This window comes from Caldicellulosiruptor sp. DIB 104C, from assembly GCF_028198085.1.
Lineage (GTDB): Bacteria > Bacillota > Thermoanaerobacteria > Caldicellulosiruptorales > Caldicellulosiruptoraceae > Caldicellulosiruptor > Caldicellulosiruptor saccharolyticus.
The window spans coordinates 2,166,846-2,224,516 of sequence record NZ_CP116337.1 but is presented as its reverse complement, the minus strand read 5'-3'; the positions used below and the strand labels follow the sequence as shown (position 1 = coordinate 2,224,516).

Below are 57,671 nucleotides of genomic sequence, written 5' to 3'. Positions count from 1 at the left end.
GGTCAAATACTAAGATGAAAAGAAGAAAACTTACGATGGATGAGATACGAAAAGAAGTTGAGATAATTGAATCTCTTGGGCACAAAAGAATTGCTCTTGAGCTTGGCGAAGACCCCAAAGAAGCTCCAATTGAATATGTTATAGATGCCATAAACACTATATACTCTGTTTACAAGGAAAAAGGCAATATCAGAAGAGTAAATGTCAACATTGCTGCAACCACAATTGAAGAATATAGAATGCTAAAAGAAGCAAAAATAGGCACATATGTGCTTTTCCAAGAGACATATCATCGCCCAACCTATGAATACATGCACCCCGAAGGACCAAAATCAGATTACGACTGGCATACAATGGCAATGGACAGAGCTATGCAAGGCGGAATTGACGATGTTGGTTTAGGGGTTTTGTTTGGGCTTTATGATTACAAGTTTGAAGTTGTAGGATTGATTTTACATGCAAAGCATTTAGAAGAAAGGTTTGGTGTTGGACCGCATACAATTTCTGTGCCAAGGATTAGACCTGCTGAAGGTGTTGAGGTGACAAAAGAGAAATATCCATACTTAGTATCTGATGACGAGTTCAAAAAAATTGTTGCAATAATTCGACTTGCTGTGCCCTACACTGGCATGATTTTATCTACCCGTGAAAGACCAGGGTTTAGGGAAGAGGTAATTGACCTTGGAATTTCTCAAATTAGCGCTGGGTCTTGTACAGGTGTTGGTGGATATACACTTGAGTACCAAGGAAAATCCACGGGTGATTTAGATGAAGATCTTGCACAGTTTGAAGTAGAAGATAAAAGAAGTCCTGATGAGGTAATAAGAACTCTTTGTGAGGCAGGTTATATTCCAAGCTACTGTACAGCTTGCTACAGAAGAGGAAGAACTGGGGATTTGTTTATGCAATATGCAAAGACAGGTGATATTCAAGACTTTTGCACACCAAATGCGCTTTTGACTTTTATGGAATACTTAGAGGACTATGGTTCTGAGAAAACTAAGGAAATTGGGAGGAAATTAATATATGATAGCTTAAATCAAATAAAAGATGAAAAGATGAGAAAAGAAACAGAAAAAAGGCTTGAGATGATACGACAAGGTGACAGGGATTTGTATTTTTGAGCATTATACAAAAACAAAAGACCAGTAAAAACCATAATGGGGCTATTTTATTTTATAGCCCCGTTTTTGCTGTTTTGTTCATCTTCTATTTGTTTTATTATATGCTCAATTGCAAGTTTTGAAAATGGCTTTCGCACAAACTCATATGCTCCACATTTCTTGGCTTCTTTTTCAATATCTGGCTGAGATATTGCAGAGATTATAATAACCTTAACATCAGGAATGATATTTTTTAAGATGCGAGTTGCGGTGAGCCCGTCCATATCAGGCATTGTGATATCAAGTGTGACAATATCAGGTTTTAGGTCCTCAACATTTTCGATAAGCTGTGAAGCTGATGAAAATTCTGCAATAACCTGATGCCCTAGTGATATGAATATGTCTTTTAGAATTTGCCTTATAAATTGGGCATCATCTACAATACAGATCTTCATAACAAATCTCCTCTTTGACATTGTCAAATATTTTCAAGGACACTATAATATATTATAATGCTTTTGCAGAAAAAAACAACACTGTTCATATAGAATTTTAGAGAAAAAATCAAGACTGTAAATTAAAGAAGTTTTAGTACAAAGAGGTAATGCTATGCTTAGAAAGGAAAATTTAAAGATAGGCAACTTTTCAATATATCAAGATACAGATTTTTTCCTATATGGAACTGATGCGGTAGTACTCAGTGATTTTATTGAAGTAAAGAAAAATGACATTGTGGTTGAGTTTGGGACGGGTAACTTGATAATTCCTATTCTACTTTGGGCAAAGAAGAAAAAGTTCAAAAAACTGTACGCTTTAGAGATTCAAAAAGAGGTATGTGAGCTTGCAATTCTCAACAGAAATATCAACAACCTTCAAGACAAGATTGAGGTGATAAATGCAGACCTAAAAGACGCTCTTAAAATCTTTGGTTCAGAGTTTGCCAATGTTGTGTTTACAAATCCACCTTATAGAAAAGTGAACAGCGGTACAATCAATCCAAATATTAAAAAAGCCATAGCTCGCCATGAGATTATGTGTACAATTGAAGATGTTGTAAAAAGTGCTATGCAGATTTTGAAATTTGGTGGAAGGTTCTATATGGTCTACAGGAGTGACAGGTTAACTGATGCTCTTTACTATTTGAGAGTTTATAAGTTGGAGCCAAGCCTTATAAGGTTTGTTCATCAAAATAAGGATAAAGAGTCTTCGCTTGTTTTGATTGAGGCAAAAAAGGGCAAACAGTGCACACTTAAGGTGGACAAACCACTTTTTGTGGATGAGATGGAGTATTATGGTGAACTTCAAAAAGAAGATGCGGAGTGAGCAGTAGTGAGTGGAAAGCTATTTATTGTTGGAACACCAATTGGAAACCTTGATGATATATCAAAAAGAGCATTAGATACTCTAAATATGGTAGACTTTATAACTTGCGAGGATACAAGAGTTACAATAAAGCTTTTGAACCACTTTGGAATTAAAAAAAGGCTTGTTTCTTACCATGAGTTTAGCCCAGAAGAGAAAGAAGATAGAATAATACAAGAGCTTAAAAATGGCAAAAAGATTGCTCTGGTTTCAGATGCAGGAATGCCACTTATCTCAGACCCTGGATATGAACTTGTAAGAAGATGTATAAAAGAGGGAATTGAAGTAACAGTGATTCCTGGTCCTTGTGCTTTTTTATGTGCTTTAGTAATATCTGGACAAAACACTCAAAATTTTATATTTGAAGGCTTTTTACCAAAGAATAAGCGGGCAAAAAGGGAAAAGCTCGAAAGCCTAAAATTTGAAAAAAGAACAATGATATTTTACGAGGCACCTCACAAGCTTTTGGATACGCTTTCACAGATGGCAGCTGTTTTTGGTGAAGACAGAGAAATTAGCATAGTAAAAGAAATTACAAAAGTGCATGAAAGTGTGATGATCACAACCTTACGTGAGGCTATAGATTTTTTTAAGAAAACTCCTCCCAAAGGCGAATATGTCCTTGTTGTAAAAGGATTTGAAGAAAATGCAAAAGAAAAGGATAAAAACTTTGACGTTGAATTTATTAAAAGACATTTAAAAGAAAAGATAGCTCAAGGATTTACTAAAAAAGAAGCTGTTAAAACTGTAGCTGAGGAGTTGAAGGTTGCCAAAAACATAGTTTACAAAATTGCACTTGAAATTGAAGATTTTAGTAAAAAAGAATAAAGGGTAGGGCTCTTTAAAAAAGAGCCCTACCCTTTCACTTAAAAATATTTTCCCGCTGTCAGATTAGCTCTTTTTGAGTTCTTCCATACAATCTTTACAGATGTTCTTGCCCTTGTAGTAGATAACATCCTTTGCATTGCCGCAGAAAATGCAAGCTGGTTCATACTTTCTTAAAATAATCTTGTCACCGTCAACAAAGATTTCTAAAGCGTCCTTTTCAGCGATGTCAAGAGTTCTTCTGAGCTCGATAGGAAGAACTATTCTGCCAAGCTCGTCAACCTTTCTTACAACACCTGTTGATTTCATTTTTCATATACCTCCTTCCTACAAATTTCGACATTTTTCTTACACTGCTATTATACCATCGTTGCAATTTTATGTCAAGAATTTTTTAAGTCTTTTTACAATATATTGTGAACTATCAAACTATAACTTATACAGGTTTTATGTGTGGATATCATGCTTAGTCGTAAGTTTTCGCATATTTAGAATTTTAAAGAGTGTATCTATCTAATTAATAGAATAAAATAATTGTAACAAAAAGAAAGAAAAAACTGTAAATATAAAATGACAATTTATCTCTTATGTTTCGACATTTTTCGACAACTATTGACATATTGTATTTCAATCACACAAAGATTTGCCGACTTATCTAAAACCTTATAACTTTAAAGGTAAGATATTTATCAAAATTTGCACAATAAATGTGCAAGTAAAATGACATAGCATATTACATAAGTGTGCGTTTTTTGTCTATTATATATCTTTTCTACTTGGGATATTGTTTTCTGCTATTAAAATAGTCTTGACAAAAAACAGTACCTATAAAACCGAGAAAAATTTGATTAGGGATAGCAATTCAAAAGGGGTCTATAGATAACTTAAGAAGATGTGCATATATCGACAACAAATTGATTAAAATAATGCAAAAAATATTGACAAATTATATTTGCTATTATAAAATTTAAATGAGCGGGTTGGCAAAAGATAATGAATTTAACAGTAGGGGAAATAAGAATGAAGAGGGTAACAATTAGCGATATTGCAAGAAGTCTCAACCTTTCAAGAAACACCGTATCTAAGGTTCTAAACAATAGCGCTACTGTTGCTGAAGAGACAGCCATAAAAGTTATAAAAAAAGCTATTGAATTAGGATATCCCAAACTCAAGCCGGAGCTAATTGAAAAGGTCAGGTCTTCAAGAGAAAATAAAAAAGTTGCAATTTTAGTAAAAGCTGCTCTTTCTGAGTTTTGGATTGATATCATCAATGGTATCTCCAATGAGCTTGGAAAGTATGGATATAGTCTATTTTACAATTACATAAGTGATGAGGATGAAAAAAATTTAGTAGTTCCACTTAACATAACAAATCATGAGGTTGATGGTTTGATTGTATTGAGTGTTTTTGAAAAAGAGTATATGGAAAAGATAAAAGAGTATAAACTGCCAACTGTCTATTATGATGCGCCACTTTATGCTGATTTAGAAGAGCTGCAAGGAGATGTTATTTTTACTGAGTGTGAAAACAGTGTCTACAAACTCACAAAACTTTTGATTGAAAAAGGCTATAGCCCAATAGGTTTTATTGGTGATATAACTTATTGTAAATCAATATACGAAAGATGGCTTGGGTTTGAAAAGGCTCTAAAAGACAGTGGATTAGAAGTGGAAAAGGAATATTGTATAATAGAACACATGCCATTTAGGTATTATATTCAGGAAGAAGTTGATAAGAGCTTAGAGAAAATGCCAAAATACCCCCGTGCTTTTGTTTGTGCAAATGATGATATTGCTATTTTTACCATAAGGTTTTTAAAAGAAAAGGGGCACAAAATACCCCAAGATATAGCTATTGTTGGTTTTGATAATTTAAAAAGGTCTGTTCTTGTCGACCCACCACTCACAACTGTCAATATAGATAAAGAAATTCTTGGAAGAAGGCTTGCACAAGCCATTGTAAGAAGAATTGAAAACAATATACCCATTTTCGAAACAGTAAGGTTATCAACTCAGATTATAATAAGAAGCTCATGCTAAGGTCAACGTCAATAATGGCCAAAACGGAAGTAGAAAGAGGTGTAAAAATTGCGTTTAATGGGTAAGAGATTTTTAATAAAACTTAGTAAGTTATCTTTGCTGATTGTTATAAGTATCATCCAAGTTATACTTTTGTCATGTGTTGCATATGCACAGCAAGACTCTAAGCCGTTGTCAATCCAGCAGTATATTACAAAGTACAAAAACTATCCACATCCAAAGCATACAATTATAGTAAATGCCACTGACTATGTAAACTTTAGCGACACTACCTTGAAAAAGCTTGACAATTTAGCTGGTCAGAAGAATGTTTTAGTATGGGAAAAAGAAGGCGGTTTTGTTGAGTGGAAAGTAAACATACCTGAGAGTGGTCTTTACAACATGGCAATGCTCTATTATCAGCTTCCTGGTAAAGGACTTGGTATTGAGCTTTCGATCTTGATTGATGGCAAACTTCCTTTCAATGAGGCTCAGAAGATTACATTTCCACGAATTTGGAAGGATGTAACAGGAATTAGAAAAGACAAAAGGGATAATGACCTTCGTCCAAAAACTCAAGAGTATCCAATGTGGCAAGAAGCTGATTTTATTGACACAGAAGGGTTTTATAACAAACTATTTTCTTTCTACTTTGAAAAAGGTGAGCATACAATCAGGCTTGTGAGTATTCGCGAACCGTTTGCAATAAAGTATATAAAAATATATAACAAAGAAGAAATTCCAACATATGCTGAGATTTCAAAGAACTATACAAATCTTCCTACTGCAAAGAACGTGTTGATCAGATTTCAGGCAGAAAGACCATATCTTAAATCTGACCCAATTTTGTATCCAATGTATGATAGGACTGATCCTGCAACAGAGCCTTTCCACGTATCAAAAATTAGACTAAATACTTTGGGGCAGTGGAACTGGAAGTACCCTGGCATGTGGGTAAGCTGGAAGTTTGAAGTACCAAAGGATGGGCTTTATAAGATTGTAATAAAAAGCAGACAAAACTTTCAAAGAGGAATGTCAACGCACAGGAAGCTTTACATAGATGGAAAGGTGCCGTTCAAAGAAGCAGAGGATATAGAGTTTCCATACAGTATAAGATGGTATATGAAAACATTGGGTGATAAAGGCAAACCTTATCTTGTATATCTTACAAAAGGTGAGCATGAATTAAAGCTTGAAGCAACACTTGGTGAACTTTCGCCGATTCTGACTGAAGTGGAGGAAATAACTGTTCAGTTAAACAACCTTTATAGAAAGATAATCATGATAACAGGCAGAGACCCTGACCTGTATAGAGACTATAACTTGGATGAGCAGATTCCAGATTTAATTGATACATTAAATAATCTTAGCAAAGGGCTTGTAAAACAGGCACAAGACTTTGAAAAGTACACTGGGCAAAAAGGTGGCGAGGCTGAACTTTTGAAAAGAGTTGCAGAACAGCTAAGAAGCATGGCAAGGGAGCCAGACACAATCCCCGCACGAATTAACAATTTAAGAGATAGCTTGAGTGGGCTTTCATCATGGCTTGTGTACAGAAAAGAACAACCTTTGGAGATTGACTATATTTTAGTTGCATCACCTGATAGCAAAATTCCATCACCTACAGCAAGCCTTGGAACAAAGATTGTTAATTCAATAAAAGCTTTTCTCTACTCATTTGTCGAAGACTATACAAATATAGGTGAGGTATACCAAGGACAAAAGGTTATAAAAGTATGGGTAAGTGGGGGTCGTGACCAGGCACAGATAATTCGTGATATGATAAACGACTCATTCACGCCAAGCACAAATATAAAAGTGAATGTAAGCTTAGTTCAAGCAGGTTTAATTGAAGCAATATTAGCGGGTAAAGGACCAGATGTGGTACTGACAGTTGCACGTGGTCAGCCAGTGAACTTGGCAGCACGTGGAGCAATTGTTGACTTGAGTAAGTTCAAAGATTTCAATAAGGTCAAAAAAAGGTTTAATCCCACAGCATTAGTACCTTATACGTATAATGGTGGCGTTTATGCGCTGCCTGTTACACAGGATTTTTACATGATGTTCTACAGAAAAGACATATTTGAAGAGCTTAACATAAAACCACCACAAACTTGGGATGAGATGTATGCAGTGATTGCAAAGCTTCAGAGATATAACTTAGAAGTAGGGCTTCCATATCAGAGGATTGACGCACTTGAGGCGATTGATGCGGGCTTGGGTGCAAGGAACCTATTTCCGACGCTTTTGCTCCAGCATGGAGGAAGTTTTTACAACAAGGACAAAACCCGTTCGCTTCTTGATTCACCACAAGCAGTTGCCGCTTTTAAGCAATGGACAGATTTTTATACAAAGTATGGTTTAGATTTGATTTATGACTTTTACAACAGATTCAGAACAGGCGAGATGCCACTTGGTATAGCGCCATATACAACATACAATCTTCTTGCAACAGCAGCACCTGAAATAAGAAACCAGTGGGCAATGGTGCCGATCCCAGGTATCAAGAAACCAAACGGTGAGATAGATCGCTCAACAGGAGCATCTGGTACAGGATGTATAATACTAAAAAAAGCAAAGAACAAGCAAGCGGCCTGGGAGTTTTTGAAGTGGTGGACATCTGATGAGGTTCAAACTCAATTTGGTAAAGAACTTGAGATGCTAATGGGTACTGCTGCGAGGTACAACACTGCAAATGTAAATGCATTCCAAAGACTTCCTTGGAATAAAGAAGAGATGAAAAATCTCATGGAACAGTGGAAATATGTCAAGGAGATTGAAGAGATTCCTGGAAGCTATTATGTCACAAGAAGCATAGACAGTGCGTTTTCAGCAGTTATTTATGACGGGATGAATCCGAGAGAGAGTTTGTGGAGATATACAAAAGATATCAATGACGAGCTTGAGAGAAAGAGGAAAGAACTCAGCATATACAAATAAACTTTTAAAGGTGTTTTTGGGAAGTGAGGTATAAAAGATGGGCATTATAGAAGATTTTAAAAGAAACAAAGCAAGCTATCTTATGATAGCACCGTATATGCTCCTGTTTACAATCTTTACGCTCATTCCTGTTGTGGCATCAATATTCTTGAGTTTTACCAATTACAACATGCTCCAGCCACCAAAATGGGTTGGATGGACAAATTACGTAAGGCTCTTTTTAGCAGACAAGATATTTTTAAAGGTTTTGAGAAATACATTCATATTTGCTTTCTTAACAGGACCGATAAGCTATCTTATGTCATTCATACTTGCATGGTTTATAAGCGAGTTTAATCCAAAAGTACGGGCGATCTTGACACTGATATTTTACTCGCCCTCATTGGCCGGCAACGTGTTTTTCATTTGGGCTTTTATATTCAGCGGTGATGCGTATGGGCTAATTAATGGATGGCTTATGCGCTGGGGAATCTTAAAAGAACCTATAAACTGGCTTCAAGACCCAAACTATGTGCTTTGGGTGATAATAGTTGTTCAGCTGTGGCTGAGCCTTGGTGCAGGGTTTTTGGCATTTGTTGCCGGTTTTCAAAACCTTGATAAAGAGCTTTTTGAAGCAGGAGCCATTGATGGTATTAAAAATAGATTCCAAGAGCTTTGGTATATAACAATTCCACAAATGGCACCACAGCTTATGTTTGGTGCGGTTATGCAAATAGGAGCGTCATTTGGTGTGAGCACAGTTGTGATGGCACTCGGTGGGCTCCCAACTCGCCAGTACAGTGCTGACACTGTGGTGACTTATTTAATTGACTATGGAACAGTCAGATTTGAGATGGGTTATGCTTCGGCTATAGCTGTTGTCTTATTTATAGCTATGCTTGTCACAAACAAAGTCATTGCAGTAATCTTAAGAAGATACTCAACTGACTAAAAAGTCTCTATTTTCAATTTTCTTAAAGAAAGTGCAGGTGAAAGATATAAAATGGCAAAGGGGTTTTCATATTCTCATAAAAAGGTTAACAGAAGCGTCTATGGCAACATAGTGATTTTCATAATTCTCTTTATAGTCGGAATATTTATGGCACTACCGCTTTTGTACACAGTAGTTTCAGCTTTCAAGCCACTTGATGAGATATTCATATTTCCACCAAGGCTCTATGTCAGACGTCCTACACTTGACAATTTTGTCTTGATGTTTCAGCTTGCGACAAACATGTGGGTGCCATTTTCAAGGTACCTGTTCAATAGCTTATTTATCTGTGTGGTTGGAACTGTTGGGCATATTTTGATTGCATCTTTAGCAGCATATCCTTTGGCGAAGCATCAGTTTGCTGCTAAAAAAGTAATAAATGAGATAATAGTGCTTGCACTTTTGTTCACACCACAGGTTACCTATATTCCACTGTACATTGTAATGTCAAGGCTACACCTTATTGATACTTACTGGGCACTGATACTTCCTGCTTGGCAGATGACGTTGGGGATTTATCTTATGAAGCAGTTTATGACACAGATTCCCGACTCTCTTTTAGAGGCGGGCAAAATTGACGGTGCAAATGAACTTAAAATCTGGTGGCGAATAGTTATGCCAAATGTAAAACCTGCGTGGTTAACACTTACAATATTCTCATTTCAATATCTTTGGAACCAAACAGGCGGATCTTTTATATTCAGTGAGAATCTAAAAGTGTTGCCAACACTTCTTTCACAGATTGCAGCAGGTGGGATTGCACGTGCTGGGGTTGGAGCTGCTGTGGCACTGTTTTTAATGATTCCACCAATAATTCTATTTGTTATATCTCAAAGCAGCGTTATGGAAACAATGGTTACATCTGGCATTAAGTAATCGCAAGTGGTCTTAGAAGAAATATTCAAAACTTTGAAAGTAAAGGTGGTAGTAAGTGAATATAAGGATGACAAGAAAAAGGGTAGTTGTGTTAATGTCTATATTACTGTTGATTTTAAACATACCAGTATTTGGCTTTGCAAATATGATTGAGGTTCCTTATTACCAATACAACTATGATATATACAACTGGGATATACCAAGTGCAGAGGGTTATTATCCGGCAGAGGTTTTAAGTGGCAAGGATTTAGGTGTGGGAAATTTTTCATCTCCCCGAGATATGTTTGTGGATGACAACAATAACATTTACATATTGGATGCTGGAAATAACAGGATTGTGGTATTTGATAAAGATTTTAACTTCATAAAACAGATAGACAAGTTTACACAAAACGAACAAGAGGTCAAAATGGTTGACCCGAGCGGGATTAGTGTTGACAAAAATGATTTGATTTATGTAGCTGACAAAGGTGCTAAATGTGTATTTGTCATAAACCAAGATGGTCAAATTATTAGGAAGATAACAAAGCCAAAGTCCGATTTGGTTGCAGCAAACAAAGATTTTGTACCGCTTAGAGTTGCTGTTGACAATGCAGGCGTTGCATATGTACTGTCGCTGGGCAGCTATGAAGGTGCATTTATGTTTGATGATAAAAACAACTTTCTTGGATTTTTTGGAAGTAATAAGGTTGTTGTAACCTTACAACTTCTTATTGATAGAATCTGGAAAAAGATTTTATCAAAAGAGCAAAGCTCTTCAATGGTAAGGTATTTGCCGACAGAGTGTACAAGTATAGATGTTGGCGATGATGGGTTTATCTATACATGTTCTAACTATGCATCTGTGAGTGTGGGTGAGCTCAAGAAACTCAATTTCTTGGGAAAGAATATTCTGTGGTACAAGAAAAAGGATCAGACACGCGACTTCGGTGACCTGCCAAAATATTATGGTAAAAGACTTGAAGACTCTTACTTTGTCGATATAAATGTCACAAAAGATGGATTTATTAACGCTCTTGACTATGAAAGAGGACGTGTTTTCCAGTATGACCAAAACGCAAATCTGCTCTTTATAATGGGCGGGAAAGCGGACCAGATGGGGACATTTAGAGACCCTGTTGCAGTCGAAAGTATTGGTAATACAATACTTGTTTTAGACCAGCAAAAAGCAACAATTACAGTTTTCAATGAGACAAAGTTTGGTGAACTTGTTCACAAAGCAACACTATTATATAATGATGGAAAGTATGATGAAGCAAGGCAACTTTGGGAACAAGTCAACAAGATGGATTGTAACTATGCACTTGCGCACGTTGGTCTTGGCAAGGCGCTTTTGAGAATGAACAGGTATAGTGACGCTTTGAAGCATTTCAGGCTTGCAAACGACAAAGAGGGGTATTCTGAGGCAAAAGAAGTGCTGAGAAACGAGTTTCTAAAGAGGAACTTTGGAATTATTGCAACAGGTCTGATTGGTCTGATTATATTGATTGTGGTTTTAAGAAGGAGGTTTAGAAAGCAAAAAAGAGTTGATGAGGAGTATACACGAAAGGTCAGCAAAGAAAAGTTTCCAATTTACACAATGCTCCATCCCTTTAAAGGTTTTGAAGAGCTCAAAGATGAGAAAAAAGGCTCTGTGTTGATTGCCACGATAATTATTCTTTTGTACTTTATTGTTGCTATAATTCACAGACAATACACAGGTTTTATATTCAATCCATACAGGCAAGATAGGATAAACGTAATCTCTATCTTCTCAAGTACGGTTGTTATGTTTTTCTTCTGGGTTTTGTCAAACTGGTCAGTTTCGACCTTAACAGAAGGCGAAGGAACATTCCAAGAGATTTGGATTTTCTCAGCTTATGCCCTGCTTCCATATATAATTTGCAATTTGATTTATGTAATTCTCAGTAACATCTTTATTATGGAAGAAGGGATGTTCTTAACATTTATAAACATAATAGGAGTGCTATGGCTTATAATCTGTATGTTAAATGCAATCAAGGCTGTGCATCAATTCAGCTTTGGGAAGACGGTTGCAACAGTTGTTGCAAGTTTGATAGGTATTGCAGTTATCATATTCATAATGATTTTGGTATTTACTCTTTTTGCACAGCTATTTGGATTTATTCAAAGCATCTACAATGAGCTAATACTTAGGTTGTAGTTTAGAAGGCTTTTTTAAGGAGGCTATAATCTTGATGGTTAGAGGATATTTTTCAAAAAAGTTACTGCTTATACTGGTGGCTGTACTCGTCGGAATAAGTAGTGTTACTGGGAATTTTCAATACACTTTAGCAGATACAAATTCATATCAGCTTGTTGCTAAAAATGGAGTGCTTGAACTTTATGTCAATCAAAAATATGGGTATTTCAAGGTTGTGGATAAACGCTCAAATACGGTTTGGTATAGCAACCCAGAAAATTGGAAACAAGATGCAATTGCAGCTGGAAGTACACGTATGCAGATGGCGTCTCAGCTTACTGTAAAGTTTACAGATGTCACCTCAACAATTCAGATAGCAAATAGCTATGTAAATTCAGTTTTGAAAAAAGGTCTTAAGATAAAAAAGATTCCAAATGGTTTTTTGGCAACATATACATTCAAAAAAGAGGGGTTTGTAATACCAGTTGCATATACAATTAAGAATGATTATTTGAACGTTGATATATTGGTGAAACAAATTAGAGAACTTAAAAAGGGAAAATACAGGCTTGTGTCTGTTATGCTTCTTCCTTTCTTTGGTGCAGGAAGTATGAAAGATAGTGGCTACATAGTTGTACCAGATGGATGCGGGGCGATTATAAACTTTAATAACAACAAGGGGCAAGAAACCTATTCACAGCGGGTATATGGAAACGATTATGGAATTGTCCCAGACTTTCAAGGGTATGTCACACAGGCAGCAAGGCTTCCTATCTTTGGGATGAAGAAGAACAACAGTGCCTTTTTAGCAGTAATCACGAAAGGTGATGGAAAGGCAGTTTTGAATGCTAATACAAGTGGAGCAAAGAGCAGTTATAACAACGTCTTTGCAGAGTTTATCATGCGCGAGTACGACATGGTGACACTTAAAGAAAAACAGTGGGATGAAAGGACGTTTAACATCTTCGAAGAAAAACTTCCAGATAGCGATAAGTTTTCTATCAGGTACTATTTTTTGGAGCCCAATAATTCAAGCTATGTTGCAATGGCAAAGAAGTACAGGGAGTATTTAATAAAGGAAAAGGGATTTAGGAAAGCAGATGACCTTCATTCCTCCCCAGTTTATATAGAGTTTTATGGCAGTATGAAAAAGCCCAAGTATATCCTGGGGTTTCCTGTAAATGCTACAGTTCCGCTTACGACGTTTGAGGATGCACAAGCTATTGTAAAAGAAGTGAAAAAGCTTGGGATAAGCAGTGTTGTTGTCAAATTCACAGGCTGGATGCAAAATGGTGTGTATTATAACCTTCCGCTTGCGGCAAAGCCAGAAGGGGTTTTGGGGGGGTTGCGAGGACTTGGAAATATGCTTGAGTATTTTAATCAAGCAGGAGTAAAAACATATCTTGATGTTGATTTTGTGAGGTTTAGAAAAGGTACGCTTTTGTACCTTAGAAACAAAGTTGCAACAAAGTCAATGAAAAAGGTGCCTGCAGAGCTGTGGCGCTACTCACCGCCCATATTTTACAAGGATGATTCATATCCAGTACTTTACCTGATTTCACCAAGGTACACCAACGAAATTGTTGATAAGTTCTTGAGAAATAGCAATCTTAAATATTTCAAAAATATATCTATATCAAGCCTCAGCACAATGCTATATTCAGACTTTGGTACAAGGCCTGTAAACAGATATCAAACCGAACAGGTATTTTTAACTACTTTGGACAAATTGAAAAAGAGGTTTTCAAATATATTGCTGACAAACCCAAATGCGTACCTTCTGACAAAAGCATCTGAAATAGTTGATTTGCCAATTTATTCAAGCAAGTTTTTAATAGAAGACGCTGAAATTCCTCTTTACCAGCTTGTTATAAGAGGTTATATTCCATATTCAATGCCTGCTGTGAACTTTTATACAAACGAGTGGATGTGGAAGCTAAAAGCGTTAGAGACAGGTTCATACCTCAAATTCACATGGACGGCAAGAAATGAGGATGAGCTGAAAGAGACGATTTTGGAGAATTTATACTCTTCGAATTATAAAATGTGGCTGAGCGATCTAAAAAGTGCCTACAAACAGCTTTATCCTGTATTGGATTTGATAAAAGGCAAAGAGATTGTCGATCATCAGATATTAAAAAAGGGAGTAGTAAGAATTGTATATGAAGGTGGGATTGAGATTTTGCTCAACTATACATCAAAACCTCAAAAGGTAGATAGTATTCAAGTTCCTGCTCAGTCTTATAAAGTTATTGTCAAGAGGTGAAAAAATATGAATGTTTCACAAACTCTAAAAAGGTTTTTGCCAAAACGTAAAATGACACTCAGACAAAAAGAGGCTATGTATGGAAGGCTCTTTATATTGCCGTGGCTAATTGGTCTTATATACTTTTTCATAATTCCATTTATCAATGCTATTTACTACACACTGACAAAGATAAAGCTTGGTGACAATGGGTTAGAGTTTACATTTGTATGGTTTGAAAACTATTTGTACGCATTCACGAAAGACCCAAACTATATAAGGACTTTGACATCTTCAATTGTAAATATGCTATATCAGGTACCGGTTGTAGTGTTTTTCAGCATGTTTGTTGCATATGTTTTAAGAGATGAATTCAAAGGTAGGACTTTTGCAAGAACAGTATTTTTCTTCCCTGTTATCATTGCATCAGGTGTTGTAATAACAATTCTAAAAGAAAATGTTATGGGTGATGTGAGCACTGCAGCTTCAGGTTCTACTACACTTTTTAGGGTAGAGAACTTGAGAGCGATTTTGGTAAATTCAGGTGTTCCAATGTGGCTTGGCCAATTTATTGTAAACACTATAAGCCAGCTTTTTGACCTGACATGGCGGTCTGGTGTTCAGATTCTACTTTTGATGGCAGCATTGCACAATATTCCAAAGAGTTTTTATGAAGCTGCTGTGATTGAAGGTGCAACTGAGTGGGAAAAGTTTTGGAAGATTACATTTCCAATGATATCACCAACACTCTTGGTTGCTGTCATATACTCGATAATTGACTATTTTACAGACTATGGAAACTATGTCATGAGAATGGTTGTGACACAGCTAAACAACGGACGGTTTGAATACAGTACTACAATTGCGATAGTCTACTTTGGAATAGTCATGGTAATTATTCTAATTGTAAATAAGGTGATTGGAAGAAGAGTTGTATACTTAACATAAAACAAAGAAAGAAGCTATTGGGCAAATTAAATTTGAAAATATTTTTTGAAAGAGGGTAAGTCAAAGATGGAGGCAAGACTAAGGGCCTTGAAAGGTAAAGCTTCTGATAAGCGGCAGACTTCTACTTTTACCAAAGCAATTATTAAAAAGAAAATATTTAACATACTAAAAAACTTATTTAGATATCTCTTCATTATTGGTATGAGCTATGTGCTTTTGTATCCTATTTTATTTCTGATTAGCAATGCCTTTAGAGATAAGGTGGATTTGCTTGACCCAAGTGTTGTATGGATACCAAAACACTTTTCGATTGAGAGTTTTAAACTTGCAAACGAGATTTTAGGGTATGCAAACTCCATGAAAAACACTCTTGTGATTTTGATACCTTCTGTTATTATTCAGACATTTGTATGCATGATGGTAGGCTATGGTTTTGCAAGATTTAGGTTCAAAGAAAGAGAAATTCTATTTGGCATACTTCTTTTTACAATCATAGTACCTATGCAGACAATAATTGTTCCTTTATATGTTAAGTTCAGACACTTTGACTTCTTCTATATCGGAAGACTAATTGGCCTTTTTACAGGAAAACCACTGACAATTAATCTTCTTGACACCCCTTGGACATTTTACATCTTAAACGCATTTGGTATGGGAATAAGGTCAAGCCTGTATATATTCATCTTTAGACAGTTTTTCAGAAACATGCCGGTTGAGCTTGAAGAGGCAGCTAAGATTGACGGGTGTGGACCATTTGCTACCTTCTTGAGAGTAATGGTACCAAATGCAACAGGTGCAATAATAACAGTCATGCTATTTACAATCGTTTGGCATTGGAATGACTATTATCTATCTGCAATGTTTTTCACAGACAATCTTCCACTCTCTGTTATGCTTACAATATTGAACGAAAGAATGAATCTTTTGAACAACTTAGTCAACGCGAATGACATATACCTAATGCGCTCCTCAGTTTTAGAGGCAGGTTGTTTAATGGTTATCGTACCATTGATTGTAATTTACATCATAGGGCAAAGATATTTCACAGAAAGTATAGAGCGTACAGGTATTGTTGGATAAAAAATATTTTGGCAAAAACCCTGACATTTTAGAGGGGTTTTGCATAAAAATTATTTCAAAGAGGAGGAGGAGGTTTTGTGATGCGTTCAAAGGTTTTTAGAAAGGCTTTAGTGTTCATTGTTTCAATTGCTATGGTTTTGAGCTTTTTCGTGGTTATTAAAAAGGCACCTGACTCTGCAGTAGCTGCAACCAAATTGGGTGATATTTCATTTTTCAGACCAGGTCTTACACAAGACAGTTTCAAAAACACAAATGACCTGTTTGCACAGGCAGTGAAAAAAGCAATTGATACCTATCAAAAGAATTATGGTGGCAAGATAAAACTTGTCTACAGCGACTGGAACAATTGGGATACAAAAATAATAACAAGAATGGCAGCAGGAGACCCAATTGACGTTGTATTTGGAGGTTCTGGTAACTTCCCAAGGTTTTATACAAAAGGGTATTTGCAACCAATTAACAACTATGTGGACTTAAAAGCACCATATTTGAACCTCCGAGCTATGGACCAAATTTTCAAGTACAACGGCAAGTATTATTTGGCGAGCCAATATGGCTCTAACCACTTCTGGGTAGTTCTGTATAACAAGGACTTGATGCTTGAAGAGGGTATTGACGAGAGCGAGATGCCGCTTGCACTTTACAAGAAAGGTAAATGGAATTGGGACACATTTGTAGCCTTGGCAAAGAAACTCACCGCTGATACAAATGGCGATGGTAAAGTAGACAGATACGGTGTTGGGTGCTGGTACCCACAGATATTTGTATATTCAAATGGTGTGACATACGTAAATGTTGATAAGAATGGTAATGCAAAACTCAACTTTGACGACCCAAGGGTACAAAAAGGACTCAACCTTGCACAAAAAGGTATCAAAGAGGGTTGGATGATTACAGATTGGAATACAACAAGCACAGGTTTGGCTCAGAGAAAGATAGCTATGTACATTGAAAGATGGTACAACTATGACGACCAAGTATTCAACCAGAAGGTAGAAGATGAGATAGAAGTTGTTCCAATTCCACTTGGACCTGATAATAAGAGTAAGCTCTATCCATTTGAATGTGACGGGTATGGCATTTCAAAAGGTGCGCGCAATCCAAAGGGTGCAGGTAAATTCATAAATATTCTTTTGGAAAGCAGCCAAAAGGTTTGTGACGAGCCCGGAATCAAGAGAAGACCAAAATATCTACAAGATTTCCACAAACAACTTGCAAAGTTCTCATTCTATCCAGGCTCACCAGACTCTGTTTTGGGGAATTTAGTGTGGGATATAAATGGCGCACTTTTCAACGCAGCGTCAGTATCATCTGCATTGGCGGGTCTAAAGCCTCAAGCAGAGCAGGCAGTAAGAGAAGCTAATGCTCAGCCAGAAAAACCAGTGTTCAGACCATTTAAACCATTTACAATAAACTTTGACAATGGCAAGATGGATATGTTCACAATCCTTGACAAAACAAAGAAGACAGTAAAACTTTCTATTGTTTCCGGTAAGGAGGCTATTAAAGGAAAGTCTTTGAAGGTTGCGTGTGACTCAAAGAAAGACGGCGAGTGGATTGATGCACTCTATACACTGCCAAGCAAGGTAAAGATTTATGGTTGGCATGATTATAAGATAAGCTTTGACGTAAAACTTTTAAAAGCTCCTCCAAAACCAGGTGACACATACATTTATGCTCAGATTATAAACAGCAACAAGTCAGGCTATAAGTCATATGGTTGGATAACATTCAAGCTTGACAAGGCAAACACAGTTTATCATGTCGAAGGAACAATTGCAGGAATTCCTGACAACTCAACAACAATGGGCTTGAAGATTGGCATTCACTGGGGTACTGACTTTGTAATAGACAACATCAAAGTAGAAGAGGTAACTCAATAAAGGTTACTGCCTGGCGGGCACGCTTGAACAAAAGCTTTAAAAAAGAAAAGGCTTTTGCAAAAGATTAGCGTGCCTGCCAGCTCAAATGAAAGAGAGCATTAATAATTAAAAAAGGGGAGAGTGCTTTAAGGTATGAAGAAGAAGGGGAGGATAATTTCTATTGTTGTTACCATTTTATTCTTACTGAGTCTTATTCCAAATGGAATCTTCGGTGCTGTTGAGACATCAGTGCAAAGTGTGGTTTTAGATTTTGAAGATGGGTCTGTTATGAATTTTGGAGAGGCGTGGGGGGATTCCCTAAAGTGTATCAAAAAAGTTTCTGTTTCCACTGACCTTCAGAGACCTAGCAACAAATATGCGTTAAGGCTTGATGTTGAGTTCAACCCGAACAATGGTTGGGACCAGGGCGACCTTGGAACATGGATTGGTGGTGTTCCAGAGGGCCAGTTTGATTTTACAAACTACAAATCAGTTGAATTTGAAATGTTCATTCCGTACGATGAGTTTAATAAATCGCAAGGCGGTTTTGCTTACAAGGTTGTTTTGAATGATGGCTGGAAAGAACTTGGAAGTGAATTTAATATCACTGCAAATGCAGGCAAAAAGGTAAAAATAAACGGTAAAGACTATACAGTCATCCACAAAGCATTCGCAATTCCTGATGATTTTAGAACCAAAAAGCGTGCACAGCTTGTATTCCAGTTTGCAGGTCAAAACTCAAACTACAAAGGACCTATCTATCTTGACAATATAAGAGTAAGACCAGAAGATGCGTCAAACCTCTCAAAAGAAGACTATGGAAGTAGCGAAGAAGAGGAGATTGTGGAGGACTTTTTCACAGGGGTCACTCTTGTGTATCCACAGGAAGGCAAAAACTTTGTGTACAACTTTGAAAAAGATACAATGGGATTTTATAAATACTCAGGGGATGGATTTGCAAAGAAGACAAAATCAATGGAATTCTCACAGGACTTGAAGACATCCACAAATGCAGGCAGCCTCAAGCTCAATGCTAATTTCCAGGGTACAGCGTTTGAAGAAATGAACATTGCTGTAAAGCTCACAGACAAGGAAGAAAAACTTTTTGACCTTGGCAAATACTCTACACTTGAGTATACAATCTATATTCCAAATCCAGACAAAGTTGCCGGAAAAATTATGTCAGCAAGTGCAGTGGATAGTCCATGGAAGATAATCAAAGACTTTACACTTCTTAACTACAAAGATAAGATAACATGGAAAGAGATAAACGGAAAGACTTATGCGGTCATAAAGTGCGTGGATAATCTTTACAATGTAAAAGAAAAAGCAGGTGTATTGGTTTTGAGAATTGCGGGGTCTTATGTAAAGTATACAGGACCCATCTACATTGACAATATAGCATTAATTGCTGGAAAGAAGGTTGCACCAAAGGTGACACAGGTATTACTTCCAAATCCAAAAACATATTATAAAATTAAGATTGAGGCTGAGAGTGCAAGCGACGGCTGGGCATACAGCGTTGAGAAAGAAAATGCAAAGTTTTCTGGGAAAGGCTATATACTGTTGTTTGGAAACAACATGGGAAATGCACTCTATAACATAAAAGTTCCAAAGACAGGACATTACATCTTTACTCTTGCAATCTCAACGCTTGGGCTTGTAAAGGATGGTAGTATTGATATCTGGATAGATGGTGATTTGAAAGGCGGAGCGAAGGTTCCAAACGTAAAGGGTAAGTTCCAGGAAGTGGTTATAAGAAAGAAGATTTATTTAACAGCAGGTGACCACACAATATCACTGCAAAAATCTGGTGGATACACAATTGCGGTTGACTATTTTGTGATAGAAGAGATTGTTGCGGCAAATAAATCAAAGCTTTCAGTTTCTTCAAAGTTAGTAACGCCTAATCCACATCCCAATGCACAGAGACTTATGAATTATTTGGCGAGCATTTACGGTGAAAAGATTTTATCCGGTCAGCAGAGCAGCGGTGAAGGCAAAGAAGTTCAGATGATTTTTAATGTCACAAAAAGATACCCAGCTGTCAGAAGCTTCGATTTCATGGACTACTCACCAAGTAGGGTAGAACACGGTGCAAGAGGCACAGATGTGGATGAGGCAATTAAATGGTGGAAGAGTGGCGGCATAGTTGCGTTTTGCTGGCATTGGAATGCTCCAACAGGTCTTATTGACCAGCCGGGCAAAGAGTGGTGGAGAGGCTTTTACACAGAAGCTACAACATTTGATGTAAAGAAAGCTATGGACAATCCTAATTCAACTGAGTACAAACTGATTTTAAGGGATATAGATGCAATTGCTGAGCAGCTCAAGAAACTTCAAAAAGAAGGGGTACCGGTTCTCTTCAGACCACTGCACGAAGCGTCTGGCGGTTGGTTCTGGTGGGGAGCTAAAGGACCAGAGCCATATATAAAGCTTTGGAAGCTTATGTTTGACAGGCTCGTAAACTATCACAAGCTTAACAACCTTATCTGGGTATGGAATGGTCAGGATGCGGCTTGGTATCCGGGAGATCAGTATGTTGATATAATTGCAGAAGATATATATGAGGAAAAAGCTCAGTACTCCCCATATACAGAGAGGTTTGTGAAGGCTCTCAAGTACACAAATGCAAACAAGATGATAGCACTTTCTGAGTGCGGAACTATTCCTGACCCGGCTGTGCTAAAACAAGAAGGTGTTTCGTGGCTGTGGTTCTCTGTATGGGCAGGAAACTATGTTATGACAGGCAGCAAATACAACGATGAATGGAACGACAATCATATGCTAAGAAAGATTTACAACAGCGACTATGTAATCACAAAAGATGAGCTACCTGATATCAAGAGCATACCATTAAAGTGAGAGAAAAACCAATTGTATAAGAAATGTAGAGGGGATTTTTAGAAGCGGAGATAGGGTATTTATGGGGCGATAAACTCCCTCCCCCTTTTCTCTTTTTTAACCTAAATACAAAAAATTGAACAATATTTACCTTTGACACATCAAACAATCTAAATTAAAATTAAAGTATAGTGTTTTGCATACTCAACATAGTATAAATTATATAAGGGTAGTATTAATACCCTTTTTGTTTTTGTAAGGGGGTGTTTTTGTGGCAAAGCACACGCAAAAAAGTAAATCAGCTGCCACAGCCGCCGTGCCAGATAAAGAAAAAGCAAGGTTTGTTCCTAAAAATATTCAAGCTGAGATAAAAGAAAAGATTAAAGACACTGGTGAAAAAGTAGCAAAGGCTGAGGGTAAGGACAAAACACTTTTACAGTTAAAGCTGGAGAGCAACAAAAAGGTTGATAAGAAAAAATTCAAAAAGGATAGAAGTGCTGAGAGGAATAAAACTTCTTCAAATAGATTTTTAAGTTTAGATAAAATTAAATCCCTATATTCAAAAGAGATACATAATAAACTTTCACACATCTTTGAAGATGCAGTTTCTGAGGTTTATAGAATTTTAATGGGGCTAAAGTATATCAAAAAGGCGCCAAATTACACCGAAATAGTTCTGAAGGCAAAGATATTTTCAACCTTGATTTTGATGATTGTAATATTATTTTTAATCAACAAAATGCCTTCTACATACAAAAAAGCGTACGCAGTTGTTTTGAACAATCAGATTGTAGGGTATGTAAAGGACAAGACTGAAGCACAAAACCTTCTTACCCAGATTAAAAAAGAAGTAGAGGAAAGACACAATACAGACAGTTTCATTTTACAAAGTAAGCTTCAACTAAGGAGCATTGAGCCTGGTCAATATCGTGAGACAAGGGTTGATGAGCTGAAAAATACTATCATAGAAAAGGGAAAGGTCCTTGTAAAAAGGTATGCTATTTTTGTTAATTCAAAACCATATTTTGTATTTGAAAATCCACAAACTCCAAATAACATTCTTAACAAGCTAAAAAAGGTCTACTATAATGACAAGGCATCGCAGGCAAAATTCTTAGAGAAGGTAGAGATAAAACCAGTTTATGTCTCACCAGCTATTAAAGTAGCTGATGAAGCTACTGCCTTAACAAAGATTATGTTTGGAAAAGACCAGGTAATAGAATATACAGTCAAGGAAGGAGATACTCTTTGGGATCTGTCAAGAAAATATAATCTTGCAGTGGATGATATATTTGCATCAAACCCAGGACTTTCAGAGAAAATTATGCCTGGGCAAAAAATAAAACTTACAAAAGCAACCCCGCTAATAAACGTTATGCTGGAAAAAGAGGTTGAATATGAGGATGTGCTTCCCAAAGAAGTAAAGGTTATAAAATCAGAAAACTACTATACCACCCAAACAATTGTCAAACAAGAAGGTAAAGATGGCAAAGCAAAGATTCGTGCAAAGATTGTCTATATGAATGGGCTTGAATATGACAGACAGATTATCTCACAACAGCTTATCCAAAAGCCTGTTGAAAGAATAGTTGTTGTTGGGACTAAAAAACCACCTGCGTACGTTGCAACAGGAAGGTTTTCATTACCTGCTTGGGGGACTTTGACATCAAGGTTTGGTTACAGAGGAAGAGAATTCCACGAGGGGATCGACTTAGCTATGCCATGGGGTTCAAATGTGTATGCAGCAGATGGCGGTGTTGTAGAATTTACAGGCTGGTCAGGTGGATACGGAAAACTTGTAATTATAAATCACAAAAATGGGTATCAGACCTATTATGGGCATCTTAGCAGGATTTTAGTATCGCCAGGGCAGAAAGTTGCAAAAGGTCAGCTGATTGCAAAGAGTGGTTCAACTGGACGCAGTACAGGTCCGCACCTTCACTTTGAGGTGAGAAAAAATGGTGTTCCTCAAAATCCTCTTAGGTATTTGAGATAAAAAACTCAAAAAGAGGCTGCCCACAAAAAGAAAGAAGGGCAACCTCTTTTTTTTTGTTTAGTCTCCATTTAATGGGTTAAGATTTATAAGAAAATTTATAAAGAAAGAAAACCCAGGTGTGGGATGGTTGGAACATTTCAATCTGCCACAGTGTATGATACATCACCATGTCAAATGTTCGAATGGTTTCTTTCAATGTTTGTATTTACTTATTACCGCGATGTTGATTTTATTGTAAAGATAATAATCAGCACCAATAATCACTGCTTTTACATATCTTTTGTAGAATATTCTAACTATTCTGAGCTGATATACACTTTTAAAGTTTAGGGCAAAAAACAATCCTTGAAAATAATTCTTATTCATGTAAAGATTAAAAAACACCTGAGCTGTACTAAGAAAAACTAAATTGTATTAAATTAATATTAAACGCTTGCCTAACACCAAATTCTGATCAACTAAAACTATACAATATAGTGGTAAATAAAACAATAAATTCCTTAAATATTAGCATACAGGATTAACACTTTATTTTTTAAGCTGTGTAAGTTTTTCAGTTTATCTAACAAAGTTAGTAAATATCTTTGGTTCTTTTTCAGGCTCTTTTACATTACTTTTCCCATTTTCAACAAGCTTCAAAAGCCAAGCCATGTTCTTGCCAAGTACTCTCATTATCTGAACTCCTTCCTCATCCTGTAGAACTTCGCCAGGTAGCCTTCCATGAATAACATTCCAATAGTTAGAGGTTGCAATTAACATCTCAGCATAATTCAGATATTGCATGAGCTGGTTAAATGCTGTAATGCCACCTGAACGTCTTACAGCAACAAGTGCTGCCCCTACCTTATGTCTAAATAGACTTCCATTTACTCCGGCAACATAAAAGGCTCTGTCTAAAAATGCTTTCATTGTTGCAGAAATTGAAGCATAGTGAACCGGTGAAGCTAATATTATTCCATTTGTTTCTTTCATCTTTTGAATCCATTCATTTACTTCATCATCAATTACACACCTTTCATTTCTATTTTTAGCACACGTGCCGCATGCAAGACATCCTCTGATTGCTTTGTCTCCCACTTGCACTATTTCAACTTCAATTCCTTCTTTTTGCAGCTCCTCGGCCACTATCTTTATAGCATGGTATGTATTTCCTTCCTTTCTTGGGCTTCCATTAAATGCAACCACCTTCATCAATGTTCACCTCACAAGGTTTTTTAAATATTGTTGCTTAAGAATGAGGATAGACTTTTGAGGAGCTTTTGTCAAGACATAGCTTTATACTTTGCATGCTGGTGCTTTTGTTGGGATAGTCTTTTTAGAGGTTTTTGTAGAGTTTTTTGTAAAGTAAAATAGGAAATTTTAAAATGGAGTGTTGAATGAAAAATAAACAGCTTGCATTGTGAGGGATGGTCAAAGGTTTAAAAGGCTTCATAACCAGTTTTATCCTTTTTGCAGCAAACCTATAAATTTAAGCTCAGCCTAAAAAAGACTTTTCTCTCAATGGATAAAGCGTATTTTTCAAAATATCCTAAAAACTTAACTCCCACCTTGCTGCAAAATACTCCTCTTGAAGAGACTTATGAAATAAGCTATAATGAAAGCAACATCAATTTCTTCCGCCAACTTTTAAAAAGAATTGTATCTGAACTATGAGGGGTGTAAACCTTAACAACTGAAAATCTCATCTTTCCTGTGCCTGGATTGTATCTGAACTATGAGGGGTGTAAACTTTGCACACTGAGAGAACTTTCTCACAGTGTGCACCAATTGTATCTGAACTATGAGGGGTGTAAACTTAACCCTTCAAGTCCGCCTCGCCTCGATATCGACCTGTTTTATCTGAACTATGAGCGATGTAAACGATTGATACTATTTTTAGAACTTTCATTGTTTTTATACAGTCTTATCTGGACTATGGAGCTGTTGAAACAAATCAAATTTTCTTAGTCTTCTTCTATAACGTTTCTTCTAAGTTAGTATTTCAATAATCTTTTTTATCACGTAAATACAACTTTAAAAATTTCTTATTTTGAGCTTGGATAGTTTTGATCATATTCTTTGTTCTCCTTTAAAAATTTTATTTGAAAAAGAAGGATTTTTACAGTTAATGTCGAAATATAATAAACAATACAGTTTAACGCAAGAATTTGTTAAAAAAGGAGAGATTGTTTGAGATGAGAGCAAAATTTATATTTGAAGTACACAATGGGTTTAACGAAACCAAGGAACTCCCAGTTTATTATAGAACCTTATTTATTGCTTTTTTAAAAAAAGCACTATCATCATACAATGAGGAGTATTTCAAAAGACTTTATTGGTGGGAGGATAAAAAGAATAAGTGGCAAAAGCCGTTTGTTTATGCGGTAAATTTGCCCAACATGAATTTTTCAGACGATAAAGTGCTGTTCAGAGGAGATATAGTTTTAAACCTTTCAACTTCCGATTATGAGTTTTTTGTCAATATCTACAATAGTTTAATCAGCAGCAAACTATATCCTCATAAATTGACTAATAACTGTGAAATCAAACTCAGGAGGGCATACCTTATAAAAGAACCAGAACAATTTTCTTCAACTATGACTTTCAAAACCTTTTCACCTGTGGTGATTGAGAAAAAAGAGGGAGATGACAAAATTCCGATTTTACCCTATGATGAAGGATTTGAAGAGGTTTTGAACGATGTAATTGACTTTGAAATTAGAAATATCAGAATTTTGCGAGGGCAAAATAGAGGACTTTATAAAAGAATTAGTTTCAAGCCAATAAATGTCAAAAAGATTGTTGTAAAGCATAAAATTTCTGAGTTTGTAGAAAACACCGGCAAAGAAATTATGTATCTTACAGGCTTTGGCGGTATATTTGAACTATCAGGACATCCTGATGATTTAAAAGAGATTTATCAAAATGGACTTGGATTTAGAAGAGGACAAGGGTTTGGTTTTATTGAAGTGGTGAGATAATAATATGAAAAATAAAAGGGGAATAGCAAAAAATGAAGGAGAGGGTTTATTTAGGTGATTGGGCTTATAATGCAGGGATTATAGGTTTTATTGAGATTATGCTGGATGGAGAAGATATAGATTCTCAAAACATTATAACTATTGGACCAAATTACATTGAATTTGAAAGAGAAAGTTTGCAAGGGTTTTCCGACAAGTTTTTTAAGAAAGCTTATCAGAGGTATCCAAGGACAGATGAGATTATAAATGAAGGGAAAGATTTACTGGCCCAACTAAATAATCAAAGTGATATAGACGAACAGCAGAGAGAGAGAGTAAGAAAGTTTAAAGATAGAGTTAATGGTTTTGCAAAACTGAACAGAGTTGCGAAAGAATATGGATGCAGTTTAGAGAAAAAATTTAATAAAAATGAAGCAGTAGATTATGTAAACACAATAATAAAGATTTTGGAAGATAGAAAACAGGAGTTTATGGAAAACGATGTAAAAGTTTATTTGAACAGTGTCAGCTCAGTATATGGTGAAGCAAGCTTTCTAAATAGGCAAATTACAGAAAACCTAAAAGAAAAGTTTTACAACGACTTTGAAAAACCTATAATAGAGAAGGCCAATGAAGAGGACAAGAAGTATCCCTGTATATTTTGCGGTGAGAGAAAAGCTAAAAAAGGTGCAATGTTTAACACAGGGATTGTGAATTTTCTTGGAGCAAACAAAGACAACAAGAATTTCTTCTGGAACTTTAAGCCTCAGCTGCCTATATGCGAAATCTGTGAGCTTATGTATTTCTGTATTTTTGCGGCCCTGACTGAATTTAGAGTTGGACAAACCAAAAGGTTTTACTTTGTAGATAAAAGTACTTCTGTTTTGGAGCTATATCAAGCAAATAAATTGTTTATGGAAATAATGTCAAAAGAAGAAAATTTACTCAAAGACAAAGGAATTTTGAACTTCATAAATGATTACTTATTGTTGAAACTGAGGGAAGAAAGCAAGTTTGCCCTAACTAACATTCTTTTTGTTGAAATAGATCTCTCTTCAGTTGCTCCAAAGGTTTATGGCTTCAATATATCCAAGCAAAAGGCTGAATTTGTAACCTCCAATTATGAATTTTTTGAAAATGTTGTGGGAACCAAAATAACTGTGAAAGACAATACCTTGTATCCTTTCCACGAGCTTTTGCAGAGGTTTTTAAATAATACGCTAAGCTTTCAGTTTGTATCATTTTTAGAAAGTCAGTTTATAAGCTCTAAAAAAGTGAATTCAAAAATTAAAACAAACCTTTCACCCTATAGGCTTCAAATGTTTAACATTATCACATATAAATTTCTAAAAAGCATAAAAAGAGGTGAAATGTTGATGGATGAAAAAAGTTTGTGGAGGATGTACTTTTTTGGACAGGAGTTAAAGAAAACATTCTTAAAATCAGGTGCAGAAAACAAGATAACGAGCCTTGCATATCGTTTGATTTCAGCACTTAGAATTGGTGACATAAACACCTTTATGAATTTGGTTATTAGAACTTATATGAACTATAACATGGAAGTACCGGCTTTATTTGTTTCGTGTATAAATGATAAAGACAATTTTTGCGCTTTAGGATATAGCTTTGTAAACGGGCTTTTAGGAAGTGAAAGAGATGAAAGATTAGAAAATGAGGAGGATGAGGAGAAATGAGTAAAAATGCAGGTATCACGATTACAGTTGTGTTTGAAGCGATGAGCTTGAATTATGGAGAGAGTGTAGGGAATATCTCTGAACTTAAAAAGCTCACAAGAGAAAATAAGGTGTATACTTACATGTCAAGACAGGCATTGAGATATGAAAAACACAAATTTATGCTGGAAAATTCAGAGTACAGGGAAGCGCCTGTAACAGGAGATGAGCAGGTTGTGCAGTTTACAAAAGAAGCAACAATCACCCAATACCCTGAAATAGATTTATTCGGTTATATGAAGACATCTGGACAAGGGCAGGGTGCACAGACAAGGACAGCAGTTGTCAAAATAACACCTGCTGTCTCTTTAGAAGAGTATAAAAACGACATAGAATTTGCAACCAATTTAAATTTAGCAAAAAGAGCAAATACCAATCCAAACCCTTATCAGCTTGAACAGCATAAGTCTCTTTACACCTATACTGTTTCAGTTGATTTGGATAGATTAGGTAGAGACTTTGATGAGAAGGGAAATGTCATTGAAGAGGTGCCTATTGAAGAAAGACTGAAAAGACTTTATACCCTCTTTGATGCAATAAAGTTTTTGAGCAGAGAAATCAAGGGAAGAAGAGAGAATTTAAGTCCACTTTTTGTAATAGGCGGACTTTATCCAGTTAAAAATCCCTTTTTCTTGAACAGAATTAAGATCATAAAAGATGACGTTGGCTATGCAATTGATGCAAGGTTACTTAATAGCACATGCGAACTGACTCTTCCAAATGGTAAGAAAGTTTATGATTATACTTTATTAGGATTGATAGAAGGATTTTTTGTAAATGAAGAGCAACTAAAGAAACTTTTGCCGGATTCAAGTGGAACAATTGATTACTTCTTTGAAACTTTAAAAGAGAAAGCACAGAAATATTATAAAGAGGGGACAGTTTGAAGATGTCTCAAAAACTTCTGAAGATTAAACTTTATCAACCTTTTGCAAACTTCAGAAAACCTTTTTCATATGGAATAGTAGACTCTTACCCTCTGCCTCCGCCTTCCACTGTAAAAGGTTGGCTTCACAATATCTTGGGGGCAAAAAATGGAGAATATTACAAAATGGCTGTTTCTATTTGTGGAAAGTTTAATTCCATCGTTTATGACATTCAAAGGATCATAAAATTTGACAGATTAAGAAAAGAAGACTCCTCAGCTCCAATTTTGAAAGATGTCTCAGCGAGGGTAATAAATGACGTTATATATGTGACCAACCTTGTTGATGTGGAGCTATGTATACATGTAAATGCAGAACAAGAGATTTTAGAAAGGATTTCTCATAATATCTTTAATTCTTACTGGGGACTTGGAAGAAAAGAAGACTTGTTGAGAGTGGATGAAGTGAAGTTCTTTGAACCGCAAGTTATAGAGTATAGAAAGTATGTAAAGCATAATCTTCTTAACATTGGGATGTATCTAAAGACAAGTACTGCGGAGAAGTTGAGGGTTGATGGAATTAGATTCAGACTGAATAATCGTTATATAAAAACCAAAGATGGTCTTAGGATATTTACGAATAAAAAAGATGTAGTGTATTTTGAAAATCTTCAACATTTAAACCCTATAATGTCTGTTAGTGATAAGCTGTTAGTAGATGATGAAAATATTCTTATTGATTTAATAGGTGATGATGAGTATGAAAGCCTATGAGGATATAGAACTTTACGCAAAGCGATTTAAAACTGAGAAAGGTTATGAATACCAGACAATATACGAGCATACAATGACACTACTGCAGAATATGGAAAAATTATTCAAAGAGTATAGAGAGGAGATCAAAGAAGGTTTTCAAAAACTTCAGATTGACCTTGAGAGGTTCAAATATTTGCTAAAATTAGCAATAATATATCATGATTTGGGCAAGGCAAATTCAAACTTTCAAAGAAAGATAAGAGACAAGACAAAATCAAATGAGGTACCTCAAGTAAGGGGTTTGTCTGTGGAGGTACCTCATAACTTTATCTCAATAGCTTTTGTGGATTTGGAAGATGAGATAGACAAGGGGAATATCAGCCCAGAAGATTTTGAAAATTTGCTTTTTGCTATTGCATTTTCGCATGACAGGGGCTTTGATTTCAACTACCAATATTTTGAAAAATATATTTGTGAAGATGTTTCAAAGTATTTAAATAACAAGACATTACTTCCTTTGTTTAAAGAACTTCCTTCATTTCCTACCAAAGATGAAATAGAGAAGAGTTCAAACTATGTATATAGAACTATTGACTGGTTGAAAGAGGTCATGCTCAAAAGTTATACCGACCTTTACAATAAAAACGCAATTATGAGAATTCTTTTAAAAGGTTTTCTTCATAGACTTGATCATTCAAGTTCTGCAGAAGTTAGTACAGAAGAAGGAAAGATTACCGATTTTTCAAATAAGGTTGAGAGCTACTTGAAAGAAAAAGGGAATTTTGCCGGTTTTAAAGAATTTCAGCTAAAAGCTTTAGATTTCTCAACCCAGAATGTTATTTTATTTGCTCCCACAGGCAGTGGTAAGACAGAGTTTGGCTTAAACTGGGCAGGCAGAAGCAAGTTAATTTACACTCTTCCAATTCGTGTTTCAATCAACGCAATGTACGAAAGACTGGTGAGAATTTTTGGTAGTGATAAGGTTGGAATATTGCATTCTGACAGTATGATTTATCTGCTTGAAAAGTATTCACAATCAGCTGAAGATGTCCAAGAGTTAGAATCCTTATTTGACAATGTAAACCTTGCGAGGAATTTAAGTTTTCCAATAATTGTAACAACCGGCGACCAGATTTTTACATCTGCTTTAAAATGGCCTGGTTTTGAGAAAATATATTCGTTATTTTTATACTCGAAGATTATAATTGATGAGCCACAAAGCTATTCACCAGAGTCGTTGGCAATTATAATAAAGACGTTAGAAGAAATAGTAAATTTAAATGGACGATTCTGCTTGATGAGTGCTACTGTAAATCCTCTTGTATTAAAGTATCTTGGAGATATTTCTGAATATTTACAGGCATATTCAGATGAGGAATTAAAAAAATGCTGGTCGCATGTTGTTTCGGTCAAACCACTTTCTATTTTAGATTGTGTAGATGAAATTGTGAATTGTGGGAAGCAACAGAATGTACTTGTAATATGCAACACAGTAAAAAGGTCACAGGAAGTTTATAAGGCTATAAAAGAAAGCATAAAGAATTTTGATGATGTTCCGGTTGAACTTTTGCATTCAAGATTTTTGGAAGGGCAAAGAAGGCAAAAAGAACATTTTATTCTTTCAAACCAGAGAAAAAATAGTATTGTAATTTCAACCCAGCTTGTAGAAGCGTCACTTGACATAGATTATGACGTTTTGTTTACGGAACTGGCTTCTGCAGATTCACTGTTGCAGCGAATGGGGAGAGTATACAGGAAAAGACCATATGAGGGGCAAAAACCAAATGTTATTATCCTAACAAAGGAACCAAGCGGAATTGGAAGAGTTTATCAGAAAGAAATTGTTACTAGAACAGAAGAGTTTTTGAAAAGGTTTGACGGAAGAAAAATTACAGAATATGACAAAAAAGAGCTAAATGAATATGCCTATGATGTTGAGGCACTTTCAAACACTAATTTCATGAAGAGTTTCAAAAAAGCATATGAACTTTTGAAGTTAGGATTTAAAGCAGATAGAAAAATTGAAGCTCAAAAGATTTTTAGGGATGTAGTTACAGTTGAAGGTATACCGAGGAAGGTATTCGAGGTAAATGAAGAAACAATCAGAGAGTGCCTGAAGAGAATAGGTTCAAAATCTTTAAGCCCTGTTGAGAAACTGCAGCTAATTTCAGCTGTTCGAAAGTACACTGTTACAGTTCCGGTGTACTTTTTCGCAAAAGGTGGAGCGAGTGAGTATAGCAAAAAGCTGGGTATATTCATTTTAAATTGTGATTATGACGACGAGTTGGGCTTGTTACCACCTAAGGAATCAGAAAAAGATGATATATGGTAAAAACTACAAAAAGAGAGTGATCTTTTAAAATGTCAGAAGAAATTCGAGAACTGCAAGACCTCAAATTCCAAGGCATTAAAATCAACTACCTTTATGTTTGCAAAAGAAAGCTTTGGCTTTTTAGCAAAAACATCACATTTGAAAATCGGTCTGACAAGGTCCTACTTGGCAGGATTTTGCATGAGTATTCTTATCCCAAAGAAGAGACAAAAGAGGTTTTGATAGATAATCTTATAATGATTGACATTCTATCAGATGGGGCAGTGAGAGAAGTAAAGTACAGCAGCAAAATGAAAGAAGCTGATATTATGCAGGTTATGTACTATCTTTACTATCTAAAACAAAAAGGGATAGAAAAGCAGGGTATAATCAACTATCCAAAGGAACGCAAAAAAGAAATCTTACAGCTTACACCTGAATATGAGCAAAAAGTAAAACAGGCACTGAGCGAGATAGAAAAAATAACCTCTCAGATAGTTCCACCGCCGGCTACAAAGCAAAAGATATGCAAGTCCTGTGCATACTTTGAATTTTGCTGGGGGTAAGTCTGATGCAAAAAACACTTTACATAACCTCAAATGGAAGACTCAGAAGAAAAGACAACACACTTTACTTTGAGACAGAGACTGAAAAGAGGTCAATTGACATCGAAAACATTGAACAAATTCATATCTTTGGTGAGGTTGATTTGAATACCAAGGCTTTGAATTATATCTCTCAATACGGCATAATTCTTCACTTTTACAACTATTATGGATTTTATGCAGGTAGCTTTATGCCGCGCAAGAAAAACGTTTCTGGAGATGTTGTTGTTCGGCAAGCACTTCATTATCTTGATAGGGAAAAGAGAATCTTCTTGGCATACTGTTTTGTCGAATCAGCAGTTTATCATATGATGAGGAATTTAAGAGAAAGAAAAGAAGCAGAGGCTTTTTTGAATGCAATTGAAGATGAATGGGAAAATGGCAGGTTTAACATTTCAAGCATATCAGAGCTTATGGGGCTTGAGGGAAGAGTGAGGAATATTTACTATTCATCCTTCAATCAGTTTTTGCCGGAAGATTTCTATATGGAAAAGCGTGAAAAAAGACCACCGACAAATCCGATAAATGCTTTAATTTCATTTGGAAACAGCCTAATTTACAGCACAGTTTTAACAGAGATTTACCATACCCAGCTTGACCCAAGCATAAGTTTTTTGCATGAACCAAGCGAAAAGAGGTTTTCACTCAGCCTTGACATCTCAGAGATTTTTAAGCCTCTTGTTGTAGATAGCGTAATTTTCAAACTTTTAAATAATCGCCAGATTACACTTGAACACTTTGATGAGGATTTGAATTATTGCTATTTGAATCAAGAGGGAAGAAGGATATTTATAAATGAATTGAGGAACAAGCTTGAGACGACAGTTCGCCACAGACAGCTTAACAGAAATGTATCTTACAAAGGATATATAAGGCTTGAGTGTTATAAGCTTATAAAGCATTTTATAGGAGATCAAGTTTACTCACCTCTAAAAGCGTGGTGGTGAGAACTCTTGCAAAGACACCTGACAGAAGTTAAAAAGCAAATTATGGGACATTTTTTACGGGCACAGCGTGCTAAATGTAGTTAAATGGGTGATATCTAAAAACGAATTTAGCACGTGGACAATGTGTTAACCAAATTGGATTTATCCTTAATTGGAGTTAAGTTTAAGTAAGACTTATTCACAAAAAATTTTTTAATATTCTTATAAGAGACTTTGGTATTGGAAGTTATCTTCCTATGAGGGAGTGATGCAAAATATTTGTAATAGTTACATACGACGTTAATGAAAAACGTGTGAATAAAGTTCGAAAAATTTTGAAAAAGTACCTCACTTGGGTACAAAACTCTGTATTTGAGGGTGAAATAACATATGGCAAGCTTGAAAAATGCAAACGGGAACTTTTTTCTGTGATAGAAAAGGATGAGGATTCAGTGTATTTTTACGAGATGGAGTATAAAATTGTATGCAGCAAGAAGATACTTGGACAGGAGAAGAACTATGATTCTGTGATACTGTAAGTATTGCAAGAAACAACCAATTTGCAGCAAACCTAAAAAAGTAACAAGCTGAGCAACTAGCTTGTCAATTCTGCAAAAGAAGTCGATTTAGTATTTTATTCCAACAACCTATCACCCCTTTGCTGCAAATAATATTGATTGCAAAGTAATATGGGATAAGGTATAATTGTAGGTAGTAACTGAGTTACAAGGTTTTTTATAAAAGTGGGTCTTATCTGAACTATGAGGGATGTAAACATTATCTAAGTACAAAAAGTTTAACCTATACCTCTCGTCTTATCTGAACTATGAGGGATGTAAACTGGTAAAAGATAGAATCACAAAGAAATACTATTGGGGTCTTATCTGAACTATGAGGGATGTAAACCATCGATAACTAACAAACAGCTACCCTCACGTCCATAGTCTTATCTGAACTATGAGGGATGTAAACCTCGTATGGTTTGTTGGGATTTTTGTTTTAGCTTTGGGTCTTATCTGAACTATGAGGGATGTAAACCTATTTCTTTAGTAATTTCTGGTTCTTCTTCTCCTGTTGTCTTATCTGAACTATGAGGGATGTAAACAGAAGAATATTTGTAACTTTGTTATTCAATGCAAACAGTCTTATCTGAACTATGAGGGATGTAAACAAGGAATTATGCCATCCAAAAAACTAAAATCAAATTTGTCTTATCTGAACTATGAGGGATGTAAACAACAAACAAGAAGACTTGGTAGCACTTGGGACAAAGTCTTATCTGAACTATGAGGGATGTAAACCTTGCACGTGAACTCAGCGATGACCCTTCCAAGGTCGGTCTTATCTGAACTATGAGGGATGTAAACTTGTATTGTTCGCTTACACTGCCAAAGTCAACTTGAGTCTTATCTGAACTATGAGGGATGTAAACGTAATTCGGGCTCAATTCAATCACAATATCCTCACTTGTCTTATCTGAACTATGAGGGATGTAAACTTGATGAATTTATAGAAGCCAATTTAACCACCTGCAAGTCTTATCTGAACTATGAGGGATGTAAACTTGCAACTACTTCAATAGCCCTTGTGTGCAACTGTGGTCTTATCTGAACTATGAGGGATGTAAACATTATCAATTATAGTAAATACTGATTCCGATATTGCAGTCTTATCTGAACTATGAGGGATGTAAACATGAAAGAGCTGAAAGCAGATTTAATGAGCAAGAAAGGTCTTATCTGAACTATGAGGGATGTAAACTAGTAATAGACTGGTAAACTACTATATATCTTAACAAGGTCTTATCTGAACTATGAGGGATGTAAACAGAGGAACAACAAAATTATGAAAGTAAGAAAAAGCACGTCTTATCTGAACTATGAGGGATGTAAACCAAGCCTGCTGCGACGCTTCAAATACCAGCTTGCGAGTCTTATCTGAACTATGAGGGATGTAAACTAAACAAAAAAAATAAATACAATCACGAGTATAATCGGTCTTATCTGAACTATGAGGGATGTAAACACAAAGAGTAAAAGCAACGGTTCAGATGTGATTACAGTCTTATCTGAACTATGAGGGATGTAAACCAGAGATACATTGCAGAGTGATTGTACCGAAAAATGGTCTTATCTGAACTATGAGGGATGTAAACATTAATTTACTCGGTTTTAAACATAAAAACATACTGCAAGTCTTATCTGAACTATGAGGGATGTAAACTTCATCTTTCTTAACTACATTATATCACATTGTATTAGTCTTATCTGAACTATGAGGGATGTAAACGGAGTTACATATGCAATTGCTGATTGAACTTTTGCAGTCTTATCTGAACTATGAGGGATGTAAACATAAATACTAAATACTCCTACTCTTGTACTATATACACGTCTTATCTGAACTATGAGGGATGTAAACTAAACTCCCACAGCTTTTGCCTTTCCTCATCGTCAGTCTTATCTGAACTATGAGGGATGTAAACAGTATTGTAATTATAGCTGGTAATGGTAATTATTATTAGTCTTATCTGAACTATGAGGGATGTAAACTAACTCAGATCGTATTTCTTTCGATGTGGAAACTTCGGTCTTATCTGAACTATGAGGGATGTAAACTCCTCGTATGCGTCTGAAGTTACAAAAGGAATTATGAGTCTTATCTGAACTATGAGGGATGTAAACTTTAAAATATTTTATCTATTCTGTGTATTAAACTTAAGTCTTATCTGAACTATGAGGGATGTAAACTCAACATCAAGCAATTGTATTAATCTATAGTAATCCGTCTTATCTGAACTATGAGGGATGTAAACTTGTTTGTATTTATCCATGAAACGACAATTTAAAATGTCTTATCTGAACTATGAGGGATGTAAACTTCATAATAAGAAAAAAATATTTTAAATATTATAATAGTCTTATCTGAACTATGAGGGATGTAAACCTCAATTCTGATACCTATCCTGACTGGTAACAGATTGTCTTATCTGAACTATGAGGGATGTAAACAGAGCTTTGGCAAGAACCAGAGTTCCAAAAATATTTTAGTCTTATCTGAACTATGAGGGATGTAAACTCTGCCGTTTTGCCAATCGGGAAAGATATAGTTGTTGGTCTTATCTGAACTATGAGGGATGTAAACTACTGGAAAATACTCAGAGAGCTACATATTGAAAAATGTCTTATCTGAACTATGAGGGATGTAAACAAAAAATGGCGGACGATATAGGAGAATTGATTTTAAAGTCTTATCTGAACTATGAGGGATGTAAACTTTTTTTGTTATTGCATTAATGAGCTTTTTTGTGTTAGTCTTATCTGAACTATGAGGGATGTAAACTTCATAACTTAATTACTTACTTACTTAAAGTATAAGTCTTATCTGAACTATGAGGGATGTAAACCAAGAATAATACCCTGCGAAATACTTAGCACCACAGGTCTTATCTGAACTATGAGGGATGTAAACGTAGTTGAGTAGCACTCTTTTGCTTCCGGGAAGAAAGTCTTATCTGAACTATGAGGGATGTAAACGCACCAGTAGCGTTCGAGAACAAGCGCCTTTATACCTTGTCTTATCTGAACTATGAGGGATGTAAACTTATCTTTAATCATCGCTGGTTCAATTGCCCTTACCTGTCTTATCTGAACTATGAGGGATGTAAACTTACTGCTGAATTTATCACAGGTAGCGAATACACTAGTCTTATCTGAACTATGAGGGATGTAAACGATTGTTTTTGTAAAGGAGATGAGACAATGAAATATTATGTCTTATCTGAACTATGAGGGATGTAAACGATTTCCGTTTGTTCTTTATCATCCTGAGGTAATCCGTCTTATCTGAACTATGAGGGATGTAAACTTTCTCTGGGTTTTTCTTTTTGCTTTGAGCTATTTGAAGTCTTATCTGAACTATGAGGGATGTAAACAGAAAAAAGTTATTAAAACAACTTATCAACTCTATGCAGTCTTATCTGAACTATGAGGGATGTAAACTCTTTTTAGTTTTTAACTTTACATTTTATATTATATTGGTCTTATCTGAACTATGAGGGATGTAAACACTTAATTGGCAACAGGCTTTAGATGAATACAAACGGTCTTATCTGAACTATGAGGGATGTAAACTTATAGTAATTTTCTAAACCTTCTTTTAATAGACTTGGTCTTATCTGAACTATGAGGGATGTAAACTTCGATAATAAAAACTATATATTTGCGTTAGGAAATAGTCTTATCTGAACTATGAGGGATGTAAACTTCTTCTTTGCTTTTTTTGTCTTTCATTATGAAGCTGGTCTTATCTGAACTATGAGGGATGTAAACGCGGGTGTACCATTAGATAGAATCAGCCCACCATCTTGTCTTATCTGAACTATGAGGGATGTAAACTCTTGGTGTTTGTAGTAAATAGTCGGCGCTCCATGGGTGTCTTATCTGAACTATGAGGGATGTAAACTTTTCTGTTCCTCAGGGGTATCCAAGCGACCGCATAGGTCTTATCTGAACTATGAGGGATGTAAACCTGGCAATGCATTCAACACGCTCTCAACTTGTCTAATGTCTTATCTGAACTATGAGGGATGTAAACATGGCACACTCTTCAGCTATCTGTTTAACGGTATATTGTCTTATCTGAACTATGAGGGATGTAAACAAAGCCAAAGCACTTCAACTCGATGAAGTGATAAACGTCTTATCTGAACTATGAGGGATGTAAACTTCGTAGTCAACGGGAAAGTTTTTGAAGTTGAAAAGAGTCTTATCTGAACTATGAGGGATGTAAACTATGGTGGGTCTGCAAAAATCATACTAAATTGTTCATGTCTTATCTGAACTATGAGGGATGTAAACGCTGGGGGATATAAAAATGCAGACTCTTGCTTTACCAGTCTTATCTGAACTATGAGGGATGTAAACTTCTCATCTCTTCTCAACATTTCTGCATGAATTCTTATGTCTTATCTGAACTATGAGGGATGTAAACATTGAATTTGGCAAAGTATAGAAATTATGTATTTAAGTCTTATCTGAACTATGAGGGATGTAAACAGAATGTGTGCTTGTAAAAGAGAAGAATACAGAAAGCGTCTTATCTGAACTATGAGGGATGTAAACGCCGGTATGGACGCCGAGAAACTACGCCAGCTTTGCAAGTCTTATCTGAACTATGAGGGATGTAAACTTCGATTTGGCTTACTTGGTTAGTATTATGGAAGCTGGTCTTATCTGAACTATGAGGGATGTAAACGAAGGAAGGACGTCCATGGGTTTCAGAGCCTACATCCAGTCTTATCTGAACTATGAGGGATGTAAACAGGATGAATTTATTGAAGTAAGAATTGAGCCCAAAGGTCTTATCTGAACTATGAGGGATGTAAACATAAATGCTACACGGGCATTTTTGCCAACCGAATTAGGTCTTATCTGAACTATGAGGGATGTAAACTCTCTTTGATTAGCCCGCCTTTGTGTTTTGCTGGGAGTCTTATCTGAACTATGAGGGATGTAAACGCTCCTTTCAGCGTGAAGGAGTCAACGCGGACTCCTTCGTCTTATCTGAACTATGAGGGATGTAAACGCGTTTGATTTAAATTTAAAAACAGAAATCACGTTTGTCTTATCTGAACTATGAGGGATGTAAACGTTGCCTGGATAAAGCTGACTCAACGCATATGCTCCGTCTTATCTGAACTATGAGGGATGTAAACACCATTCTTTTCTGCGTTCTATATCAATTATACCACTGTCTTATCTGAACTATGAGGGATGTAAACTTTCTTTTGTGACATTACCCAGTTTGTCTGGTGTAGTGTCTTATCTGAACTATGAGGGATGTAAACGTCTTGCGAATTGTAGGCAAAACTTCTGATGTAACCCGTCTTATCTGAACTATGAGGGATGTAAACAGTAGGTGATGACTGATGTGGCTTAAAAACAAGCAAAGTCTTATCTGAACTATGAGGGATGTAAACTGGTTTTATGGTTTGCTTTTGAAAGACGACAGATTTGGTCTTATCTGAACTATGAGGGATGTAAACGGTAACAAGCATAAAAACAATAACTACTGCTTTGGGTGTCTTATCTGAACTATGAGGGATGTAAACTTAAACGTGATAGGAGCTCATGTATACGGTCATAATGGTCTTATCTGAACTATGAGGGATGTAAACAATACTTGTTCATTGAAAACGTTAAAAATTTGTTATGTCTTATCTGAACTATGAGGGATGTAAACAACTCCTTCTCCATCACGGTCTGGGATATCAGCTCCAGTCTTATCTGAACTATGAGGGATGTAAACAAAAGGCGATATAAAAGATATAAAAAAGCACTCTCGTCTTATCTGAACTATGAGGGATGTAAACTCAGCTGGTGTTGCACCTTTGAAGCTGATAGTTGTGGTCTTATCTGAACTATGAGGGATGTAAACGTTAATGCAAATACTTGAAAAAGCAGCGGTTAAGGTTGGTCTTATCTGAACTATGAGGGATGTAAACGATAACTGTGTTGTAAATTTTAAAAATGGTTCTGAGTCTTATCTGAACTATGAGGGATGTAAACTCAAAACAACATGAAGTTACATCTGTTATAAAGCTTGTCTTATCTGAACTATGAGGGATGTAAACTTATTGTAGTAAGTTGCCTTTTGTTTTGCCTGTGTTCGTCTTATCTGAACTATGAGGGATGTAAACTTCTTATAAAAAATTTACAGGTAACTTCAATGAAGACGTCTTATCTGAACTATGAGGGATGTAAACTAATAATTGCTTTTCTGTATATTGTCCAGCATAATAATGTCTTATCTGAACTATGAGGGATGTAAACACAACACTACCCAAAAACAATAACTGCCTTACTACAGTCTTATCTGAACTATGAGGGATGTAAACTGAGGTCTTTGTGCCCCACAACTTTAGCACTTGGATAGTCTTATCTGAACTATGAGGGATGTAAACGAAGAAGAAAAGAAAAAATGGGAAAAGGAATATCAAAGTCTTATCTGAACTATGAGGGATGTAAACACTTATTACTCCGTTTGTCGCATATAAGCAAAAAACGTCTTATCTGAACTATGAGGGATGTAAACTCACCCAAGCCACCAAAACTCTATCACCCGGTGTTAAGTCTTATCTGAACTATGAGGGATGTAAACGCAGGAATGACAGTCCCGGGTTGGCCCGTGAAGACTAGTCTTATCTGAACTATGAGGGATGTAAACACTGTTTAAATTGCATAAAAAATTTTCAAAAACTTTGTCTTATCTGAACTATGAGGGATGTAAACTTTCAAAACAGGATTATTATTGTATATTACTTTCTTGGTCTTATCTGAACTATGAGGGATGTAAACCTCTGCATAGCTTCAAAGGCTGTATTGATATCGCCGTGTCTTATCTGAACTATGAGGGATGTAAACGCTTAGTTCTTGTTTTGGTTCTTTATGAAATCAATTAGTCTTATCTGAACTATGAGGGATGTAAACTTCCTATCATCGTCTGGTATATCAGCTCCACCCATTCCGTCTTATCTGAACTATGAGGGATGTAAACTTACTTGATTGTTTTGTTGTTGCAACTGCATTTTTAAGTCTTATCTGAACTATGAGGGATGTAAACTAAATGTTAGTCCACAAAGTTTCTAAAAATACGTGCTCGTCTTATCTGAACTATGAGGGATGTAAACCAGACGATACAACTAAAACAGCAAGCAAGATACAACGTCTTATCTGAACTATGAGGGATGTAAACTAAATTTAAACGCATTCAAATAGCTCAAAGCAAAAAGTCTTATCTGAACTATGAGGGATGTAAACATATAACCATTTGTGTTATCAAATTTTTCTTCAATTGTCTTATCTGAACTATGAGGGATGTAAACAAAATAAAGCGCAATAATAACAATATCTTCTGCTTTTGTCTTATCTGAACTATGAGGGATGTAAACATTTTTCTAAAAGCATTTGATACAGCATTTTGAAAACTGTCTTATCTGAACTATGAGGGATGTAAACAATCGCAGCCGCCAGGTCATCCCTGCTAGTTGCTCTGGTCTTATCTGAACTATGAGGGATGTAAACTCTCTACCAGAACTTTTTGCTTTGTTAAATTTGCCTGTCTTATCTGAACTATGAGGGATGTAAACTTTCATAAATTCTATCTTTTATTATAGTCAAAAAAAGTCTTATCTGAACTATGAGGGATGTAAACTTTAAAAACTTTTCTAAAAACTCCTGTTCAGTCATTGTCTTATCTGAACTATGAGGGATGTAAACGATACTGATTCCACTTGGTGGGATTGTGATAATTCCCGTCTTATCTGAACTATGAGGGATGTAAACTCTCATCTGTACCTTCAACCATATCTGCAATCCTAAGTCTTATCTGAACTATGAGGGATGTAAACTTATTGAACACATAAACACCTGTATATTTTTCATTCTTGTCTTATCTGAACTATGAGGGATGTAAACATTTTATTTATGATTACGACAGCTGGTTTTGTAAGAGAGTCTTATCTGAACTATGAGGGATGTAAACTCTTACACCATACCATACTAAAACTGCAGCTGTATACAGGTCTTATCTGAACTATGAGGGATGTAAACCCTTCACAAAAGAACAACCTTGACGAAGTCAAAACTCGGTCTTATCTGAACTATGAGGGATGTAAACCTTTTGACTAAAGGGATACAAACCGTAAGAGAAGTTGGTCTTATCTGAACTATGAGGGATGTAAACGCCTTGAACAATATTGCAAAGGGTTATAACAATGTAGGCAAGTCTTATCTGAACTATGAGGGATGTAAACACAGTAAGATAAACTAAATCTGTAAAATCAATATTTAAGGTCTTATCTGAACTATGAGGGATGTAAACATCTTTGAATGTTTCATACGTCATAGGCTTTTGTCCTGGTCTTATCTGAACTATGAGGGATGTAAACATTCACAACTGAAAGACGCTGAGAAATGTCTTTGCTGGTCTTATCTGAACTATGAGGGATGTAAACGTTTGAGATAGGTTCAACAAATGTAATTGTGACTTTGTCTTATCTGAACTATGAGGGATGTAAACGCATAACAGTTTTTGGTTTAACAAAGATAATGGACTGTGTCTTATCTGAACTATGAGGGATGTAAACTCGAATTCTGCAGGAGATTAGATCACTCGGCTCTTGTCTTATCTGAACTATGAGGGATGTAAACATAGAATTTATAGAAAAGTTTTGCAAACATTCAAAAGGGTCTTATCTGAACTATGAGGGATGTAAACGCGTATGGACTTATTAAGGGGTTTAATGGATACAGGTCTTATCTGAACTATGAGGGATGTAAACGTTGCTTTAATCAATTCATTTTGAACAAGTTGCGCCAAGTCTTATCTGAACTATGAGGGATGTAAACACAACAGTCTATGCAATACTGAACAAGATAGGAACTGTCTTATCTGAACTATGAGGGATGTAAACGTTCCTGACGGAGACAAGAGGTTAATAAGCTTAAATTAGTCTTATCTGAACTATGAGGGATGTAAACGAAACAAAAAGTGCATATAAATTTCCTCATCACATGGGTCTTATCTGAACTATGAGGGATGTAAACCTCTAATACCTTTTCTGACCTCTGCATCATAATCAAGTCTTATCTGAACTATGAGGGATGTAAACATGATTGGAATTTGCAAGAGTTTGCCGACAGGGACAGTGGTCTTATCTGAACTATGAGGGATGTAAACTCTACATTGTCCACGCTCTCAAAATGTGGAAACTCTTCGTCTTATCTGAACTATGAGGGATGTAAACCCTTCTCAGCTTGTCTGTTAGTGTTAGTGTTTCTCTTGTCTTATCTGAACTATGAGGGATGTAAACACGCCAACAGCGTTTGGATTGACAAGAATAAGATTTGGTCTTATCTGAACTATGAGGGATGTAAACTCATGGTCTTCGTATTCTTCGTTCTGCATTTGTCTTCTGGTCTTATCTGAACTATGAGGGATGTAAACAAGAAGAGATAAAAGATTAAGCAGTAAGAACTCTTGTTGTCTTATCTGAACTATGAGGGATGTAAACTCATGTAATAGAATCTCAAAGCTTTATGATAAATTTTGTCTTATCTGAACTATGAGGGATGTAAACCATTTTACAACCTGCTGGGACTTAAAGAACGAATCGAGTCTTATCTGAACTATGAGGGATGTAAACAAGGGGGTGTTGGAAAAACTACTATTGCACTTGCACGTTTTATCTAAACTATGAGGGATGTAAACGTAGCGAACAGCTGTTAATGATAAAATAAAATCATCAGAAATGACATCAAAAATTCCCTACCTGCTACTTAATGTGAAGCCTTATGTAATAGTATAGAATAAAAAATTAGGTATATAGGAATTTTTATACTTTTTGCAAAGGAACTTTTGATTGAAGGAATCAAGGGCAATGGTATCAAACTCTCTAACAAGCAGTTTAGTGAAGTTTATGAAGCATATAAACAATTAGCAAAGCAGATGGGATTTGAAAATGTACCTGAAATATAGGTAATTGAGTCAGGTGGATTTTTGAATGCCTTTGCTATGCGGTTTATTGGAAGAGATTTTGTAGTTGTTTATTCTGGTATTCTGGAGCTTGCATATAAGGGAAGTCTTGATGAAGTAAAGTTCATACTTGCACATGAACTTGGGCATCTTAAAGCAAACCATCTTAAGCATAGGCTGATACAATTTGGTTTAATGTTACCTTTTTTAGGTCAAGCATGTTTGAGAGCTTGCGAATATACTGCTGATAGATATGGAGCTTATTTTTCACTAAATGGTGCTTTAAAGGGTTTGATTTTATTAGCAGCAAGCAAGGGGTTGTATAGAAATGTAGTATTAGAAGAGTTTTTAAAACAGGCAGAAGAAGAAAGAAGCTTTTGGATAAGTTTTGCAGAACTTCTTGCTTCTCATCCTCATTTGACAAGCAGGATTCAAGCAATTAAGGATTTTATTAAAACTTTAAAACCCTCTAATTCTCCTTCTGAAGTTTATAATGTGGAATCTGTCTCAGATAGCAGGTGTTCAAGTAGATTTATTATATGGGAAGAAGATTGAATACATATAGTGTTATAAACCCATAGAGAATAAGTGAGTCTACTATTCAACTCGATGTTGTAAAATGTACTATTTAATATGAAAGTAAAAAGAGGGCGGCTAAAAACATAATTTCAGAACTCGAAAACACCAACATATAGCTCAAATACAAAACTAATAAACTACTAAATACTGACCAAAAGGGACTATCCACTTGTCTTTTTGGATAGTCCCTACTTAAATTTATCTAACTGCCGATATTAGAAATATTTAACTTTATTCACGCTATGTATCTCTCTGTGAAAACAATCTTTGGTTGTTTGAGCATCTCGCTCTATAGTTTTAAGTAATTAAAAAGTATCAACAAACAAGCCATAACCCAATCGCGTTTTTGTACCAATTCCGTGAAATGTTAAAGAGACTTTTAAGATATTTTTAACAATTTCTTTTAAAGCTTTAAAGTTGTCTTTTTGTAAATTTTCAATCAACTCAACGTATACACTTCCTATTTCAAGAGATTTTATTAATTTTTCAGCACGAAATTGATCAAAAAATACGGTAAATCTGAATTTAATTCCTGGTCTTACTGTTAAAAAGTTGACTGGCTGTGGATTGTACCAGTCTCCAGCGGGGTTTGTTTCGGGGTTGTTATAATACTCAGAATAATGAGAATTTATTATATCTAATTCGAATATGTCGACTATTTCTGATATATTTTGAGGATATACATCTAAAAATGTGAGTAACCCTTCGAAATTTTGTGTCCCAAACAAGAGCTTGTATAATAAAATTTTTTTCTCAATATCGTCAAGTTCTATCGGTTTATTGTTTTCAAAAGAAATATCCTCATTGTAAAAAATTTGAAAAATACGTTTTATTAAATCCTCAATTTTTTCTTTTTCTGAAGATGTTTCTTTTGATAATTTCAAAGAAACTATTTCCCAAAATGCAACTGCTCTACACACTCCTTTGACAGCAGATGAAGGTAAATAAGGTATTCCCCAGATATAATCAAGAGTTAGTGATGTTTCAAAAACATGTTCAGTTCCTAATCCCACAACAAGTCTTGTAATATTTGTAAAGTTGGTATCAACTACTTTTACAAAGTGATTAGAAAGCAGATACTCTTCTATGTTTTTCATTTTGTTAGTTATTTGATGCTCAATAATGGAAAGATTTTCTTCTTTTATGCTTTTGAATAACTGTTGAAAAAATTTATTTTTGTATTTTTGATTTATAACGCAATTTTCTTTATTACGAATTTTAACTGAAATTCCTTTTGAAAAAGCAAGTCCAAAGTTATCAAATTCAACTATGACTGAATTAGGCTGCGAAACTAGTTGTGAATTACTTTTCGGATTCTTCTTCTGTTGGTTTTTCATCTTTTATTTCCACCTCAACAATTCTTTTTAACCACTCTGCAAGTTTAAGAATTTCTGTTGTTTTAAAAAGAAGTTCTTCGTAGCTAACATTTATTAGATATTCTACCAAATTGGCAAATATCCTTCCTTCTTTTTCTGAGAACCATTGATTTATAATCTGGTAGACCTTTTCATTATTCTTTTTGTAGAATGTCAATGTAGCTAAAAGCCCATTGTTTGTTATCATAGCAGGGAGTCTTTTCAAATCAGATTTAAACTTTGAAAGCTCTTCGTTTTTACCTGCCAATTGAGTTTTGTAAATGCGAATTTTTTTGAGGCAAAACTGTGCTATTTCTTGTTCTATACTTTTTATACTCATTTTAGGTGCTTACCTCCTATTACTTACCTTCAGAGTTTGTGGTTAGCTTTAAGGTAGTTTTTACTTTGACGAAACCTCTTCCCAGAGTTGAATCTGCGCCAAGTTGAAGAAGTCCATTATCAAGTAGTTTTCTAAGCTGATTAGCAACATCCTTAGAAAACAAATATCTATCCTTTTCGCCAGATACGTTTTCATTTTCTTCTCCAGCAGCCTCTTTTAAAATATTTAACTTTTTTTCGGAAACACGTTTCCCCACTTCTTCCCAATCAATAGGTGAAGAAATTAATAAGTTATATGTATCACTATCAATACCAAAGAACGGGTCAGTCGAAAAAATGAATCCATAGAAAATACTCTCTGAAGGTAGAAGCTCTTCAGTAAATAGTGCTTTATCGTCAACGACGCCAGTTATTTGATTTATTCTAATTCTGGTTCTAACTTCGATTGCATACTTAACAAGTGCTGAGAAAATATCATCTGGCACTATTGCTAATCTTTTCCTAATTTCTCTTGTAAGTTCATTTTCTGGAAGAATTGCTCTAAATAGATTTATAATTTGATTGATATTATCGTCATTTTTAACTTCTGCTAGAAATTCGAATTCCTCTAACATGACTTTTTTCGAAGGATTCTTAATATAGGCATTACTGTCAACTAACACCACATTGTTTTGAAATCCGTTTTGTTCTATAGAAGTTACCAACTTACTTATTGTGTCTATCACATCAAAACTTTCACTGACACTACCAGCACTTTTTACTTCTTGGGTAAATCTTTTTAAGACAAATGGGCAGGTAATCCAAGCAAATATACCTTTTGCTGAGCGCACCGGGTAAAAGAGTATTTTTGCATCAGTAAAGCTTATGCATGATGCTACTAAATTATCAGTAGACTCTTCTGCTTCAGAACCAAAGATATACGTAAGTTTTTCTTTACTCCATCCGCTTCTCAAAGCCTTCTCTCTAACCACGCCTTTTATACTGCTTGACCAGATAATAGGGAAGTTTGTGTGTTTTTCTCTTTGAATAGGTAAGTCCACATATGATATACTTTGACCAGAACCCATATGTAGAGAAGTTTCGCAGTAATATGTGGTTAAGATTGCATCTTTGAACATTTTATCACTCCTTTAATTTTATTTTTTCTACCAAATTATGATTCATTAAACTTTCGAAAAAGTTAGCAATAATTCTCCATATTTCAGAATTATTAGGAATTTCACATTTTCCTATTGGAATTTTATTTTTTTCATTTTTCTTTTTTGACGTTATTCTTATCTCTTGTCCTTCTGGTAAAAAGGAAGATTTCATTAAAATGAATAAACCTTCAAATTCCCTGTTGGCTTTTAGAATTTTAAGCCATAGAGGAGAAGCCCGCCGACCACTGTCATTTTCGATGGTATAAGTGATATTAGGATTAGACTTAAATAGAAAATTTATAGGAAGTCCAAATACAATTCTTTCCATTTTAATATTTATAGATTTTGACATTTGTTGAGAATCTATTAAAGAAAGTAATTTTTTGTAATCAGGATAAAGGTATCTAAATTCTTTCAAAATGCACCCCATAGCTCCAAGTAAATTAGTGTAATTAGAAAAATCCTCATTAATGGTATGAGATTCATTTTTTAAAGTGGGTTCTATTTGTTTTATATCTGACAAGTATAACTTCCAATCTTCAAAATTTGAATTAAAATCATTTTTTTTGAATAAATAAATTTCAAAATTTTCATCAAACACACAAGGGATATTTTCTCTCCCTTTTACAAATAAAATCTTCCTTATTTTATCCAAATTTCGAGCAAACCAATCTTTTAAAGGTGCACAGGGGTTAAACTGGAGAAAATCACCAATATTATCATTTCCCTCTATACTATTAACCTTTATAGAGCCAAAACCTCTTCTTGCTCTTGCACCAAAGTTGCCAAGGTTGATGGCAAGCCACACACTGCAAAAGAATTTCTTTATGTCATCTTCTGTTGCTAAAGGTGAGAAGCGAAAGATTAATTCAAACTGTTGACCAGGTTGGAAAGCATTTTTTCGTCCTGATCTGTCTAAAAAATTACACAGATAATAAAGGCCTTTGTTCAATTCAGTCTCATCCATCTGTGTGTACTGAAAAAAATTTATATTAGAAGGTTGTTTAACTACTATCTGCACAAGTCCTTTTTTAGCATTATTCCCACCAAAGCCAAAAATTCTTTTTTCATCTTCTATACTTCCTCCCCCGATTCTAAACCAGTATCTAAAAAGTCCATTAAAAGACTGGCTCCTCAGCTCTGGTTTTTGTGTTTCACTTCCAAACATATAGAGAGGAGTGACAACCTCGCAATTAAAAGTGTATTCTCTCATTTTACATTTTTCTCCTTTCTAATCAGAACAAGGTTTGAACCGATAAGATCATTTTGAAATAAAGTGTGAGAATTTTCAGGCAATATTTCAATATCTTTTTCTGCCTCTGCCCAAACTACTGTTCCTGCAGGAATTGCTTTTGCGAAAAGTCTTTTGCTTTTTGATGAATAAAGGGTGACGTTTAGACAACCATTCATTACCATGCTTTTAGTTTTAAAACCGCACAATTTGAGCAAATTGGGTAAAAAGTCGTTAAATACTCCCTGTGTTAGAAATAAAATCTGGATTTTATCCCCTTTTTCTATTTTCATTTCTGTTTTTTCATCTTTATTAGTAAATATCGATAAACTATTATCTTCGCATTTTAAAAATCCAACAAAGGTATTTTCAATCTCAAGAAGTTCTTTTATTTCCTCAAAAAATGAAGACTCATTAAGTTTGTAAAATACACTTTTTGACTCGCCACCAACTTTTAGCACATGTGGTTCTTTTTCAAAAATGGCTTTTATTTCTTCATATCCTAAATTAGCGTTTTTAAGGTTTTCATCTTCAAGATTAAATTCTACCCACACAACAAGTGAGAACTCTTCTGCAGGCTCAATTTTGAGCTTTTTAAAAGATACTCTGTAAACGTTACTTTCTTTTTCAACAGTTCCTTGTTCGTAATTTATTTTTATACCAATCCTCTCATCATTTTGACAAATCTCATCCAGCTTGATGATATTCTTTTTGGTTTCTATTTTGTTATTATTTTCTGAAAGAATATTTTCTATTGACCCATCTAACCAATACTTTAAATATTTGATTGAAATTAATCTTGTAAAGGGTTCGATTTCGGTTTCGTCTTTAGTATAAACACAAAATGTAGAGATTGCCCCTGGCTTATTGGTGTTTTGAGGCGAAAATAACTTCAGCTGCTCATTTTCCAACGGTCTTAATGCACAGAAGAAATTTGGATTATCTTCCTTTCTGGCAGTGTATATATTTGAAGGCGAAGGGAAAAATAAGATTTCTTCACCAGGTATTAGCACATCCTTTTTTATAGGTACATGCTTTTTTATAAATGGGCCGTAGATAGATTTTATAGCCCTTGAAGAATCTATTTTGCAAAAAGTAGCCAGTCTATTTGATATTGCTCCAGCAAATGTATGAGGAAATGGCGGGAAGATAGAATTTGCATCATCCCCCCTGTTAAATGGTTTGCCACTTCCAAAAAACAACACATCAAAAGGTTTGAATTCAAACTTTAGCATCATTTCTTTAAATCACCTCAGATATAGTTAATCAAAATTAAGTTTTCTATGAAGTAAGTTCACCTTTACCTGTCAAAAACTTTGCTAAGGAAAATAAATAGCCAAACATAAAAATTTTTTGAGTTTCAAATAAGTTACAATTTTTTAAAATTTTGTTATCTTGAGCTATATATTCTCTAAAGCGGGTGATTATTTCTTCTATCTTTAAAACAGGTTGGTTTCTTTCCTTTTTTCCTTTTCGCTGCCACAGCCTTTTTATTTCCAATTCCAATATATCCACTATTTCTTGTGAAACATATTTTTGCTCGACATTTAAAAGTTCGTGCATAACCTCAATAATTTGATTACAAAATACCTTGGGAATAGAACCACTTTGAAGGTCTTTTGATACTTTATTTATAAAATCCACTAAGTTCCATTTGCCACCGCACTCTCTAATTTCGCCAGAGTGAGTTATAAGCTGTACACAAAAAGCATTTCTGCCCAGCACATTTTTTGCTTTTTTTTCAGCACTTCTTACTGCTTTTAATGCAAGCGATAGAGGGTATTTATGATGAGCTATGACAATTCCTGCACTCATTGTAGCTCTGGAATTTACTATTTTTTTGTATCGCTTTTGCAGTTCGTATGCACAGTTTAAAACAGTATTTACAGGAAGCAGGGCTAAAACATCATCGCCACCTGCATATATCAATTTTCCAAAGTATTTTTCTTCAACTATCTTTCTAACTTCATGTAAAGCAAAAGTAATTAATCTACTACTTAAGATTTGATGGTATGTAGGAGTAACAGGATGCACTTTTTTCACAAGATCTTCTAATCTATCTTTGTCAGTAAATTCGTTTTGTAATTCTCCAAGTACCTTAGAATGAATTGTTTCTTCAATTGTAGGAAATTCAATTTTTTCACTTCCTTCACTTTTGCCAAAGCCTCTTATCCATTTGCCCATGTGGTCGCCATCCATTTGCAAAATTGCAAAATACCTTGAGAAATTTAAATTTGCACTTTTCAGGAGTTTTCTCATATTCTCAAGAATACTTTCCTCAATGTTTTCAATGCCAAACTCATTTTTAAGGTAGTCTTTTGAATAACTTTCTTCCATAAGCCACTGACCGTCAATTGAGCACAGGGAATATTCTATGCCATTAAATAATTTTTTCAGAGCAGGTACTGACTCTGAAGAAGGAAGGTTTTTGCCATTTGTTTCAATTAGTTTTTTAAATTTGTAATATTCTTCTACAAATTTTTTTATAAATTCTTCATTGTTTTTCAAAAGCTCTGCCTTAATAGGTATAGAAGCAATTTCTGAAGTTGATGGGAATGCTAAAACTTGAAAATCAAACTCTTTCTCAAGCAATTTTGGGAAAAGTCTTTTAAATAAACACACACCGCAAAGTCTTTCGTTTTCTTTCAAAAGACCAGGGTTTTTTTCTCTCAGTTTGTGCCAATATAATTTATTTTTTTCTTCATCCATAGCTAAAAGAACTATTTCATTTTCGCCACATAAATGACATTTTTCTCTATTATAAGAAGGTAGATATTGAATGTCACGAATACTTTTTCGGGCACCTAAAAGTTTTTCTAAAAGATCAAGTAGTAAAGGATATGTCCTGCCTATACCAACCTTGGATAAATCAATCTTTTCTCCACTTTTGAGATTTTGGTTTAATCTAATTATTTCCTCTATTAAGTTCCGAATTTCACTCTCTTTAAATAGAATGCTATGGTCATGAAATACACTTTCACTTGTTAGTCCACCAGGGATATTGCCACAATTTCCCAAATTACATTTGTTGGTACTCCAAGGTAATATTGCATAGTAAACTTGGAAATATGATAACAGTTGACATTCGATTTCTTTTTGAAGAGAAGGATTGATTCCCAATCCTTTTAAATATTCTTCTTTGATAAGAGTTTCAATTTCTTCTGCAAACTTTGTAAGTGCATTTTTGAGAGCGTTTTTACATTTGTCTGCTGTACTTTTCTTACTATAAGGGATAAGTGCTAAAAAACGATTAGGAATATTTGCGATTAACAATTTCTCGTTGTTGTCATTTTCATTTTCGATTTTACAGTATTTACCTTTAATTGATTTGATAATCTTATCAAAAGATTTATCTTCATCTGTTGCCTTAGAAAGAGTTTTGCGAATCCATCTTTCTATTAAAGGTTGCCCTCTCAAATTAGGATAAATTACCATATCAGGGCCAAGTTCATCTATCAGAGGTTCTAAAGACTTATATGTAAGGTAAGAAAAGATATAACTTCCTGCCCATAAATCTTGGGTTTTACGCGCTGTTGCAATAAAACTTTGAACAGGTCCGATAGTGAAAAGTAAAAATGCTGGTATATCACCTTTTAATTCGCCACAGGAAAGTTTGTCAACATCTGTAATAGCAGTTGCAATTGCACTTGTCTGAACTAAATGGTTGTAAATTGAATGAGAAGGTATTCTACTATCTGCCGGATGTATGTTTACCCATTTGAAAAACTCAGGGACATATTGCCAAAGAAGTAAGAAAGCTAATTTTGCTTTTTCATCATCACATTTCAAATAGGAACATACCTTTGCTAACAGTTGAAAAAAGTGTTCTAATGCAAGGTGATTTTTTTCAAAGTATTTGTGAATGACTTTTTTTCTGATTTTTCTTGAGTAGATATCATGAAAATGGATTTCTTCTGGTTTTCTAACTGTTGAGGTTTTTCGTTTAAGTCCTTCGCCTAATATTTCGTTCAGTGGATAAGAAATTTTATCAGCAATTTTTGTCAGCTCTGAGAATTCTTCTATACATTCATTAGGAATAATATAGTTTAGAAATCTTTCTGCCACTATTTCATGGATTGCTTCGTGGTTTTTATTTTTTGGACACATAAAATTTTGTATATTAAGTTTTGGCTTGGGGTCTGACTCACCCTTATCAAGACTCAGTACCCACTGTTTGTCAAGAGGGTCATGTAAGAAGGCTTTTAGTTTTAGCTTCCATATGCTCATTTTACTCACCTTTCAAACTTTAGATAAGTTTCGACATGTTTGAACATTCAATGAAAAAGTTTGTATAATTATATCATATATGAACAAAAAATCAATAATGAAAGTTAAATCGACTTTACCACAGGAGGTTTTTAGAGTGAGATTAATATATCAATTAGGACGTTTGGATGCTAATATGGAATCTCAAAAATTTAAGATTGCAGGTGATGCTGATGAAAATTACATTGAATCTGAACTAAGTTCTCTTTTTTTAAAGAAATATTTCGAAAACAGAAAAGAAAATGAAATGGAAAGTGAAACAAAGGTGATACTACTTTATCCTGTAAGTTTACCTTTTAATACTACTTTGCTTAGAAGTACAAAACTTGATGAAAAACTCAAAGAAGAAATTGTAAATATTTGGGGAAATGAGGATGAATACCTTAAAAATCCATATGAATTTTTTGGAAATAATTTCCCTTATGGTAAAGAAAAAGATGATTTCATAGTTATTCACTCAATAGGTAAATATCCATACGGTAAAGATGAAGAAGGTACAAAAGAAATAAGGTTTGATACTGTTTATGGAGACATTGTGTTAGAAATTTTCCTTGACATGCTAAAAAGATATCTCAAGGAAAATAATTTAATATCAGAAGCTTATATTGATATTTCAAGCGGACACAATATTTATATTTCAGCTATGCTTGAAGCACTCAGGCATTTTGCTACATTTACAAATTTAAGACACTGGGTAGATAAAAGAAAAAGACCCAAATTATTTATAACAATTTGTGATCCTATTTTGCCTGGTAGTCAAAATGTTCATCAAGTATACAGGGAAGAGCAGCGATTTGTTGTTTTCTTTGAGTCTCCTTTGAAGTTAAATGATTTGAAGAAAATTGAAAAAATATTCTTTAACAATGATGAATTTAAGAAAGATGTAAAGGATGTTTTAGAAAGGTTTTTGTTGACTTTTAGCGCTATAAAAAACAATGTACCTCTTTATCTGTTTGATGCCAATAGTTTCATTGACAAATCAGACGAAGTTAGTAAAATGCTCAGCAACGTAGTTGAATACTTACATAATAAAATAACAGAAAGTTACAGATATTCTCCTAAGTTGGATAAAAGTATTTGTATTAGAATAATAAATGCACTTGGGTTTTATTTGGGAATAATTGATGTAATGAATTATTCAAAAATTTCACCATATGAGCCTAAAAAGGGTATTTTAATAAAAGATGTAAAAGATAAAGTAATTGAAATGTACGACAAATTTGGTCTCACTAATAATATTGATATTTTGGAAGTTGAGCTGCACAAACTAAGGGGACTATATAAAAAGATTGATCCAAAATTGATTAAAGAAAAATGTAATAATTATTTGGAAAAAATAAAAAACGGAAAAGATTCAAAAGACAGAATGCAACGCAATTTTTTTGCTCACTGTGGACTTGAAGAGCATTTTGTTTTTGTAGCGGAAGAAAAGGAAGGCACTTTTGTAAGGTATATTGAGGAATTGCCTGAATTAAGAGATACAATAAAAGAGATGCTTCTTCAACGAATATAAAAAGCGGAGCATCTTGTGCCCCGCTTTTTATTAAATTTTCCTAAGTTTTACCTCTGCCCATAAGCCTCCCCTGATGTGGTTTGCTGCTCTTGAGAAATGCTTCCAGATTCAGCTTGGTTTGTTTGTTCAGAACTTTGCTGAGTGCTGCTACCAGAACTGCTTTGCATCTCACTTCCTTGCCCTTCCAAATTACCACTTTGCAAAGTCTGATTTTCTCCTTGTGGTTGAAGATTTGTCTGATCCTGTGGCAGATTTTCTAGTGCTTTGTGAATGTTACAGTACTTTGTTGGTGCTTGGTACATATAGTCATCAGGTGGCACGATTGACTTTGAGGCATCAGGCCAGATAGGGTTGTCTCTGCGAATAAATACCTTCTCAATGAAATTAGGACAATACTGGGTGGCCAACGCTTTTGATTCTGTGCACACTTTTAGCTTAACATGCCTGTCACAGTACTCTGTTGGCTCTGTGCCAGCGACAAATATCTCCTTTATCACCTGACTGCCTCTTGGGTCTTGCTTACATAGTTCTGTTGCAAGTTTTCCTGATTCTTTGCAAACGTACTTTTCAACAATTCCAGCAGGCCTTGTAAACTGTGTACTTACACCTTTTTTGCTCACAACCTTGTCCATTATACCTTTAAAAATCTTTAAAGCCGGGTTTGTACCATAAAGATAATTTAATGCAACAGGCTTGTCTTCACCAACCCAAACACCAAGAGCATAGTTTGGTGTATACCCTACAAACCACCTGTCTTTACTATCATCAGTTGTACCAGTTTTTCCGGCAACAGGGTAAGAGAATCTCACACCAACTGTAATTCTTGCGGTGACAACGCTTTGCAAAATATTTGTCAAAATGTATGCATTTTTCTCGTCCATCACCTTTCTTTTGTAAGGTGTTCTTTCAAAGAGAGTAACACCATTTTTGTCTTCAATTTTAGTAATAAAATAAGGTTTTATATATATCCCACCATTTGCAACCGCAGCAAATGCAGCTGTCAGTTCAATTGGCTTTACACCATAAGTAAATCCACCAATTGCAATTGATAAGCTGTTCATATCTTGGGGGGCAAGGGTTGTAAATCCAAACCTTTTTAGGTTTCTGTACACGTTTTGAATACCAAGGTTGTAAGCAACCTTTACAGCTGGCACATTTGCAGACCACTGAAGGGCTTCTCTTACCGTCATCAAGCCTTTATAGCCTCGCTTGCCGGCAACTACATTGCTCTTGTACCAGTTTCTTGGTGTGTAGCCTCCCACCGAAAATGGAACATCGTCAATTATAGTTGCTGCAGTATATCCATTTTCAAGCGCAAGGGCATAGTCAGCAATTGGCTTGATACTAGATCCGGGCTGGCGGACAGACATTGTCGCCCTGTTTAAAAGCCTTACACCTTTTAAATTTCCTCTTCCGCCCATTATACCTTTTACTGCCCCTGTTGAAAAATCTATCAAAACTGCTGCTGCCTGTGGCTGTGGTGTACCAGATGCATCATAATGACGAATTTTGGGCATGTATGCAGGGTCAGAGAATACCTCCTCCATAATGTTTTGTATAGTCTCGTCCATTGTGGTGTAGATTTTAAGCCCACCACCATAGATAAGATTTTCTGCCTCATCCTGGGATATTCTCTTCTTGTTTGATAAGATCTCGACTGCCTCATCAATTACAGAATCAACAAAATATGGATGTTTGTAAGCAGATTCAACAGAAAGGTCTTTTTTAACATACACAAGCTTTTGATTTATAGCCTCTAAATACTCTTGCTCGGTAATGTAACCAAGTTCTAACATTTTTTTGAGAACTAGCTCTTGTTTTTTCTTTGCATGCTCAGGGAAGACATAAGGATTATAATATGAAGGGTTTTGCGTAATTCCTGCAATTAAAGCACACTCTGCCAAAGTCAGTTGTGAAACATCTTTCCCAAAATAAGTATAAGCAGCTGCCTCCACACCATAAGCGCCGCTCCCAAGGTTTATTGTATTTAAATATTCTTCCATAATTTGTTCTTTTGTCCATCTTTTTTCAAGCTGAATTGCCAAATACTGTTCTTGTATTTTTCTTTTAAAGGATTTTTCAAATGTCAAAAGTTTGTTTCTCACAAGCTGCTGAGTAATTGTACTTGCACCTTCAGAAAGACTTCTACTTTTGATGTTATTGAAAATTGCTCCAATTATTCTTTTGATGTCAATTCCATTATGCTGCCAAAACCTCTCATCCTCAATTGCCACAAAGGCATTGATAAGGTTTTTTGGTATCTTGCTATAAGGTACTCTGATTCTGTTTTCGTTTCCGTGAAGTCGAGCAATTTCGTTTCCACTCTGGTCATAGACAATAGTTGTTTGACTGTCATTTGAAGAACTTGTTATTATATCCAAAGCATTGGGTGGTATTGCCTTTATGTATGCTGTGACCATTCCAAATCCAGCGCCAATTGCAACTACAGCACTTGCAATAATCAAAATTAAAAGTGTTTTTAAGAAGCTTCTTATAAAGATTCTAAATGGGGATTGCTTTTTTGGTTTTTTAGAACTTTTACTTTTTTTGATTTCGATAGCCATCTGAAGACCTCCTTTTATTCAATTATACCACAAAAATCAATAGCTATACCGTTTTACTGAGTTTATACAAAACCTCTTGACAACTTGCTTTTCTTTATAATTAACTTATGATATAGTATAATAAAATTGAATATACTTATTAAACTGATAGAAATACTGAATTTTTGTGAGGAGAAATAAAGATGAGAGAGAAAAAAATTAAAGTAAAAGAGATTTTAGACAAAGCTTACAGTGAACACCATCTTACAAAAGATGAGATAAAGTTTTTGTTAAATAGCGAAGGCGAAGAAAAAGAGCTTTTGTTTGCATATGCAGACAGAGTAAGAAAAGAATATGTTGGTGATGATGTATATTTAAGAGGGCTTATAGAATTTTCAAGCTACTGCAAAAACGACTGCTTTTACTGTGGTCTTAGGCGAAGCAACAAAGAAGCTCAACGCTACAGGATGCAAGAGGATGAGATAGTTGAAGTTGCAAAAAGAGCATATGATATGGGTTACAGGACAGTTGTGCTTCAATCTGGCGAAGATCCATATTATACAAAAGATAGAGTTTACAGTATTATAAAGAAAATAAAGAAAGAAGTAGATGTCGCAATAACGCTTAGCATTGGTGAAAGGTCATATGAAGAATATAAGGCTTTCAGGGAAGCTGGAGCTGACAGGTATTTGATGAGGTTTGAGACATCAAACAGAGAGCTTTATCAAAAATATCATCCTGGTATGAGTTTTGAGAACAGAATAGAGTGTTTGAGGTGGATAAAAAGTTTAGGCTATGAGCTTGGAACAGGGTTTTTGATTG

General features: G+C 35.1%; 36 protein-coding genes and 1 CRISPR repeat array (2 of these 37 cut by a window edge). Of the genes, 25 read left to right on the top strand and 11 right to left on the bottom strand.

Going from position 1 to position 57,671, the window contains the following annotated elements; genetic code table 11:
• On the top strand, positions 1–1,124 hold the 3' portion of the coding sequence (gene hydG, locus PGC14_RS10925; protein ID WP_039766713.1) for a [FeFe] hydrogenase H-cluster radical SAM maturase HydG. It extends 310 nt beyond the left edge of the window; only the last 1,124 of its 1,434 coding nucleotides appear in the window; its start codon lies beyond the left edge, outside the window; it ends in the stop codon at positions 1,122–1,124.
• A gap of 47 nt (positions 1,125–1,171) precedes the next feature.
• Here hydG and PGC14_RS10920 read toward each other — a convergent pair whose 3' ends face one another.
• Positions 1,172–1,558, bottom strand: coding sequence for a response regulator (locus PGC14_RS10920; RefSeq protein ID WP_011917922.1), 387 nt, complete (start codon positions 1,556–1,558; stop codon positions 1,172–1,174).
• Positions 1,559–1,712: 154 nt separating this feature from the next.
• On the opposite strand from PGC14_RS10920, the gene PGC14_RS10915 reads away from it, so the two are divergent.
• Together PGC14_RS10915 and rsmI are read left to right on the top strand one after the other, a co-directional pair.
• Positions 1,713–2,426 carry a tRNA1(Val) (adenine(37)-N6)-methyltransferase gene (locus PGC14_RS10915; protein WP_271628921.1) on the top strand — a complete coding sequence of 238 codons (714 nt, stop codon included), beginning with the start codon at positions 1,713–1,715 and terminating at the stop codon, positions 2,424–2,426.
• Between the two features lie 6 nt (positions 2,427–2,432).
• A complete protein-coding gene (rsmI, locus tag PGC14_RS10910) occupies positions 2,433–3,293 on the top strand; it encodes a 16S rRNA (cytidine(1402)-2'-O)-methyltransferase (protein ID WP_271628920.1) in 861 nt (286 codons plus the stop codon).
• Between the two features lie 63 nt (positions 3,294–3,356).
• On the opposite strand, the gene PGC14_RS10905 is transcribed toward rsmI, so the two are convergent.
• The gene (locus PGC14_RS10905) at positions 3,357–3,599 is read right to left on the bottom strand and encodes an AbrB/MazE/SpoVT family DNA-binding domain-containing protein (RefSeq protein ID WP_011917919.1); all 243 of its coding nucleotides are present in this window, start codon (positions 3,597–3,599) and stop codon (positions 3,357–3,359) included.
• A gap of 711 nt (positions 3,600–4,310) precedes the next feature.
• On the opposite strand from PGC14_RS10905, the gene PGC14_RS10900 reads away from it, so the two are divergent.
• The 11 genes from PGC14_RS10900 to PGC14_RS10850 all read left to right on the top strand — a co-directional run bounded on the left by PGC14_RS10900 (position 4,311) and on the right by PGC14_RS10850 (position 23,213).
• Entirely contained in the window at positions 4,311–5,330 is a 1,020-nt protein-coding gene (locus PGC14_RS10900) for a LacI family DNA-binding transcriptional regulator (RefSeq protein WP_039766722.1), read from the top strand.
• Positions 5,331–5,387: 57 nt separating this feature from the next.
• Positions 5,388–8,249 (top strand): extracellular solute-binding protein, encoded by a 2,862-nt coding sequence (locus tag PGC14_RS10895; RefSeq protein WP_271628919.1) that lies wholly within the window; start codon positions 5,388–5,390, stop codon positions 8,247–8,249.
• A gap of 37 nt (positions 8,250–8,286) precedes the next feature.
• Positions 8,287–9,180 (top strand): carbohydrate ABC transporter permease, encoded by an 894-nt coding sequence (locus PGC14_RS10890; protein WP_271628918.1) that lies wholly within the window; start codon positions 8,287–8,289, stop codon positions 9,178–9,180.
• Positions 9,181–9,231: 51 nt separating this feature from the next.
• On the top strand, positions 9,232–10,095 hold the full coding sequence (locus PGC14_RS10885; protein WP_271628917.1) for a carbohydrate ABC transporter permease: 864 nt from the start codon (positions 9,232–9,234) through the stop codon (positions 10,093–10,095).
• Positions 10,096–10,189: 94 nt separating this feature from the next.
• Positions 10,190–12,259, top strand: a complete 2,070-nt coding sequence (locus PGC14_RS10880; RefSeq protein WP_422653044.1) for a YIP1 family protein — start codon at positions 10,190–10,192, stop codon at positions 12,257–12,259.
• Between the two features lie 34 nt (positions 12,260–12,293).
• Positions 12,294–14,504 carry a DUF5696 domain-containing protein gene (locus tag PGC14_RS10875; protein WP_271628915.1) on the top strand — a complete coding sequence of 737 codons (2,211 nt, stop codon included), beginning with the start codon at positions 12,294–12,296 and terminating at the stop codon, positions 14,502–14,504.
• A gap of 6 nt (positions 14,505–14,510) precedes the next feature.
• A complete protein-coding gene (locus tag PGC14_RS10870; RefSeq protein ID WP_271628914.1) occupies positions 14,511–15,431 on the top strand; it encodes a carbohydrate ABC transporter permease in 921 nt (306 codons plus the stop codon).
• 66 nt (positions 15,432–15,497) lie between these two features.
• Positions 15,498–16,511 carry a carbohydrate ABC transporter permease gene (locus PGC14_RS10865; protein ID WP_271628913.1) on the top strand — a complete coding sequence of 338 codons (1,014 nt, stop codon included), beginning with the start codon at positions 15,498–15,500 and terminating at the stop codon, positions 16,509–16,511.
• Between the two features lie 77 nt (positions 16,512–16,588).
• On the top strand, positions 16,589–18,394 hold the full coding sequence (locus PGC14_RS10860; RefSeq protein ID WP_307742491.1) for an ABC transporter substrate-binding protein: 1,806 nt from the start codon (positions 16,589–16,591) through the stop codon (positions 18,392–18,394).
• Between the two features lie 132 nt (positions 18,395–18,526).
• Positions 18,527–21,238, top strand: a complete 2,712-nt coding sequence (locus tag PGC14_RS10855) for a glycosyl hydrolase (protein WP_271628911.1) — start codon at positions 18,527–18,529, stop codon at positions 21,236–21,238.
• A 250-nt stretch (positions 21,239–21,488) separates the two neighbouring features.
• Positions 21,489–23,213 (top strand): peptidoglycan DD-metalloendopeptidase family protein, encoded by a 1,725-nt coding sequence (locus PGC14_RS10850; RefSeq protein ID WP_271628910.1) that lies wholly within the window; start codon positions 21,489–21,491, stop codon positions 23,211–23,213.
• Positions 23,214–23,405: 192 nt separating this feature from the next.
• Here PGC14_RS10850 and PGC14_RS10845 read toward each other — a convergent pair whose 3' ends face one another.
• Positions 23,406–23,579 carry a hypothetical protein gene (locus PGC14_RS10845; RefSeq protein ID WP_156823682.1) on the bottom strand — a complete coding sequence of 58 codons (174 nt, stop codon included), beginning with the start codon at positions 23,577–23,579 and terminating at the stop codon, positions 23,406–23,408.
• Between the two features lie 192 nt (positions 23,580–23,771).
• Positions 23,772–24,404 (bottom strand): flavodoxin family protein, encoded by a 633-nt coding sequence (locus tag PGC14_RS10840; protein WP_271628909.1) that lies wholly within the window; start codon positions 24,402–24,404, stop codon positions 23,772–23,774.
• A 983-nt stretch (positions 24,405–25,387) separates the two neighbouring features.
• Between PGC14_RS10840 and cas6 the strand changes: the two genes are divergently transcribed.
• The 9 genes from cas6 to PGC14_RS10795 all read left to right on the top strand — a co-directional run bounded on the left by cas6 (position 25,388) and on the right by PGC14_RS10795 (position 44,439).
• Complete coding sequence (gene cas6, locus PGC14_RS10835; RefSeq protein ID WP_271628908.1) at positions 25,388–26,173, top strand: CRISPR-associated endoribonuclease Cas6; 786 nt, start codon at positions 25,388–25,390, stop codon at positions 26,171–26,173.
• A 32-nt stretch (positions 26,174–26,205) separates the two neighbouring features.
• Positions 26,206–27,846 (top strand): type I-B CRISPR-associated protein Cas8b1/Cst1, encoded by a 1,641-nt coding sequence (gene cas8a1 / locus PGC14_RS10830; protein WP_039767118.1) that lies wholly within the window; start codon positions 26,206–26,208, stop codon positions 27,844–27,846.
• Positions 27,843–28,772 carry a type I-B CRISPR-associated protein Cas7/Cst2/DevR gene (gene cas7i / locus PGC14_RS10825; RefSeq protein ID WP_011917898.1) on the top strand — a complete coding sequence of 310 codons (930 nt, stop codon included), beginning with the start codon at positions 27,843–27,845 and terminating at the stop codon, positions 28,770–28,772. The genes cas8a1 and cas7i overlap by 4 nt, the downstream gene beginning before the upstream one ends.
• Positions 28,773–28,774: 2 nt before the next feature.
• On the top strand, positions 28,775–29,524 hold the full coding sequence (gene cas5b, locus PGC14_RS10820) for a type I-B CRISPR-associated protein Cas5b (RefSeq protein WP_011917897.1): 750 nt from the start codon (positions 28,775–28,777) through the stop codon (positions 29,522–29,524).
• On the top strand, positions 29,511–31,838 hold the full coding sequence (cas3, locus tag PGC14_RS10815) for a CRISPR-associated helicase Cas3' (RefSeq protein WP_237738269.1): 2,328 nt from the start codon (positions 29,511–29,513) through the stop codon (positions 31,836–31,838). Before cas5b ends, cas3 begins: the two co-directional genes overlap by 14 nt.
• Positions 31,839–31,867: 29 nt before the next feature.
• Complete coding sequence (cas4, locus tag PGC14_RS10810; RefSeq protein ID WP_271628907.1) at positions 31,868–32,383, top strand: CRISPR-associated protein Cas4; 516 nt, start codon at positions 31,868–31,870, stop codon at positions 32,381–32,383.
• Positions 32,384–32,388: 5 nt separating this feature from the next.
• A complete protein-coding gene (cas1b, locus tag PGC14_RS10805; protein ID WP_127352705.1) occupies positions 32,389–33,369 on the top strand; it encodes a type I-B CRISPR-associated endonuclease Cas1b in 981 nt (326 codons plus the stop codon).
• A 254-nt stretch (positions 33,370–33,623) separates the two neighbouring features.
• Positions 33,624–33,887: a CRISPR-associated endonuclease Cas2 gene (cas2, locus tag PGC14_RS10800; RefSeq protein WP_041722450.1), complete on the top strand. Its 264-nt coding sequence runs from the start codon at positions 33,624–33,626 to the stop codon at positions 33,885–33,887.
• Between the two features lie 208 nt (positions 33,888–34,095).
• Positions 34,096–43,620: direct repeats of the CRISPR family, unit length 29 nt; unit sequence GTCTTATCTGAACTATGAGGGATGTAAAC.
• Between the two features lie 288 nt (positions 43,621–43,908).
• Positions 43,909–44,439 carry a M48 family metallopeptidase gene (locus tag PGC14_RS10795; RefSeq protein WP_051109324.1) on the top strand — a complete coding sequence of 177 codons (531 nt, stop codon included), beginning with the start codon at positions 43,909–43,911 and terminating at the stop codon, positions 44,437–44,439.
• 329 nt (positions 44,440–44,768) lie between these two features.
• Here PGC14_RS10795 and cmr6 read toward each other — a convergent pair whose 3' ends face one another.
• From cmr6 to cas10, 6 genes are read right to left on the bottom strand one after another with little or no spacing between them, the layout of a single operon-like run.
• On the bottom strand, positions 44,769–45,800 hold the full coding sequence (gene cmr6 / locus PGC14_RS10790) for a type III-B CRISPR module RAMP protein Cmr6 (protein WP_271628906.1): 1,032 nt from the start codon (positions 45,798–45,800) through the stop codon (positions 44,769–44,771).
• The gene (cmr5, locus tag PGC14_RS10785) at positions 45,766–46,158 is read right to left on the bottom strand and encodes a type III-B CRISPR module-associated protein Cmr5 (protein WP_039766112.1); all 393 of its coding nucleotides are present in this window, start codon (positions 46,156–46,158) and stop codon (positions 45,766–45,768) included. The genes cmr6 and cmr5 overlap by 35 nt, the downstream gene beginning before the upstream one ends.
• 19 nt (positions 46,159–46,177) lie before the next feature.
• The gene (gene cmr4, locus PGC14_RS10780) at positions 46,178–47,275 is read right to left on the bottom strand and encodes a type III-B CRISPR module RAMP protein Cmr4 (RefSeq protein WP_271628905.1); all 1,098 of its coding nucleotides are present in this window, start codon (positions 47,273–47,275) and stop codon (positions 46,178–46,180) included.
• A gap of 4 nt (positions 47,276–47,279) precedes the next feature.
• Positions 47,280–48,509 carry a type III-B CRISPR module RAMP protein Cmr1 gene (gene cmr1 / locus PGC14_RS10775; RefSeq protein WP_271628904.1) on the bottom strand — a complete coding sequence of 410 codons (1,230 nt, stop codon included), beginning with the start codon at positions 48,507–48,509 and terminating at the stop codon, positions 47,280–47,282.
• Entirely contained in the window at positions 48,506–49,762 is a 1,257-nt protein-coding gene (gene cmr3, locus PGC14_RS10770) for a type III-B CRISPR module-associated protein Cmr3 (protein WP_271628903.1), read from the bottom strand. Before cmr3 ends, cmr1 begins: the two co-directional genes overlap by 4 nt.
• 46 nt (positions 49,763–49,808) lie before the next feature.
• Positions 49,809–52,754: a type III-B CRISPR-associated protein Cas10/Cmr2 gene (cas10, locus tag PGC14_RS10765; protein WP_271628902.1), complete on the bottom strand. Its 2,946-nt coding sequence runs from the start codon at positions 52,752–52,754 to the stop codon at positions 49,809–49,811.
• Between the two features lie 136 nt (positions 52,755–52,890).
• Here cas10 and csx1 point away from each other — a divergent pair, with 136 nt between their 5' ends.
• Complete coding sequence (csx1, locus tag PGC14_RS10760; protein WP_271628901.1) at positions 52,891–54,306, top strand: CRISPR-associated CARF protein Csx1; 1,416 nt, start codon at positions 52,891–52,893, stop codon at positions 54,304–54,306.
• 47 nt (positions 54,307–54,353) lie between these two features.
• Here the strand turns inward: csx1 and PGC14_RS10755 are convergent, their stop codons facing one another.
• On the bottom strand, positions 54,354–56,870 hold the full coding sequence (locus PGC14_RS10755; protein WP_271628900.1) for a transglycosylase domain-containing protein: 2,517 nt from the start codon (positions 56,868–56,870) through the stop codon (positions 54,354–54,356).
• Between the two features lie 197 nt (positions 56,871–57,067).
• On the opposite strand from PGC14_RS10755, the gene hydE reads away from it, so the two are divergent.
• Positions 57,068–57,671, top strand: partial view of a [FeFe] hydrogenase H-cluster radical SAM maturase HydE gene (hydE, locus tag PGC14_RS10750; RefSeq protein ID WP_271629881.1) — the 5' portion only. The gene runs 458 nt beyond the window's last position; only the first 604 of its 1,062 coding nucleotides appear in the window; it begins with the start codon at positions 57,068–57,070; its stop codon lies off the right edge, out of view.

Excerpts from the sequence above, each read along its gene's own strand:
- PGC14_RS10920 (WP_011917922.1), bottom strand. The coding sequence starts at position 1,558 with ATGAAGATCTGTATTGTAGATGATGCCCAATTTATAAGGCAAATTCTA.
- PGC14_RS10915 (WP_271628921.1), top strand. The coding sequence starts at position 1,713 with ATGCTTAGAAAGGAAAATTTAAAGATAGGCAACTTTTCAATATATCAA.
- PGC14_RS10905 (WP_011917919.1), bottom strand. The coding sequence starts at position 3,599 with ATGAAATCAACAGGTGTTGTAAGAAAGGTTGACGAGCTTGGCAGAATA.
- PGC14_RS10900 (WP_039766722.1), top strand. The coding sequence starts at position 4,311 with ATGAAGAGGGTAACAATTAGCGATATTGCAAGAAGTCTCAACCTTTCA.
- PGC14_RS10895 (WP_271628919.1), top strand. The coding sequence starts at position 5,388 with ATGGGTAAGAGATTTTTAATAAAACTTAGTAAGTTATCTTTGCTGATT.
- PGC14_RS10890 (WP_271628918.1), top strand. The coding sequence starts at position 8,287 with ATGGGCATTATAGAAGATTTTAAAAGAAACAAAGCAAGCTATCTTATG.
- PGC14_RS10885 (WP_271628917.1), top strand. The coding sequence starts at position 9,232 with ATGGCAAAGGGGTTTTCATATTCTCATAAAAAGGTTAACAGAAGCGTC.
- PGC14_RS10880 (WP_422653044.1), top strand. The coding sequence starts at position 10,190 with ATGTCTATATTACTGTTGATTTTAAACATACCAGTATTTGGCTTTGCA.
- PGC14_RS10875 (WP_271628915.1), top strand. The coding sequence starts at position 12,294 with ATGGTTAGAGGATATTTTTCAAAAAAGTTACTGCTTATACTGGTGGCT.
- PGC14_RS10870 (WP_271628914.1), top strand. The coding sequence starts at position 14,511 with ATGAATGTTTCACAAACTCTAAAAAGGTTTTTGCCAAAACGTAAAATG.
- PGC14_RS10865 (WP_271628913.1), top strand. The coding sequence starts at position 15,498 with ATGGAGGCAAGACTAAGGGCCTTGAAAGGTAAAGCTTCTGATAAGCGG.
- PGC14_RS10855 (WP_271628911.1), top strand. The coding sequence starts at position 18,527 with ATGAAGAAGAAGGGGAGGATAATTTCTATTGTTGTTACCATTTTATTC.
- PGC14_RS10845 (WP_156823682.1), bottom strand. The coding sequence starts at position 23,579 with ATGAATAAGAATTATTTTCAAGGATTGTTTTTTGCCCTAAACTTTAAA.
- PGC14_RS10840 (WP_271628909.1), bottom strand. The coding sequence starts at position 24,404 with ATGAAGGTGGTTGCATTTAATGGAAGCCCAAGAAAGGAAGGAAATACA.
- cas6 (WP_271628908.1), top strand. The coding sequence starts at position 25,388 with ATGAGAGCAAAATTTATATTTGAAGTACACAATGGGTTTAACGAAACC.
- cas8a1 (WP_039767118.1), top strand. The coding sequence starts at position 26,206 with ATGAAGGAGAGGGTTTATTTAGGTGATTGGGCTTATAATGCAGGGATT.
- cas7i (WP_011917898.1), top strand. The coding sequence starts at position 27,843 with ATGAGTAAAAATGCAGGTATCACGATTACAGTTGTGTTTGAAGCGATG.
- cas5b (WP_011917897.1), top strand. The coding sequence starts at position 28,775 with ATGTCTCAAAAACTTCTGAAGATTAAACTTTATCAACCTTTTGCAAAC.
- cas3 (WP_237738269.1), top strand. The coding sequence starts at position 29,511 with ATGAAAGCCTATGAGGATATAGAACTTTACGCAAAGCGATTTAAAACT.
- cas4 (WP_271628907.1), top strand. The coding sequence starts at position 31,868 with ATGTCAGAAGAAATTCGAGAACTGCAAGACCTCAAATTCCAAGGCATT.
- cas1b (WP_127352705.1), top strand. The coding sequence starts at position 32,389 with ATGCAAAAAACACTTTACATAACCTCAAATGGAAGACTCAGAAGAAAA.
- cmr6 (WP_271628906.1), bottom strand. The coding sequence starts at position 45,800 with ATGAAAAACCAACAGAAGAAGAATCCGAAAAGTAATTCACAACTAGTT.
- cmr5 (WP_039766112.1), bottom strand. The coding sequence starts at position 46,158 with ATGAGTATAAAAAGTATAGAACAAGAAATAGCACAGTTTTGCCTCAAA.
- cmr4 (WP_271628905.1), bottom strand. The coding sequence starts at position 47,275 with ATGTTCAAAGATGCAATCTTAACCACATATTACTGCGAAACTTCTCTA.
- cmr1 (WP_271628904.1), bottom strand. The coding sequence starts at position 48,509 with ATGAGAGAATACACTTTTAATTGCGAGGTTGTCACTCCTCTCTATATG.
- cmr3 (WP_271628903.1), bottom strand. The coding sequence starts at position 49,762 with ATGCTAAAGTTTGAATTCAAACCTTTTGATGTGTTGTTTTTTGGAAGT.
- cas10 (WP_271628902.1), bottom strand. The coding sequence starts at position 52,754 with ATGAGCATATGGAAGCTAAAACTAAAAGCCTTCTTACATGACCCTCTT.
- PGC14_RS10755 (WP_271628900.1), bottom strand. The coding sequence starts at position 56,870 with ATGGCTATCGAAATCAAAAAAAGTAAAAGTTCTAAAAAACCAAAAAAG.